Source organism: Nakamurella alba (assembly GCF_009707545.1).
In the GTDB taxonomy this organism is placed as follows: domain Bacteria; phylum Actinomycetota; class Actinomycetes; order Mycobacteriales; family Nakamurellaceae; genus Nakamurella; species Nakamurella alba.
On record NZ_WLYK01000016.1, the window covers coordinates 1 to 56383 of the forward strand.

56 protein-coding genes, 1 tRNA gene and 2 pseudogenes (1 of these 59 cut by a window edge) are annotated in these 56383 nt (G+C 70.4%); 23 read left to right on the plus strand and 36 right to left on the minus strand.

Going from position 1 to position 56383, the window contains the following annotated elements:
- The 6 genes and pseudogenes from GIS00_RS24695 to GIS00_RS29495 form a co-directional block, all read left to right on the plus strand.
- Positions 1-559 (plus strand): annotated as a pseudogene (locus tag GIS00_RS24695) (IS256 family transposase); the annotation flags it as partial.
- A gap of 64 nt (positions 560-623) precedes the next feature.
- Positions 624-1058: a hypothetical protein gene (locus tag GIS00_RS24700; protein WP_154771146.1), complete on the plus strand. Its 435-nt coding sequence runs from the start codon at positions 624-626 to the stop codon at positions 1056-1058.
- Between the two features lie 170 nt (positions 1059-1228).
- Positions 1229-2029, plus strand: a complete 801-nt coding sequence (locus tag GIS00_RS24705) for a PRC and DUF2382 domain-containing protein (protein ID WP_154771147.1) — start codon at positions 1229-1231, stop codon at positions 2027-2029.
- A gap of 177 nt (positions 2030-2206) precedes the next feature.
- Complete coding sequence (locus tag GIS00_RS24710) at positions 2207-3043, plus strand: hypothetical protein (protein ID WP_154771148.1); 837 nt, start codon at positions 2207-2209, stop codon at positions 3041-3043.
- A 50-nt stretch (positions 3044-3093) separates the two neighbouring features.
- A complete protein-coding gene (locus GIS00_RS24715) occupies positions 3094-3627 on the plus strand; it encodes a DUF2382 domain-containing protein (RefSeq protein ID WP_154771149.1) in 534 nt (177 codons plus the stop codon).
- 696 nt (positions 3628-4323) lie between these two features.
- Complete coding sequence (locus GIS00_RS29495) at positions 4324-4737, plus strand: helicase associated domain-containing protein (RefSeq protein WP_407666924.1); 414 nt, start codon at positions 4324-4326, stop codon at positions 4735-4737.
- A 4-nt stretch (positions 4738-4741) separates the two neighbouring features.
- Here GIS00_RS29495 and GIS00_RS29500 read toward each other — a convergent pair whose 3' ends face one another.
- The gene (locus tag GIS00_RS29500; RefSeq protein ID WP_154771150.1) at positions 4742-5182 is read right to left on the minus strand and encodes a helicase associated domain-containing protein; all 441 of its coding nucleotides are present in this window, start codon (positions 5180-5182) and stop codon (positions 4742-4744) included.
- A gap of 334 nt (positions 5183-5516) precedes the next feature.
- Between GIS00_RS29500 and GIS00_RS29505 the strand changes: the two genes are divergently transcribed.
- From GIS00_RS29505 to GIS00_RS24740, 3 genes are all read left to right on the plus strand, one after another.
- Positions 5517-5783, plus strand: a complete 267-nt coding sequence (locus GIS00_RS29505) for a helicase associated domain-containing protein (protein WP_196073455.1) — start codon at positions 5517-5519, stop codon at positions 5781-5783.
- 748 nt (positions 5784-6531) lie between these two features.
- Positions 6532-6813 carry a hypothetical protein gene (locus GIS00_RS24735; protein ID WP_154771152.1) on the plus strand — a complete coding sequence of 94 codons (282 nt, stop codon included), beginning with the start codon at positions 6532-6534 and terminating at the stop codon, positions 6811-6813.
- 82 nt (positions 6814-6895) lie between these two features.
- A complete protein-coding gene (locus tag GIS00_RS24740; RefSeq protein ID WP_154771153.1) occupies positions 6896-7381 on the plus strand; it encodes a DUF1453 domain-containing protein in 486 nt (161 codons plus the stop codon).
- Positions 7382-7628: 247 nt separating this feature from the next.
- Here the strand turns inward: GIS00_RS24740 and GIS00_RS24745 are convergent, their stop codons facing one another.
- Entirely contained in the window at positions 7629-8777 is a 1149-nt protein-coding gene (locus GIS00_RS24745) for a site-specific integrase (protein WP_154771154.1), read from the minus strand.
- A 128-nt stretch (positions 8778-8905) separates the two neighbouring features.
- On the opposite strand from GIS00_RS24745, the gene GIS00_RS24750 reads away from it, so the two are divergent.
- Positions 8906-8981, plus strand: a tRNA-Lys gene (locus tag GIS00_RS24750).
- Between the two features lie 40 nt (positions 8982-9021).
- On the opposite strand, the gene GIS00_RS24755 is transcribed toward GIS00_RS24750, so the two are convergent.
- The gene (locus GIS00_RS24755) at positions 9022-9741 is read right to left on the minus strand and encodes a TetR/AcrR family transcriptional regulator (protein WP_154771155.1); all 720 of its coding nucleotides are present in this window, start codon (positions 9739-9741) and stop codon (positions 9022-9024) included.
- Between the two features lie 99 nt (positions 9742-9840).
- Between GIS00_RS24755 and GIS00_RS24760 the strand changes: the two genes are divergently transcribed.
- Positions 9841-11334, plus strand: coding sequence for an MFS transporter (locus GIS00_RS24760; RefSeq protein WP_154771156.1), 1494 nt, complete (start codon positions 9841-9843; stop codon positions 11332-11334).
- Here the strand turns inward: GIS00_RS24760 and GIS00_RS27045 are convergent.
- Together GIS00_RS27045 and GIS00_RS27050 are read right to left on the minus strand one after the other, a co-directional pair.
- Entirely contained in the window at positions 11285-11836 is a 552-nt protein-coding gene (locus GIS00_RS27045) for a DUF1990 family protein (protein WP_196073456.1), read from the minus strand. The genes GIS00_RS24760 and GIS00_RS27045 overlap by 50 nt on opposite strands.
- Positions 11837-11856: 20 nt before the next feature.
- Positions 11857-12195, minus strand: a complete 339-nt coding sequence (locus GIS00_RS27050) for a hypothetical protein (RefSeq protein ID WP_196073457.1) — start codon at positions 12193-12195, stop codon at positions 11857-11859.
- A gap of 95 nt (positions 12196-12290) precedes the next feature.
- Between GIS00_RS27050 and GIS00_RS24770 the strand changes: the two genes are divergently transcribed.
- Complete coding sequence (locus tag GIS00_RS24770) at positions 12291-12731, plus strand: MarR family winged helix-turn-helix transcriptional regulator (RefSeq protein ID WP_154771158.1); 441 nt, start codon at positions 12291-12293, stop codon at positions 12729-12731.
- A gap of 14 nt (positions 12732-12745) precedes the next feature.
- Here GIS00_RS24770 and GIS00_RS24775 read toward each other — a convergent pair whose 3' ends face one another.
- The 5 genes from GIS00_RS24775 to GIS00_RS24795 are packed head-to-tail and all read right to left on the minus strand — an operon-like array spanning position 12746 to position 15606.
- Positions 12746-13207, minus strand: coding sequence for an SRPBCC family protein (locus tag GIS00_RS24775; RefSeq protein ID WP_230314128.1), 462 nt, complete (start codon positions 13205-13207; stop codon positions 12746-12748).
- A 37-nt stretch (positions 13208-13244) separates the two neighbouring features.
- On the minus strand, positions 13245-13988 hold the full coding sequence (locus GIS00_RS24780; RefSeq protein WP_154771159.1) for an alpha/beta fold hydrolase: 744 nt from the start codon (positions 13986-13988) through the stop codon (positions 13245-13247).
- Position 13989: 1 nt separating this feature from the next.
- The gene (locus GIS00_RS24785) at positions 13990-14331 is read right to left on the minus strand and encodes a YciI family protein (protein WP_154771160.1); all 342 of its coding nucleotides are present in this window, start codon (positions 14329-14331) and stop codon (positions 13990-13992) included.
- A 37-nt stretch (positions 14332-14368) separates the two neighbouring features.
- Positions 14369-15022, minus strand: coding sequence for a maleylpyruvate isomerase family mycothiol-dependent enzyme (locus GIS00_RS24790; RefSeq protein ID WP_322098405.1), 654 nt, complete (start codon positions 15020-15022; stop codon positions 14369-14371).
- Complete coding sequence (locus GIS00_RS24795; RefSeq protein ID WP_154771161.1) at positions 15019-15606, minus strand: dihydrofolate reductase family protein; 588 nt, start codon at positions 15604-15606, stop codon at positions 15019-15021. The genes GIS00_RS24790 and GIS00_RS24795 overlap by 4 nt, the downstream gene beginning before the upstream one ends.
- Positions 15607-15713: 107 nt before the next feature.
- On the opposite strand from GIS00_RS24795, the gene GIS00_RS24800 reads away from it, so the two are divergent.
- Positions 15714-16082: a nuclear transport factor 2 family protein gene (locus GIS00_RS24800; protein WP_230314129.1), complete on the plus strand. Its 369-nt coding sequence runs from the start codon at positions 15714-15716 to the stop codon at positions 16080-16082.
- Positions 16083-16094: 12 nt separating this feature from the next.
- On the opposite strand, the gene ribD is transcribed toward GIS00_RS24800, so the two are convergent.
- The gene (ribD, locus tag GIS00_RS24805; RefSeq protein ID WP_322098406.1) at positions 16095-17177 is read right to left on the minus strand and encodes a bifunctional diaminohydroxyphosphoribosylaminopyrimidine deaminase/5-amino-6-(5-phosphoribosylamino)uracil reductase RibD; all 1083 of its coding nucleotides are present in this window, start codon (positions 17175-17177) and stop codon (positions 16095-16097) included.
- A gap of 127 nt (positions 17178-17304) precedes the next feature.
- Here ribD and GIS00_RS24810 point away from each other — a divergent pair, with 127 nt between their 5' ends.
- Positions 17305-18147: an alpha/beta fold hydrolase gene (locus GIS00_RS24810; RefSeq protein ID WP_154771162.1), complete on the plus strand. Its 843-nt coding sequence runs from the start codon at positions 17305-17307 to the stop codon at positions 18145-18147.
- Between the two features lie 177 nt (positions 18148-18324).
- On the opposite strand, the pseudogene GIS00_RS28555 reads toward GIS00_RS24810, so the two are convergent.
- The 15 genes and pseudogenes from GIS00_RS28555 to GIS00_RS24885 form a co-directional block, all read right to left on the minus strand.
- Positions 18325-18699: pseudogene (locus GIS00_RS28555) on the minus strand (winged helix-turn-helix transcriptional regulator); the annotation flags it as partial.
- A gap of 318 nt (positions 18700-19017) precedes the next feature.
- Positions 19018-19821 carry a FadR/GntR family transcriptional regulator gene (locus tag GIS00_RS24820; protein ID WP_154771164.1) on the minus strand — a complete coding sequence of 268 codons (804 nt, stop codon included), beginning with the start codon at positions 19819-19821 and terminating at the stop codon, positions 19018-19020.
- Positions 19811-21295, minus strand: coding sequence for an FAD/NAD(P)-dependent oxidoreductase (locus tag GIS00_RS24825; RefSeq protein WP_154771165.1), 1485 nt, complete (start codon positions 21293-21295; stop codon positions 19811-19813). Before GIS00_RS24825 ends, GIS00_RS24820 begins: the two co-directional genes overlap by 11 nt.
- Entirely contained in the window at positions 21288-21626 is a 339-nt protein-coding gene (locus GIS00_RS24830; RefSeq protein ID WP_154771166.1) for a (2Fe-2S)-binding protein, read from the minus strand. The genes GIS00_RS24825 and GIS00_RS24830 overlap by 8 nt, the downstream gene beginning before the upstream one ends.
- Positions 21623-22771 (minus strand): NAD(P)/FAD-dependent oxidoreductase, encoded by a 1149-nt coding sequence (locus GIS00_RS24835; protein WP_154771167.1) that lies wholly within the window; start codon positions 22769-22771, stop codon positions 21623-21625. Before GIS00_RS24835 ends, GIS00_RS24830 begins: the two co-directional genes overlap by 4 nt.
- 4 nt (positions 22772-22775) lie before the next feature.
- A complete protein-coding gene (locus GIS00_RS24840; RefSeq protein ID WP_154771168.1) occupies positions 22776-23705 on the minus strand; it encodes a dihydrodipicolinate synthase family protein in 930 nt (309 codons plus the stop codon).
- Complete coding sequence (locus GIS00_RS24845) at positions 23702-25156, minus strand: diaminopimelate decarboxylase family protein (RefSeq protein WP_154771169.1); 1455 nt, start codon at positions 25154-25156, stop codon at positions 23702-23704. Before GIS00_RS24845 ends, GIS00_RS24840 begins: the two co-directional genes overlap by 4 nt.
- Entirely contained in the window at positions 25153-25983 is an 831-nt protein-coding gene (locus tag GIS00_RS24850; RefSeq protein ID WP_154771170.1) for an ATP-binding cassette domain-containing protein, read from the minus strand. The genes GIS00_RS24845 and GIS00_RS24850 overlap by 4 nt, the downstream gene beginning before the upstream one ends.
- Positions 25980-27023 (minus strand): ABC transporter ATP-binding protein, encoded by a 1044-nt coding sequence (locus GIS00_RS24855; RefSeq protein ID WP_154771171.1) that lies wholly within the window; start codon positions 27021-27023, stop codon positions 25980-25982. The genes GIS00_RS24850 and GIS00_RS24855 overlap by 4 nt, the downstream gene beginning before the upstream one ends.
- A complete protein-coding gene (locus GIS00_RS24860; protein WP_154771172.1) occupies positions 27020-27916 on the minus strand; it encodes an ABC transporter permease in 897 nt (298 codons plus the stop codon). Before GIS00_RS24860 ends, GIS00_RS24855 begins: the two co-directional genes overlap by 4 nt.
- Before the next feature lie 12 nt (positions 27917-27928).
- Complete coding sequence (locus GIS00_RS24865) at positions 27929-28945, minus strand: ABC transporter permease (RefSeq protein ID WP_154771173.1); 1017 nt, start codon at positions 28943-28945, stop codon at positions 27929-27931.
- 4 nt (positions 28946-28949) lie between these two features.
- A complete protein-coding gene (locus GIS00_RS24870; protein WP_154771174.1) occupies positions 28950-30635 on the minus strand; it encodes an ABC transporter substrate-binding protein in 1686 nt (561 codons plus the stop codon).
- Positions 30636-30780: 145 nt separating this feature from the next.
- Complete coding sequence (locus GIS00_RS24875) at positions 30781-32517, minus strand: hydantoinase B/oxoprolinase family protein (RefSeq protein WP_322098407.1); 1737 nt, start codon at positions 32515-32517, stop codon at positions 30781-30783.
- Positions 32514-34592, minus strand: coding sequence for a hydantoinase/oxoprolinase family protein (locus GIS00_RS24880; protein ID WP_154771176.1), 2079 nt, complete (start codon positions 34590-34592; stop codon positions 32514-32516). The genes GIS00_RS24875 and GIS00_RS24880 overlap by 4 nt, the downstream gene beginning before the upstream one ends.
- Entirely contained in the window at positions 34589-35776 is a 1188-nt protein-coding gene (locus tag GIS00_RS24885; RefSeq protein ID WP_154771177.1) for an amidohydrolase family protein, read from the minus strand. Before GIS00_RS24885 ends, GIS00_RS24880 begins: the two co-directional genes overlap by 4 nt.
- 361 nt (positions 35777-36137) lie before the next feature.
- Here GIS00_RS24885 and GIS00_RS24890 point away from each other — a divergent pair, with 361 nt between their 5' ends.
- Positions 36138-36947 (plus strand): cyclase family protein, encoded by an 810-nt coding sequence (locus tag GIS00_RS24890; RefSeq protein ID WP_154771178.1) that lies wholly within the window; start codon positions 36138-36140, stop codon positions 36945-36947.
- A 151-nt stretch (positions 36948-37098) separates the two neighbouring features.
- Positions 37099-38442: an aminotransferase class III-fold pyridoxal phosphate-dependent enzyme gene (locus GIS00_RS24895; protein WP_154771214.1), complete on the plus strand. Its 1344-nt coding sequence runs from the start codon at positions 37099-37101 to the stop codon at positions 38440-38442.
- Between the two features lie 568 nt (positions 38443-39010).
- On the opposite strand, the gene GIS00_RS24900 is transcribed toward GIS00_RS24895, so the two are convergent.
- A complete protein-coding gene (locus tag GIS00_RS24900; RefSeq protein WP_154771179.1) occupies positions 39011-39805 on the minus strand; it encodes a dioxygenase family protein in 795 nt (264 codons plus the stop codon).
- 92 nt (positions 39806-39897) lie between these two features.
- Between GIS00_RS24900 and GIS00_RS24905 the strand changes: the two genes are divergently transcribed.
- The 4 genes from GIS00_RS24905 (at position 39898) to GIS00_RS24920 (ending at position 41801) form a co-directional block, all read left to right on the plus strand.
- Positions 39898-40353: a MarR family winged helix-turn-helix transcriptional regulator gene (locus tag GIS00_RS24905; RefSeq protein ID WP_322098409.1), complete on the plus strand. Its 456-nt coding sequence runs from the start codon at positions 39898-39900 to the stop codon at positions 40351-40353.
- 30 nt (positions 40354-40383) lie between these two features.
- Complete coding sequence (locus tag GIS00_RS24910) at positions 40384-40893, plus strand: MOSC domain-containing protein (protein WP_154771180.1); 510 nt, start codon at positions 40384-40386, stop codon at positions 40891-40893.
- 77 nt (positions 40894-40970) lie between these two features.
- Positions 40971-41354, plus strand: coding sequence for a hypothetical protein (locus GIS00_RS24915; RefSeq protein WP_154771181.1), 384 nt, complete (start codon positions 40971-40973; stop codon positions 41352-41354).
- Positions 41355-41507: 153 nt separating this feature from the next.
- Positions 41508-41801: a hypothetical protein gene (locus GIS00_RS24920; RefSeq protein WP_154771182.1), complete on the plus strand. Its 294-nt coding sequence runs from the start codon at positions 41508-41510 to the stop codon at positions 41799-41801.
- 54 nt (positions 41802-41855) lie between these two features.
- Here the strand turns inward: GIS00_RS24920 and GIS00_RS24925 are convergent, their stop codons facing one another.
- The 7 genes from GIS00_RS24925 to GIS00_RS24955 all read right to left on the minus strand — a co-directional run bounded on the left by GIS00_RS24925 (position 41856) and on the right by GIS00_RS24955 (position 48717).
- Positions 41856-42683, minus strand: a complete 828-nt coding sequence (locus GIS00_RS24925; protein ID WP_196073458.1) for an alpha/beta hydrolase — start codon at positions 42681-42683, stop codon at positions 41856-41858.
- The gene (locus GIS00_RS24930; protein WP_154771184.1) at positions 42667-43614 is read right to left on the minus strand and encodes a dihydrodipicolinate synthase family protein; all 948 of its coding nucleotides are present in this window, start codon (positions 43612-43614) and stop codon (positions 42667-42669) included. The genes GIS00_RS24925 and GIS00_RS24930 overlap by 17 nt, the downstream gene beginning before the upstream one ends.
- Positions 43611-44441: an SDR family NAD(P)-dependent oxidoreductase gene (locus GIS00_RS24935; RefSeq protein ID WP_322098410.1), complete on the minus strand. Its 831-nt coding sequence runs from the start codon at positions 44439-44441 to the stop codon at positions 43611-43613. Before GIS00_RS24935 ends, GIS00_RS24930 begins: the two co-directional genes overlap by 4 nt.
- A 14-nt stretch (positions 44442-44455) precedes the next feature.
- Entirely contained in the window at positions 44456-45112 is a 657-nt protein-coding gene (locus tag GIS00_RS24940; RefSeq protein WP_154771186.1) for a GntR family transcriptional regulator, read from the minus strand.
- Positions 45113-45186: 74 nt separating this feature from the next.
- Positions 45187-46830 (minus strand): type 2 periplasmic-binding domain-containing protein, encoded by a 1644-nt coding sequence (locus GIS00_RS24945; RefSeq protein ID WP_154771187.1) that lies wholly within the window; start codon positions 46828-46830, stop codon positions 45187-45189.
- Positions 46831-46915: 85 nt separating this feature from the next.
- Complete coding sequence (locus GIS00_RS24950; RefSeq protein WP_154771188.1) at positions 46916-47854, minus strand: carbohydrate ABC transporter permease; 939 nt, start codon at positions 47852-47854, stop codon at positions 46916-46918.
- Positions 47851-48717: an ABC transporter permease gene (locus GIS00_RS24955; protein WP_230314139.1), complete on the minus strand. Its 867-nt coding sequence runs from the start codon at positions 48715-48717 to the stop codon at positions 47851-47853. The genes GIS00_RS24950 and GIS00_RS24955 overlap by 4 nt, the downstream gene beginning before the upstream one ends.
- A 240-nt stretch (positions 48718-48957) precedes the next feature.
- On the opposite strand from GIS00_RS24955, the gene GIS00_RS24960 reads away from it, so the two are divergent.
- From GIS00_RS24960 to GIS00_RS24970, 3 genes are read left to right on the plus strand one after another with little or no spacing between them, the layout of a single operon-like run.
- Positions 48958-50931 (plus strand): GH39 family glycosyl hydrolase, encoded by a 1974-nt coding sequence (locus tag GIS00_RS24960; protein WP_154771190.1) that lies wholly within the window; start codon positions 48958-48960, stop codon positions 50929-50931.
- Positions 50931-52100: a mandelate racemase/muconate lactonizing enzyme family protein gene (locus GIS00_RS24965; RefSeq protein ID WP_154771191.1), complete on the plus strand. Its 1170-nt coding sequence runs from the start codon at positions 50931-50933 to the stop codon at positions 52098-52100. The genes GIS00_RS24960 and GIS00_RS24965 overlap by 1 nt, the downstream gene beginning before the upstream one ends.
- Complete coding sequence (locus tag GIS00_RS24970; protein ID WP_154771192.1) at positions 52097-53209, plus strand: alpha-amylase family protein; 1113 nt, start codon at positions 52097-52099, stop codon at positions 53207-53209. The genes GIS00_RS24965 and GIS00_RS24970 overlap by 4 nt, the downstream gene beginning before the upstream one ends.
- Here the strand turns inward: GIS00_RS24970 and GIS00_RS24975 are convergent.
- Together GIS00_RS24975 and GIS00_RS24980 are read right to left on the minus strand one after the other, a co-directional pair.
- Positions 53164-54753, minus strand: coding sequence for an alpha-amylase family protein (locus GIS00_RS24975; protein ID WP_154771193.1), 1590 nt, complete (start codon positions 54751-54753; stop codon positions 53164-53166). The two genes, GIS00_RS24970 and GIS00_RS24975, sit on opposite strands and share 46 nt — an antisense overlap.
- Positions 54746-56383 carry the 3' portion of an alpha-mannosidase gene (locus tag GIS00_RS24980; RefSeq protein ID WP_154771194.1) on the minus strand. It continues 1335 nt past the right edge of the window, so only the last 1638 of its 2973 coding nucleotides appear in the window; its start codon lies off the right edge, out of view — the gene reads right to left on this strand; its stop codon occupies positions 54746-54748. Before GIS00_RS24980 ends, GIS00_RS24975 begins: the two co-directional genes overlap by 8 nt.

Sequence of the window (56383 nt, forward strand, 5' to 3'; positions counted from 1 at the left end):
CCTGTTCGCGGTGGTGATGGAGGCCTATCTGCACGGCACCTCGACCCGCAAGGTCGACGACCTGGTCAAGGCGCTCGGCGCCGATTCCGGGATCTCCAAGTCGGAGGTGTCGCGGATCTGCGCGGACCTGGACGTGGAGGTCGCCGCGTTCCGCGACCGGTCGTTGGCCGACCAGCAGTTCCGGTACGTGTTCTTGGATGCCACTTACTGCAAGGCCCGGGTGGACCATCGGGTCGTGTCCCAAGCCGTCGTGGTGGCCACCGGGGTGGCCGCGGACGGGCGCCGTGAGGTGCTGGGCTTCGACGTCGGGGATTCGGAGGACGGGGCGTTCTGGACGGCGTTCCTGCGCACTCTCAAGACCCGTGGGCTGACCGGGGTGCAGCTGGTCATCTCCGACGCCCACGCCGGGCTGCAGGCCGCGATCGGGGCGGTGTTCCTGGGTGCGGGGTGGCAGCGATGCCGGGTGCACTTCCTGCGGAACGTGTTGGCGAACGTGCCCAAGGGGCACGCGGAGATGGTGGCAGCGGCGATCCGCACGATCTTCGCCCAGCCCGACCCGGCGCATCGGTCCGAACCCCATCAGTGACCTGCTGACCCGGATCATCGCGTTCCTGCCCGCGCTGGTGATCGCGATCATCATCGTCATCGTGGCTGCCGCAATTGCCGCAGGCGCGAAGACCTTGATTCAGGGCACCCTAAGCGGTCTGTCGTACGGCAAGACGCTGGCCAGCCTGGCAAGCCTTTTCATCATCTTCCTTGGTGTGGTCGCCGCGCTGAACCAGATCGGGGTTGCTACCACGGTCACCACCCCGATCCTGATCACCATCTTGGCCATCATCGCAGGTGTGGTGATCGTCGGGGCCGGTGGTGGCTTGATCAAGCCCATGCAGGAGCGGTGGGAGAAGATCCTGATGAAGGTTGAGGAAGAGGTGCCCACCATCAAGCAACAGGCCCAGGCCGCCCCCAGTGCTAAAGAGATCGCGGCGCAGAAGGCCGCGGAAGTCAAGCAGGCCTACGAGCAGGCCGACCGCAAGCCCGGGGCAAGTCCCACCCGATAGCGCGCGGCTCGGTCGTCATCTTCGCGAACTCCGTAAATGGGCCCGCAGCTCACAGGCTTGTTGCCGCACGCTCTCGGGTATCGCACCTACCGGCATCACGCAAACACACCGCGTGAGCGGTGTATCTGCCGGAGCCTCAAGGCTCCGGCCCGTTCGAGAAGGGAAACCGCATGATCAAGCAGGACCAGGCACAGCAGCTCATCGACGGCGGCACCGTTGTCGGGAGCGATGGTGAGAACATCGGCAGGATCGGCCAGGTCTACCTGGACAACGAGACCGGTGATGTCAGTTGGGTGACGGTGAAGACGGGCTGGTTCGGTGCGAGCGAGTCCTTCGTCCCCACCGACTCGGCGACCGTTTCCGGCGACACCGTGACCGTGCCTTACGACAAGGCGACGATCAAGGACGCACCGCACTCCGACGGTGCCGGTGATGCGCTGACCCCGCAGCAGGAAGCTGACCTGTACAGCTATTACGGCCTCAGCGGCGGTGGATACACCGGTACCGCGACCGCGGGCACGGGCACGGGCACGGGCACGGCTGCCACCACGGAAGCTCCGACCGCGCCGGGCGGCACCGACGACTACCTGACCCGCTCGGAGGAGCAGCTCCGCGTAGGTACGACGCAGCGGGAAGCCGGCAAGGCCCGGCTGCGCAAGTACGTGGTCACCGAGCAGCAGAGCGTGACCGTCCCAGTCAGCCACGAAGAAGTGCGCGTGGTCCGCGAACCGCTGAGCGCCGGAGACGAATTGGGCACCATCGGTGAGGACGCCGTCGAGGTCACGCTGCACGAGGATCAGGTAGTTGTCAATAAGGACGTCGTTGGTGTGGAAAGGGTCCGCCTGGACACCGAGACCGTCACCGAACAGCAGGAAGTCAGCGAGACGGTCCGTAAGGAACAGATCGAAGTGGGCGACCTCGCCGTCGAGCCCACCACCGGTGACACCAGCCAGGACGAGCCGCGCCGCTAGGCCGGCCGGCACCATCGGAGGCGCGCTACTAGAGTGCGCGCGGTGCGGACGGTCCACCCAGAAGACCGGCTACGAAGGGCCGTCCGCACCCAAGCTCGACAGACTAGCTCCGCACCGTCGTTTCATGACTGAACCCGCTTCGTGGGCTCGGTTTCCCGCGTACCCAGGAGACCTCTTGTGAGTGACCCCGAACGCCACCGTGGCGGTGACGACCCGCTCGAACTAGACCACCAGGCCGGTCACGTCGCGGCCGCCGGACATCAAGGCGATGATGAGCCCACCATCCACCAGCCCGCCGGGGACCGGTCGGCAGACGCCGTCCCGGACCCCCCGGCAGGTCAGCCGGCCGCCGGAAGATGGGCAACCGTTGCAGCATCCGCGGGCACGGACTCCGAGCAGCCAGCGGCCCGCCCCTTCCGGCACATAGCCTCCGAACTGGGCGTCGACCGGGAATCGGTAATCAACCGCGAGAAGGACCGCTTCGGCGGCATCAAGATCGGCAGCGCCTTTTTCGGGTGGGTGGCCGCCGCCGGCATTGCCGTTCTGCTCACCGCGCTGCTGACCGCCGCCGGCGTAGTGCTGAGCCTATCCAGCGACACCACCACTGCCGACATCAATAACCAGGCGGCCACCGGCACCGGCACGGCGAAGACGATTGGTTTGATCGGCGCCCTCCTGCTGCTGCTAGTCCTCTTCGCCGCCTATTACTGCGGCGGATACGTCGCCGGCCGGATGGCCCGGTTCGATGGCATCAAGCAGGGCCTTGCCGTGTGGCTCTGGGGCATAGGCTTCGCCGCGATCATTGCCGTGCTGGTGCTGATCTTCGGCGACAAGTTCAACATCCTGTCGAATTTGAATCTGCCGGGCTTCCCCGTGAACGAGGGCAGCATGACCGCCACCAGCATCATCGCCATCACAGCAGTCGTCGTGATCACCCTGGGTGCTGCACTTCTCGGCGGAGTGGCCGGTATGCGCTTCCACCGCAAGGTCGACCGGGCCGGCCTCGGCGCCTAACCCACTGCACAGCCTGACCGACCCGCAGGTCACTGACACTCAACCGCAGGATGCCGGCCAGGACCCCGACGGAAACGAGCAACGGCATGATGACTCCGCCACTGAACACCAGTACCGATCCGGTTCCCGGCGAGATGCCGCCCAACAGCGGACGTGCTCTAGTGCGCTCAGAGGAATGCCTGCAGGTGCGCACCGTACGGACCCCGTTCCGCCGGGTGCGGCTGGAAAAGTACCGCGTCACGGAGACTCGCACCATGATTGTGGAAGTCGTCAGGGACGAGATCCGGATGGTTGAACTTCCGTTGCACGATTCGGACGCACCGACCCCCGGCACCGCGGACGCTACAGGCCCCACCCAGGTGCAGGACGCGGCGTGGCTGGTGCTCTACGAAGAACATGTGCAGGTGACTAAGCATTTCGTTCCGGTAGCCCGTGCCCGGCTGGAAAGCTTTCTGGTCACCGAAAACCGCGAAGTGACCGCTGAAGTCCGCTCCGAGCGCGTCGAGCTGGAACCCCTCCCGCTTCGCCGAACTCTCCCCGATAGCCGCGTCAACTTGGACCGGTTCCACGAAGAACGGCGATGAAACTGGGAGGGACTCCATTCTGCAGATGCGACACGGCGACGGGCTGCACAATCAGGCCGACCAGGCTCGCCAGAAGCCTCCTGAACAGGCCGACACCCGCAAGGACGCGGACCTGCTGAGCAGTTCGAGTCCAACGCCGGCGGACCTAATCGTCGAATGCACCAGCAGCGGCAGCGCGGGTCATTAAAACAGTATCAGCGGCATGTTGGGCACGCTTCTATAGGGCAGAATTTCACCGACTAACCGGCGGGAGGATCCTTTTCCCATCGACGACCTTTCTAGGCCCGTGCAGAGGGGCCTGACATCCGCCTCTAGCCGCAATAGCGCTTGGTGCGGACGTCGGAACTTCACCGCAGGGCGAATGGGCCATGGCTGGGGCCACATGGCGAATGGCGTGGGTGACCTGTGCGAGTTGGACGGTTGTGGTTGGACCTACCCGTGGCTTTTGTCTCCTCGCACCCCGTCTTCCCGGCGCCCACGGCAACCCGAGCCAGGGAGAGCGCGAGCTTTCGAATTGGCTGCGGACCCGGCGGAGTCGCTTCATGATGGAAACATTGCACCCGCCCGCGCGGAAGAGCTCTATCGCCGGGCGCCAGGCTGGGCTTCCCCGGCTGAGTTCTTGGCCTGCGAGTGACCGGAGGAAGTTGTGTGAACACGGACGCTGAGTCGGCTCTACCCGGCGTGAAGGGCTTCCAAGTGGCCGATGACCGGTGGCGACGCCGACTTGATGAAGCTGAGGCGTTCGTGCTGCAGCACGGCCGGTTCCCCCGGACCACCCAACTCGCGCCGCCACAGGAGCGGCACCTCGGCCAGTGGATCTACACACAGCGCCGCGAGCTCCGCGGGCTGAGCCTGACCGAACAAAGACAGCGGAATCTGGACCGACAGCTCCGGGATGGCGGGGCGAGGGGAACTGACAGAAGCGGACCGGTCGGCCAGTCGGGGCGACACCACACAGACGCGGGCTATCGAAGTGCCGTAGGTGAAGATATATTTGGACGGTGTCCGCCGAGGAGCCCGCGACCAGTGCCGTACCAGCCGTGTGTGGTGGGTGCGCAACGCCGTTTGCTTCCTCGATCACGCTGTCGGGACCGGATGCAGTCACGGTGAGAAATCAGCCAGCCGGTACCTGCCCGGAGTGTGGTGGAATTGGGACGTCCTGCGGGTTCGCCCGTGGCCGCATCGCCGGGATGAGCGGCTCGAGCAGCTGACTTCTCCATTGCGGCAGTAGCGCGTCCAGCTGCTGTAGTCGGGTCGTTGGCAGCAGCTCTTTCCGGGCGTGCTGGCGTTGTACATACAACCACCGGATCAGCTGTCGTTCCGATGCGGATGCCTGCCTGTGCGCTGTTGGCAGGCGCCGGTTCGTCCGGGCGAAGGACACCAGTTCCGTCAGTCGGGCGTTCCAGCAGGCTTCGTCCCGCCGGAACGTCATATTTCGCATCCTAGAGATGATCTGCGCCACCACCAAGGCCGCCAACCGTCGGCGGGTTATCCACACCCGTTCCCGCTGTGCGGCGGTCCGGAACGTTGGTCCGTTCGAGCCCGTGCTCGACATATCTGGTGGTACCCGGGCACAGCGCGTATAGCGAGGAGATCATGTGAGTGAATCAAATCTGTGCCGTGCGCAAATTTCCTCACACTTTCGGGTATTTACCGCGCCGCAAGCGTTTGCCTCTGCGGACGAGGCCACGTTGGGAGAGTGGCTTGATGCCAGCGTTGACAGCTGACGGGCAGGCCGATGGCCAACTACCACTAGCGCCTCATAGACAGCCTCTACTTTGGTCATGGTCGACACTCGAGTGAACGGGCACATCCCCCACAAGCATTCCATCGGAAAGATTCGCCTCTTGTTGGGTATTGACCGATGCATGGGTAGGGGACGGCCATTCATGCACGACGATCAACGATGGTCGGCGCACCTCGCCGACGTCGCGCGGTTCTGCCAGGAACGCGGACACTTCCCCCGGTCCACATACTTGGCTGACCTCTCGGAGCGTCCCCTCGGGCAGTGGCTGGCCCACCAACGACGAGAACTCACAGCACACTCACTGCCCAGACCGCGGCTCGAGCAACTCGACAACTTACTGCCCGGCTGGGCAGCCACCATCCGGGGCGCGAAGGAGGCCATGCGCTGGCCCACTGACGGTCTCAGTTGAGCCCCAGGACGGCGGTGGGTCACTCCAGATGACCAGGATGGCGGCGGCAAGGGCTCTCTCGGAGAGTGGCCGGCGTGACGATGAACGCTGGAGGCAAACGATGTCCCTCTTTGCCGAGTTCGTCAACGTTACCGGATGCTGGCCCAGGCGATCCGTCGAAGCTGACCCCACGAAAACACAGCTAGGCAGCTGGCTGGGAACTAACGGCGAACCCGGCTGCCGGTCCCGTCGTGGCGGCAACAGATGCTCGACGGGCCATGCCGGGATGGCACACCGGGCGCACGGGCAGGCCACCCTCGGCCTAACCCGTTACGGCCGGCGTCAAACACCTTCGGCCCCTGAGCGGAGTGACCGACGAACACCACTGGCTGGCGAGATTCCAAGAAAGCTCGCGAATTTATCTCCGCCCATCGTGGGGATGCCCCGACGCACAGGCGATGCCCCGGCCGGCGAAGGCATGCTTGGAGACTGGATCGCTCACCAACGTCGCCTCGCAGGCCAAGACAGGCTCCCGGCGCACCGATGCGAACAGCTCGACGCGGTCCCGCCCGCATGGGCATTCCGCAGTCGGCGGCGTTAGCTGCAGGCCTGCCCCACGAATGACTAAGTAGTCATTCGGAATTCGCTGAAGGCTGGCGTATGTGCTGGTGGGGCGGCTACCCCCCCGGGCTCACCGCGGCAATGGAGGACGGCCGAGAATCCGCCCGCCGCGGCTAGTGGTCTGCACGCCGGGCCGAAGCGTCCGACGGTGTTCAAGGGTGACCTGGTCGCCCACGCCGCGGTGCGGGGCGACGCCATCGAGGTGGCGACCGGGCCCGCGCAGCACCCGGACATCCGGATCTCCGCAGGCGAGTACTTCCGCGCCTTCATCGCGGGCGAGCACACCCCGGCGGAGTACGCCGCGCTCGCCGGGGTCCTGATCGAAGGCGACCCCGCCTGCTCGAGGAGTTCGCGGCGCTGTTCCGCATCCCGTTGGAGCTTCCGCAGACCACCGGCTGATCCCGCCGGCCGATCTACGTGTGTTGGCTGATGTTGCTCGCGCCCGGCCGGCGAAAAGAAGGTGTCAACAGCCCGGGGACCAAACCCGGACGGACACCCACCAGGAGCACACCATGTCCCCCATCGAACTCATCGCCCTGCTCGCCCTCACCGGCTGGGCCATCTACAAGCAGACCGTCATCACCGAGGTCACCGCCTCCGGCCGCTTCAAGATGGCCATCATCTACGCCGCCGTCGGCCTCGCCGTCGGAGGCTTCGCCCTCCCCCACACCCCAGCAGCCACCGCACTTCTGCTCGGCGGCTTCGCCCTCTCCGCCGTCATCGGCCTCGCCCGCGGCCACTACACCAAGATCTGGATCACCGAAGACGGCAAGACGATGCGCAAGGGCGCCGCCCTCACCATCGCCCTGTTCCTCGCCCTCGTCGCCACTAAGTTCGCCCTCGGCACCCTCGCCTACTTCCTGCACATCAACGACGGCGCCGGCTTCGGCGAGAACCTCTTCATGATCGCCATCATGATCGCCGTCCAGGCCCAAATCGTCTGGAGCCGCGCCCAGACCCCCCGCACCGACGCCCAGCACCTCGCCCACAGCCTCTGAAAAACAGCTCCCAACGGCCCGATCCGCCACCCCGCGGACCGGGCCGTGATCGTCGGTACCATCGGCGCCGGACAGTCCCCGCACCGCCAGAATCATCATCGACGGAGGACACACACCAGCCAGGATTCAGCCGTGCTTAATACCAACCGAGGACGACATCTGGGCGGAGGCAACCGAATCCCGAAGCTGCTGCGCAGCAACAGGCTCGAAGAGGCTGACACTCGACCGCAAACACCGTTCGCAACACCTAGCCTTGGAGGTTAAGAGTCAGCTTCTCGAGGACCTTCGCAGCACCCACAGCCTTCACCTTGCGCCCGATGTAGACATCCATCGTTGTCGTAATCTTCGAATGGCCGAGCTGGTCCGCAATGACCCGACTCGGCAGGCCGGCGTCATCGATCAACGAGGCCACCGTTTTGCGGTAGACGTGTGTGTTCAGGGCCTCGTCGCCGTATCCGATCCGATCGTAGGCCTGTTGAAGTGCCCGACGGGTGTTCGAAGGGTCGCGAAGGCGGCCAAGCTCGGTTGGCATGACGATGTTGTTGCGGGCGAAAGACTTTCGCCGTTTCAGCATGTCGATGCACCACTCGGGGAGCTCTAGGATCCGCTGACCCGCCTTGGTCTTGGTCGACGGCTTGATGGTGAGGCCCGTCGACTTCAGTCGCAGGACGGTCCCATGGATTCTTACTGTGCCGGCCTCGAGATCTACGTCGTCCCACATGAGCGCACATGCTTCGCCAATCCGTACCCCCGTTGCACTCATGAACGCAATAAGGTCGAGGAGATCCCGCTTGACTGCGACCTCGTCATAGGTCAAGTACGCCCAGAGCTGCGTGAGCTCGGCTGCCGAGAGTGATCGTGGTGCCTTCTTGGGCTTGACCGAGATTGCTGCGACGTCACGGCAAGGGTTCGACGTCATGAGATCGAGACGGCAGGCCAACCGGCACATTCCCGACAGCACGCTCTTTGTGAGCTTGGCGAGTGATGAACCATGGTTGACGCGAACCGTGGCGAGGTGGCGGTCGACCACGCCGGTGGTCACCTCTCGGATGCGGAGCTTCCCTAGCGCCGGCAAGACCTGGAGATCGATGCGGTCCCGGTAGGAGCTCACCGTCGATGGGCTCAGGTCGGAAGCTTCCACCTGCTCGAACCAGAGGTTGGCCAGTTCGGCTATACGGCTCTCGCGCGTCAGACCGCCGCCGCCTCCTTGGAGCCCTCTGTCGCGGAGCGCGATCGCCAGGGCGCTACGTGCCGCACCCTCGGTTCGGCCGCTGCGCTCCACCTGACGGGTGCTGCCATCGAAGTCCCGGAAGAGCGCATGTGCCGTCCAACCGGAGCCGCTCCGGTAGGTTCTCGTCTGTCCAGCAGTCCCCAACGGAAGGGTCGGTCTACCCATGTTCGCTCCTGCGGCAGGTGGTCTCGTGCCCACAGTTTACCCACATAAAACGATCGCAGAAGCTGGAATCCGACCGAAGTGGATCGAAGCCATGTGGTAGTGTTTCTGCAGGTCAACGACCTGCACGAGGGCCTCTAGCTCAACTGGCAGAGCAGCGGACTTTTAATCCGCGGGTTCAGGGTTCGATCCCCTGGGGGCCCACCACCGACGGATGCCGGACCAGGCACCCGCAACCGCGCGCGACTCACGACCCGAGCATCAGATCGAGCGTGAAGTCGAAGCGCTCGTGCCCCTCCCCAGAGGTGAGTTCCCGCGCGTGCGCAACGGTGTTCGGGAACAGCCGCGGGGGCAGCATGGCCAGCCGGTCCATCGCCTGCCGCCGACGATCGACAGCGGGATCCGTTGCGCCGGAACCATTCTCCCGCACGGAGGACTCGAAGCAGTAGGCGGCGACGTAGAGCAGCACGGCATCGATCGCCCAGGCGGCATCCCGCGGCGACACCCCGCCGGCCAGCAGGATCGCCAGCAGCCCCTCGCTGATCCGCAGGGTGTCCGGGTTGTGCGGGGCTGCCGACAGCGCCGCCCGGGAGATCCCGGGGTAGCGCAGGTACCGGTCGCGCAGGTCGCGGCAGACCTGCGCCGCCTGCTCGCGCCAGCGGGCGGCATCCGGGGTCGGCACCGCGATGCCCGCGCACAGGTGCCCGATCAGCAGGTCGTCCAGGTCGGCCTTGTTCTGCACGTGGGCGTACAACGACGCCGGGCCTGTCTGCAGCACCGTCGCCACCCGGCGCATGGTGAGGGCGTCGAACCCCTCCCTTTCGACGATGACCAGCGCCGTACGGACGATGAGGTCCACAGACAGCGGCCCACGTCCCGTCGGCGCCTCAGCGACAGCACCACCCAGCGCCGCGACGCGGGCAGCCCAGCGCTCGTCATCCCCGCCGGGCCGGTCCTTGCGTGCCATGCATCCACCGTACCAGTTGACACGAACAGTGTTCGTGAGTAGAACGGTGTTCGTCGCTCACGAACACTGTTCGTCCACAAGTTCCGTCGAGAGGTCACGATGAGCGAGTCGACAACGCCACGCACGCTGCGATCGGCCTGGATCGCCCTGGCCGGGCTGTCCGCGGTCTTCCTGTTCGAGATGCTCGACAACTCGATCCTGAACGTCGCGTTGCCCACCATCGGCCGCGAGCTCGGTGCGTCGACCACGTCCCTGCAGTGGGTGACCGGCGCCTACTCCGTGGTCTTCGGCGGGCTCATGCTGGTCTTCGGCGCGGTCTCGGACCGGGTCGGGCGCCGCAGGATCATGCTGATCGGGCTTGTGCTGCTCGCGCTCTCGAGCCTGGCGACCGCCTTCGTCAGCACCGCCGAGCAGTTGATCGCCGTGCGGGTGGCGATGGGTGTGGCCGCAGCAATGACCACGCCGGGATCACTGGCCCTCACCTTCCGGCTCTTCGACGACGACGACCGACGGGTCCGCGCCACCACGCTCATCTCGACCGTCGGTCTGGTCGGGCTCGCACTGGGGCCGACGATCGGCGGCTTCGTGCTCGCCTTCGCCCCCTGGCAGGTCCTGCTGCTGATCAACGTGCCGGTCGCCGTCCTCGCCTTCGTCGGCATCCGGCTCGGCGTCGCCGCCGACGACCGTGCCGGCCTGCACCGCGATCCCGTCGACGTGCCCGGCGCCCTGCTCGGCACCGCCACCGTTGCCCTGGCACTGATCTCGCCGACCCTGTTCGTCGAGGAGGGCACAGGATCCTGGCTGCCCTGGGCGACCGCTGCGGTCGCGCTCGGCACTGGGTTCGGCTTCGTGTGGCGCGAGCGCACCGCCGCCCATCCGCTGCTGGCCCTGCCGTTGATCGCGCATCCGCTCGTCTCCAGCGGCCTGGCGTTCCGCGCAGCCGCCGGCCTGGCCACCGCCGGGCTCGGCTATCTGACAACGCTGCAGCTGCAACTCGACTGGGGCTGGACGCCCGTGCAATCGGCTCTCGGCATGCTGCCGCAGGTGGTGGTGCTGATCGCCGGCGGCGCGTTCGTCCCGTGGTTCGTCCGCCGCGTCGGGTTTCGGCGCGCCGCGTGGATCAGCGCGACCGCGGTCGTCTCCGGGCTGGCCGTGTTCGCCGCCCTGGGACACCTGGGCTACCCGCTGATTGCCCTCGCGCTGATCCTCACCGCGGCCGGGATGCGGGTGGTCGGCGTCGTCGCCGGCACCAATGTGCTGCGCGGGCTCCCGGAGAACCGCACCACCATCGGCGCCGCATTGATCGACACCGCGTCCGAGGTCACCTCCGGCGTCGGCATCGCCGTCACCGGAACGATTCTGGCCGGGATGTTCACCGGATCCATCGCCACGTCACACTGGTCCGCGGAGCAGACCGAGCAGTTCGGCGCAGCGACCACGGTCGCCGGGCTCACCCTCACACTGATCGGGGCAGGCCTGGTCGCCTTCGGGTTCGTCCGCGGCCGACACGGCGCCGACACGCCTGCCACCGGACTCGACACACCTACCGCTGTGCCGACTCCCGCCGGAACGCCCGGAAGTACCGCCACCTGAAGTGCCACTGGGCGAGCCGCACCAGCGGCCCGACCAGACGCCACGCTCCGGTGACCGTGCTGACCGAACTGATGACCAGGTGCACCACCCCGTCCGGACGTCGCTCCACCACGAACGACTCCTCGCCGCGCAGCGGATGTCCGGCCAGCGTGCCGTAGGCGAACCCGACCCGGTCGGGTTCCCGGATGACCGCGGTGATCCGCACCGGCTCACGGACACGCAGCCGGCCGATCCCGAGGGACAACCAGATCCGCTGGCCGACGGACGCCGGCGTCCCCGCCACCGACCCGCCGTCGGCCCCGATCACCCGGAACCCGCTACGGGTCTTGATTCCCCAGCGCAGGGTCTCGTGAGCCGCGAACTCCCAGAACGACGGCCCACTGCCGATCCGGCGTTCCCCGCGGAACGGGTGGGGTCCGGACACCGGTTGATCAGCGTCGGTGCCGATGCCGGTGCTCTCGAAGGTGGGCGGCAGCGCGCCGAGATCGGCAACAGGTCTCACGACGTCGAGCAGACCACGGATCAGGCCGGGACCGCCACCCGCGCGCGCCCGCGGACCAGCGCGACCCCTGCCGCGAGGCTGACCAGGGCGGCCCCGAGCGCGATCGGCGAGAAGGCATCGCGGACGATGTCGTTCGCCGCGGACGTCCCCAGCACCCCGGCGGCGAAGGCGAAGCCGATCACCAACACCGGACGCGCAGTCGCGGCCGGCAGCAGCGCACCCACCACCAGCCCGGCACAGAGTACGAGATCCGGTACCAGGAAGGCGTTGTCGGAACGCAAAGAGTCGTTCAGGAACAGGAAGGCGAAGGTGCCCACCGCCACCAGGACGGCGGCGACGCGGGCGACGAGCAGGGTCATGGCACAACCTCCGAGGTGAGTACTGATGATCAGTCGTACTGACGATCAGAGTAGCTGATACTCTCGCCGGCTGCGCAAGGCCTATTCTCGGATCCATGGCTGACGCACCCGTGCACGTCGAGGACCTGACGGGGTTCCTGATCTACCGGCTCGGCATGGAACTGGCACAGGTGCTGGCGGAGGCACTCGGTCCGGCCGGATTGCGCCCGCGGGACCTGCGGATGCTCGGCTATCTCAGCGAGACCGCCATGTCCCAGCGGGATCTCGGTGAGCGGGCGGGCCTGGACCGGACCACCATGGTCGCCGCCGTCGACCATCTCGAGCAGGCCGGATTCGTGCAGCGGCACCGGAGCACCACGGACCGCCGCCGGTACGACATCACCCTGACCGACCGCGGGCGCGAGGCGCACGCCTCGGCGATGCGCCACCTCAGCACGGTCGAGGAGGACTACCTCCGGCCGTTGACCGCCGCGCAGCGCAGCGGGCTGCGCGGGGGCCTCGAGGCATTGTTCGCCGCACACACCATCGACTGCTGATCTCCCCTGCCGGGTCAGCGCCCGGCGGCCCCGGTCAGCTCCGCGACCAACCACCTGTTGCGCTGCTCGAGCAGCCCGGTCATGTAGCGGACGAGGAACACCCGGTCGACGACATCGCCGACGAGACCGGCCGGCGACCGGAAGTGCACCACGTCCGTCATCCGGGTGCCGGCTCCGTCAGGTACGAAAAGGTGTGCGTGCCGCCAGATCCCGAACGGACCGGCCACCTGCTCGTCGACGAACAGGTCCGGTCGGCGGTACCGCGTGATCCGGGACGTCATCCGCCACGGGATGCCGAAGTGCACCGCCCGCCAGCTGACCGTCTCGCCCGGTCCCATCATCCCGGACCGCACCCCGCCGACGATCCGCTCCCCCGAGTCGTGCATCGACGCGGTGTGCGCGTCGACCGACAACGACAGGTCGAAGCAGTCCTCGACGGTCGCGGGCACGAGTGTCTCCAGGCAGATCAGCGGCACGGCTCCAGCATGCCTCCGCCGGGCCGGCTGGCGGCACTCACCCCCGGCGCAGCGGCGCCAACCCGTCGGTCTTGTCGTCCCGGTGGAAATCCCGGACCAGCCGGGCGAGCAGGTCCGGCTTCTCCGCGATCAGGCCGTGGGTCGCCCGCGGGACGACCGCGAGCTCACCATCCGGCAGCGCCTCGAACATCGCGATCAGGTGACCGAACTCGATCTCGTCGTCGTCCCCGGACACCACCAGCACCGGCATCGTCAGTCGGGCCAGGTCGTCGACCGTCAGATCCGGCTGCCGGGCGTGCATCTCGGCCATCTTCGCCACCACCTCCGGCCAGTGATCCCGGCCGTCGGGTGAGACCTCGGCGTAGAGGTCGCGGAAGAACTCCGGCGGCTCGCCGTCCAGCACCCCCGGTCGCCAGCCGTCGCGGTGGAACACCGCACAGGCAAACACCAGGCTGCGCACCAGGTCCGGCCGCCGGACCGCGACGGTCAGCGCGACGATCGCACCGTCGCTGTACCCGAGCAGGTCGACCGGGGCGTCGTACTCCCGCTCGATCAGCGCGACGGTGTCCGCGGCCATCAGCTCGAAGTCCAGAGGACCCGGGGCGTCCGGGGTCCGGCCGTGTGCGCGCTGGTCCGGGGTGAGGACGCGGTAGTCGCTCTCCAACTGCGAGACCAGCGGGTCCAGCGCGCGGGAGTCCACCCCACCGGGATGCAGCATCAGCAGCGGACGACCGGTGCCGCGGGTGGAGAAGCTGAGGTCGACGGTGGACAGCGCCGACATGTCAGCTCTCCGGGTCGTCGCCGAAGGCCCGGAGCTCCTGCGGGCAGCGACATGCCACGGCGAACCTCGCCGCCCACTGCACCGCCTCCTCCCGGGTCGGGATCTCGAGAATCGCGTAGCCGCCTTCGATCCGGGCGGTCTGCGGGTAGGTGCCCTCCGTCACCGTGCCGTCCCCGGCCACCCGCACCGGCGGCACGCTCTCGTCGATCCCGCCGCCGAACACCCAGACCCCGGCGGCCTTCGCCTCCCGGACCACAGCATGGGAGTCCTCCACCACCTGCGGGAAATCTTCTTCGGGGAAAATCATCTCGCCGCTCGGGAACGAGATCAGGTACTTCGTCATCGTTGCTCCTGGGATTCTTGTCGTTGGACGGTTCGGGTCAGAACGTGGTGGTGCGTTCCCGGAGCACCGGCAGCCCGGGTCCGGAGAGCTCGTCCAGGTACGCGTGCCGCCCCGCCATCGCCATGACCAGCGCGATCGTCGGGCCTACGACCTCCGGGCCGGTGCCGTGATGGAACGGTCCGTCGGTGGCGGTCAGGGACAGGCCGGTCACTGCTTTCTTGCTGTTCACCGTGAAGTTCCGGCTCACGAAGAACTCGGCGACCGCGGCCGACGCGTCCACCGAAGGGACGGTCCGGATTCCGAGCGGATGCCGGATGTCCTGTCCGTGCACGACGATTTCGCCCAGCCAGGCCGGCATGTGCCCCGAAGCCACGGTGGTGCTGGTGACGATCGACCGGTAACGCCGGAGGGTGAGTTCCGGTGCGGTGCCACGGTGTTCGGCCAGACGGCGGGCATTGTGCAGGTCGGCATCGAATCGTGCACCCACGATGCTGCCGATCCACCGGAGGGTGCCGATGCTCGCCCCGGAGGTCAGGTGAGCGAGGGTCTGCTCCACGGTCCAGTCGCCGCACAGCGACCGGGTCGTCCATCGGTCATCCGCGAGCCCGGTGAGATCAGCGGCGAGCCGGGCGCGCTCCTGGTGGATCAGCGCGAACCAGTCGGCCTTGGATCGCGGGGGTCCGGCGGTCACCGGCGCACGTCGTAGACAGCGGTGACGATGCCGGTGCCGGAGGTGGTGCTGCGGCGGACGTCGAGATCGATCGGGGTGCCCTCGAACAGCTGCTGCCCCTTGCCGAGCACGAGCGGCAGCACGGTCAGGATGTAGGTGTCCACCAGCCCGGCCGCGGCCAGGTCACGCACCAGCACGCCGCTGCCCAGGATCACCACCTCACCGTCGCCGGAGGACTTGAACTCCGCCACCGTGGTGGCCGCGTCCCCGGCCAGCAGCGTCGAGTTCGGGTACGGCAGCTCCTCGTCCGGATTGCGACTGATCACGTACTTGGGGGTCTCCCGGATGATGTCGGTGAACGGGTTCGGCTCGCTGGTGGTCAGCCAGTGCCCGACCAGGTCGTGGTACGTGCGGCGGCCGAACATCAGCGCCACGGTCTCGTTCTGCCCGCTCATCGCCGCCTGCGCGGCCTCGGGATCGGCGGACAACAGGGCGTTCGCCCAGCCACCGCGGTCGAAGCCGCCCCGGGTGTCCTCGTCCGGCCGGCCGGGCGACTGCATGACCCCGTCCAGCGTCACGTTCTCCACCGCCACGATCGAATGCATCCACATCTCCTCAGGTCCGTTCCGCAGCTCCCCGTGTCGACCGCGGCTGATCCCGGAACTCATCGGTGGCCGCGATGAGTTCCCGCGCCCGCACCGGTCCACCCTGTATGACGACCACACCGGAGACCGCCGGACCGCTGACCCCCGAGGACGTTGTGCGCAGGATGATGCGGGCCTACAACGAACAGGACCTGGACACGGCGCAGGCCCTGCTCGCCGACGACCTGAGCTTCACCAGCCCGCAGGACGACCACATCGACCGGGCCGCGTTCCTCGAGCGCTGCTTCCCGACCGCCGACCGCACCACCCGCCAGGACCTTCTCGTGGTGACCGGCGTCGGCGACGGCCGGGTCTACGTCACCTACGAGTACGACCTCAAGGACGAGCAGGGCACCTGGCGGAACACCGAGCTGATCAGCGTGCGGGACGGACAGATCCACGAGATCCAGGTGTTCTTCGGCGGGCGCTACGCCTGAGTCCCTCGGCCTTCAGCGAAAGGCGTAGCGCAGCATCACGTCCGGCCCGCACCGGCGCACCTCGCGCAACTCGGCCCGACGTGCCTCGACCAGAGTGGCGGTGCGTCCGCCGTCCAGCATCATCCGGCCGGCTCCGAACACCACAGGTGCGGTGTAGCAGAGCATCTCGTCGACCAGATCGTCGTCGAGCATCGCCGTGGCCAACGTCGGCCCGCCCTCCAGCAGCACGTGCCGCCGGCCGCGCCGGTACAGCTCCGACAGCACCGCCGCCGGATCCACCCGCAGCCCGCCGCCGAAGTCGGCGGCGGTGGCCACCAGCGTCTCCGCGGCGTCGTCGAGAACTCTTGCCCCGGGCGGCGTCCGGCCCACGGAGTCGAGCACGACGCGCAACGGTTGGGGTCCGATCGGCATTCCGTCGGAGTCACGCACCGTCAGCCACGGGTCGTCGGCCAGCACGGTGCCGACACCGACCATCATCGTGTCCACCCGGGACCGCAGCAGGTGCACGTCGGCGCGGGACTCGGCCGACGTGATCCACCGGCTGGTCCCGTCCGCCGCCGCCACCCGGCCGTCGGCGGTCACCCCGGCCTTGAAGGTGACGAAGGGGCGACCGAGCCGGGTCGCCACCAGCCATACCCGGTTCACGTCCTCGGCCGGAGCGGCCAGGGCCGGCGTCACCAGCACCACGTCGACCCCGGCGGCCCGCAACCGCTCGATACCGCCTGCGGCCGTCGGCCACGGATCACGCACGGCCACCACCACCCGCGTCACCCCGGCGGCCAGCAGCGCCTCCGAGCACGGCCCCGTCCGGCCGGTGTGGTTGCAGGGCTCCAGGGTGACCACGGCGGTGGCGCCGCGCGCAGTGTCGCCGGCCGCCCGCAGGGCGTTCACCTCGGCATGCGGCCCGCCGGCCCTCTCGTGCCACCCCTCGCCGACGGTGTGCCCGTGAGCGTCCAGCAGCACACAGCCGACCACCGGGTTCGGAAGCACCGTCCCCGCCCCACGCGCCGCCAGCTCCACCGCACGGACCAGCGCCGCCTGCTCGGCCCCGGACAACCCGTCGCCGGACTCGCTCCCGTGTTCTGCCTCCGCCACGCGGTCAGTGTCCCGCACCCTCGCACCGCTGCCGGGCAGGTCGGCCGGGTTACCCGGAAGTGCCCTCTTCCTGGCCCGCCCCGACGTGCCTACCGTCCGTCCCGGGACCGTGCGGAAGGAGCAACGGATGCGCAACCATCGGATCACCGTCGACGGGGCCGAACTGGCAGTCCGGGACCACGGGGAGGGACCCCCGCTGGTGCTGCTGCACGGTTGGCCGCACACGAGCGCCCTGTGGGACCTGATGCGTCCGGCTCTCGAGCGCTCGTTCCGGGTGATCACCCCGGACCTGCGCGGCATGGGCGACTCCACCCGGGTGACCGGCCCGATCGCCGGCGCTACGGTCGCCGCGGACCTGATCGCGGTGCTCGACGCCCTGGACATCGACTCCGCGACCGTCGTCGCGATCGATGCCTCGGTACCGGGTGCGTTCCTGGCCGGCATGCAGCACCCGGATCGGGTGGACCGGCTGGTGCTCGCCGAATCGCTCCTGATGCCGCTGCCGGGCGCGGATGCCTTCCTGGCCGGCGGTCCGCCGTGGTGGTTCGGTTTCCATGGGGTGCCCGGGCTGGCCGAGCACGCGGTGGCCGGTAACGAGGATGCCTACATCGGGTGGTTCCTGCGCAACGGGACCCGGACACGGGAGGGTGTCCCGGCGGAGATGGCGGCGCAGTTCGTCGATGCGCTGCGCGGCCCGGAGTCGCTGGCCAGCAGCTTCGGCTACTACCACTCCGGCGCGGAGACGGCAGCGGCGGTCGCTGCCGCGACGTCGACGGGACGGCTCACCGTGCCCACGCTGGCCGTCGGCGGCGACACAGTCGGTGATGTGCTGGCGAACCAGCTCTCAGGGGTGACCGACACGCTCACCCGCCGGCTGTTCCCGTCGGCCGGGCACATCCTGCCGGTGGACGTGCCCGACGAGTTCGCCGCGCTGATCACGGACTTTTGCGCCGGTCAGCTCGCCGGCTGAGTGTTCGGCCGCCGATCCGACCGTCGCTGACTCGTCGACCCGGCCATCGAGAGAGTCGTCGACCGGGCCACTGGCGGACTCGCCGACCCGGCCATCGAAGAAGTCATCGACGGGGCCATCGGCCGACCCATCGACCCGGCCATCGGCCGGCCCGTCATCGAGAACTCCTGCGCTGTCGTCGATCTCCGCGATGTGCTCCTCGGCCCAGTCCCGCAGCGCGGCCAGCGGGACCTCCAGCGACAGGCCCAGGTCGGTGAGCGAGTAGTGCACGCGAGGTGGGACCGTCGGCTCCTCCCGGCGGATCACCAGCCGGTCCGACTCCATCCGCTGCAGCGTCGCCGCGAGCATCTTCTTGGAGATCCCCGGCATCCGGCGCCGCAACTCGGCGAACCTGATCTCGCCGGTGCCGGCACCGGTCCGCTCGGCGGTCGCCCGTTCCGCGGCCAGCAGCTTCACCGCCATCGACGTCCACTTGTCGCCGATCCGGTCCAGCAGGTGCCGGGTCGGGCAGGTCGGCGAGAACAGATCTCCCCGCCGGGCGCGCCGCTCCATGCCCCCACCCTACGGTCAGCACGTCCGCGGGGTGGGAGTTGCTCCGGCGCAACGGCCATCGTTCCGGAATACTGAGGACCGTCACATCCATTGCCAGGAGCCACGTCCCGCGTGGCTGATGGCAACAGATCGGGCCTGGTCCGGACCATCTGCTCCCCGGAGTCACCCCGCCCGCCGGCCGGACCGTCACATCCGTTGCCAGGAGCCACGTCCCGCGTGGCTGATGGCAACAGATCGGACCGGACGCACCGGCCATCGATCCGCGTCGGACCGTCCGGACATCGCCCGCCGCCGGAACCGGATTCGGCGGACGCCCGCTCAGCTCTCGATGTCGAAGAGCAGGTGGGAGAGTTCGGTGTTGACGTGGTCGATGTGCTCCATCGCCCGCTCCGCTGCCTCCAGCGGGGCGCGGCTGAGCAGCGCCACCATGATCAGCTCGTGGTCCTTGATGGCCGAGGCGAGCCGGCGCGGCGGGTACATCGAGCGCACCTCGTCCATCAACGGCCGCACGCACGCCGTCATCAGCTGCAGCACCGAGTTGTGGCTGGCGTCGGCGATCGCCCCGTGGAACGCGCTGTCCCACTCGTTGATCGCCGCCCGGTCCTCACGGTCGTGCGCCCGGCGGCCCTGCTCGTAGGCGTGCGAGATCCGGCTCAGATCCGCCGGTGTCGCCCGGGAGGCGGCGAGTCGCGCAGCCTCGCCCTCCAGCACCCGGCGGGTCTCCATCGCGTCCAGCAGCAGCGACCGCTGGTCCCGGTTGGAGAAGTGGACCAGGTGCGTCAGCGACTTCGCCACCAGCGCGATGTCCGGCTCCCGGACGAACGTCCCGTCGCCCTGCCGCACCTCGACCAGGCCCTGCGCCGCCACCCGGGCGATGGCCTCGCGGACCACCGACCGGCTGGCGCCGAACTGCTCACCGAGCTGGTCCACGGTCGGCAGCCGGTCGCCCGGCTGGCGGCTGGTACGGATCAGCTCCATCAGCTCGTCGGTGACCATGTCAACCCGCGACAGCTTGGCCGCGGGAACCTTCACCGGCCCGCTGCCGGGCACGATCCCCGGCTCGGGCTGTTCGCCGACCCGGCGCAACGGGTGCGCGCGGGCTCGCGACGACTCAGACTGCACGGGTCCTCCCCCGATCGACGGGGGTCTCCGACCCCTGTCCGGTCACGACGTTCCTGTCCGGATCCTGCTGCTGATCTTGCTGGACGAGCTGCGACAAGGGAACCGGGCGCGCCGGTGGCCGGCGCCGGAAGCCCGCTCCGGCCTGCTCCGGCCGGGGCACCGCCGCCAGCTGCGCGCAGATCGCGAGCTCGCAATTGCGCCCCTGACAGGCGCCCATCCCGGCCCTGGTCACCGCCTTGACCGCGTCCGGCGTGCGGGCGCCGCCGGCGATCGCCGCCGTCACGGTCGCCCGGCTCACCGACTCGCACCGGCAGAGCAGGGTGGAGTCGGTGCTCAGATCCGGCATGCCGGCGGCCGGGGTACGACCCCGGTCCATCGCCGCGCGGACACGCCGGGCGTTGTCCCGCGCCGCCCGGGCCCGGCGCAGCGAGCGGCGGTCCGGCCCGGCGACTGCCAGGTCCTCGAGCACCGCGGCGCCGGTGAGCAGCCCGGAGGCCTCCGCGACCGTCGATCCCTCCGGGACCACGCCGTCGCCGGCGGCGTAGATGCCGCTGACCGGGGTGCGGCCGGCGGCATCCAGCACCGGCCGGCGGTCGGCACCGGAGCCGTCCGACGGGCAGCCGGCGATGTCGAGCAGTTCGGTGGAGGGCCGGAACCCGTAGCCGACGCACACCGCGTCGGCCTCGACGGTCCGCTCGGTCCACAGCACCGGCGAGAAGTCGGGCGCGGCGGTGGCCAGCACCACGGCCGACACCTCCTGATCACCCTCGGCGCGGACCAGCACCGTCTCCGGCGTGATCCGCACCCCGGCGCGGCGCAGCACGGCCAGGTGCCCCGCACCTTCCCACAGGGTGTGGCGCCCCGCAGCGGTCCGGGATCCGACGGCGGCGACCGCCAGCATGTGCCGCAGCGTCAGCGCCGGTGCAGGGTCGAACACCCCGGCGATGTCGACGCCGGCGCGGACCATGTCCGCGGCGAAGGCGATCAGCAGCGGGCCGGTGCCGGCCAGCACCACCCGGCGGCCGGGCGAGATGCCCTGGCCGACCATCAGGGCGTGCGCGCCACCGGCGGTGAGCACACCGGACAGCGTCCAGCCGGGGAAGGGCACCGGCAGGTCGAACGCGCCGGCGGCGACGACCGCGGCCCGGAACGTCACCCGGACCGCGCCGTGCGGGCCGGTGAGCATGGCGTGGTCGGCGGCGAGATCCCAGACGGTGCAACCGGTCCGGCGCAGCCCACCGGCGGCGGCATAGGCGGCGTCGCGACGCGCACCGGCGGCCCGGTGCGCCTGCCCGGGGCCTCCGGTCGGCACACCGGCCGGCCGCTGCCGGTACACCTGGCCGCCGAGGGTGGTGCGCTGCTCGACCAGCAGGGTGCGCAGCCCGGCGGCGGCGGTGGTGGTCCCGGCGGCCATCCCGGCCGGCCCGCCGCCGATCACCAGCACGTCGACGTCCTCGGTGTGCAGCTCACTCATCGCCGGCTCCGCCCGTCCGGACGTCCGCGCCGGGCTCCGCCGGCTCCACGCAGGTGCGCACCGAGAACCGCCCGTCGACGGACATCTCGCACTCGCCGCAGACCCCGATGCCGCAGTACAGGCCGCGCGCACTGCCGTCGACGCCGCGCCGCTGCACCCGGATCCCGGCGGCGATCGCAGCCGCGGCGATGGTCTCGCCGGGGTACGCGGTCACCGGACGGTCGTCGACGGTGAACGAGAACAGCTGTGCAGCAGCGCGTCCGGGCACCACCCCGGGCAACCGGCCGTCGGTACGGTCCGGGTTCCGCCGCCACCGGGAGAGGAGGGTCATGCCTGCACCGCTGTCAGGTCGCCGGCCACCGCGGGCCGGTTCGGGTCGTACGGGTCGAGGTCGATCCCGGGGTCCTGCCCGGTCAGCTGCCGGGCCAGTCCCTCACCGAGCACCGGGGCGAAGGTGTAGCCGGCGTACCCGCGCGGGACCACGTACTCGACGAAGCCGGGCAGCCCGGTGTGCTCGCCGATCACCGGCAGGTTGTCCGGGGTGACCGGGATGAGGCCGGCCCAGGTGCGCAGCAGCGGCGCGGACAGCAACGGCGGCAGCACCTCGGCCGCCAGTGCGAGATTGCCGGTGACGGCATCGGTGTCAGGCAGCGTCGCCTCCGGCACCGTCTGGTCGCCGAGCCAGCCGCCGCCGACCAGCACGGTGCCGGTGCCGGTTTGCTTCATGGTGAGCCGGGCGCCGATGTGCTGCACCATCGGCAGCAGCAGCCGCGGCAACCGGCCCAGCACGCTGACCATCTGGGACACCGGGCGATGCCGGGCCGGCGCACCGACCATGGCACCGATCGGCACCGCATACGGACCGCCGGCGTTCACCACCACCCGGGCCGTCTCAGGCGTGCCGTCGACGTCCACCCGGAAACCGCCGCCTGCCAACGGCTCGATGGCCCGGACCGGGGCACCGGTCCGGACCTCGGCGCCGAGCCGCTCGGCGGCGCGGGCCACCGCCGGCCCGGCGAGCAGCGGGTTGACCGCGCCCTCCTCCGGGCAGAACGCCACCCCGGACAGGCCGCGGGACAGCCCGGGCACCAGCTCCGCGGTCTCGTGGGCGTCGAGGATCCTGGTGCTGAGCCCGATCTCGTAATCGGCCGGGATCTTCGCGTGCAGCGCCGCGGCGTGGTCCGGGGTGGATCCGACCATCAGCCCGCCGTGGAAGTGCAGCTCCATGTCGTCGGACACGGTGTCCGGCATCGCCTGCCAGGCGGCCATCGACCGCCGGATCAGCTCGGCCCGGAACGGCAGCGGGGTGTCCTGCCGCCGCAACTGGAAGTGCAGGCTGCCGGCGTTGGCGCCGGATGCCCCGCGCCCCAGCATGTCCCGCTCGGCGAGCAGCACCGAGGCGCCCGCCGCGGCCAGCGAGCGGGTCAGGCACAGGCCGAGGATCCCACCCCCGACCACGACGACGTCCCAGGTCATGCGATCACTTCACCAGCAGCCCGAACTCGTCGAGCACCGCGGCCAGCTCGGCCAGCTTCGTCTCGTCGTCCAGCGGCAGCAGCGGCTTGCGCGGGTACCCGGCCGGGTAGCCGATCAGGTTCAGCGAGGCCTTGAGCTGGCTCTGGAACGACCGGCCGAACCGCGGCCGCTTCGCCTCGTCCCACAGCTGCAGGTCCAGCGCGCGTTCACGGGCACCGAGCTCGGCGGCCCGGTCCAGGTCGCCTGCCCAGACGGACTCGAAGAAGTCCGGCAGGGTGCGGCCGAGCAGCTCCCAGCCGCCGATGAACCCGTCGCCGCCGACGCTGCGCATCGCCTCGACGCCGCGGGCGCCGAGCAGGTTCGGCCCGAACACCCGCACCTTGTCGACCAGCTCCGGGAGCACGCCGAAGAACAGGTCGTCGGTGGTGGAGTTCTTGAGCGCCACCACCTCCGGGATGTCGGCGAGCCGCACCATCAGGGCGGCGGACAGGTCGGTGCCGGTGCGCCGCGGGATGTTGTAAACCATGGCCGGCAGCCCGGCGGCGGACGCGACATGCCGGAACAGGATCTCGATCTCGTCGTCACCGGGCCGCAGGTACGGCGGCGGGCTGAGCATGATGCCGTCGGCACCGTCGACCTTCGCCTGCACGGCGAGGGCGGTGGCGACCTCCTGGTCCATGGACGAGCAGCCGACGATCACCGGCACCCGGCCGGCCGTCACCTCGACGATGCGGGCCGAGGTGGCCACCCGCTCGGCGTCGGTCTGCGAGTGCCACTCGCCGGTCGAGCCGTTGGCCAGCAGGCCGTGCACGCCGGAGTCGAGGAACTTCTCGACCACGACATCCAGCGCCGGCCAGTCGATCTCCCCGTCGCGGTCGAAGGGGGTGGGGACAGCGGCCCAGTACCCGCGCCACTGCACGTCGTTGCGGTTCACACCATTCCTCTCGAGAGCCGGTCGGAGACCTCCGCCGGCGATGTCGGTGCCGTCCCGGCACCGGTGAGTCGGGGCGGCAGCACGTCCCGGGCGAAGACCTCCGCCGGGTCCTCGCGCCGCCGGACGATGTCCACCTGATCCGGCCCGACCAGCACCACGGCCGGCCGGGGCAGGGCATTGAACTGGTTGGAGATCGAGTCCGCGTACATGCCCGCATCCAGCACGGCCAGCAGGTCGCCGCGCGCCAGCTCGGGCAGCTCACGGTCCCTGCCGAGCACCGAGTCGATGCACGTCGGCCCGACCACCGAGGCGGTGACCGTGGCCGGGTCGGTCATCCGGGAGGCCGGCAGCACGTGGTGCACCAGGCCGTTGATGTCGATGCGCGGCAACAGGTTCGTGGACAGGTCGGTGGCGATCCAACGCCGACCGGCGTCGTGACGGACGGCGCCGACCCGGCCGAGCAGCACCCCGGCGTTGCCGGTCACGTACCGCCCCGGCTCCACCCACAGCTGCGGCAGCGGCAGTCCGGCCGGCTCCAGCGAGGTGCGCAGCGCGCCGCAGACCGCGGCCGCGTACTCCTCCACCGGGTGCTCGTTGAGCGCGAGCGAGCGCGACTCCGGGTCCCGTTCCCGGGACCAGCCGCCGCCGACATCGACCACCCCGGGCCAGAACCCGGTGCGCGTGTGCAGCTCCACCACGGTCCGGCCGAGCTCGGCCGACCAGGCCGCGAGGAACGTCGGGTCCTGGGTCACCCGCGGCACGTGCAGGTGGAAGCCGGTGAGCCGGACCGCCGGGCTGGCCAGCATGCGGGTGATCTGTTCGGCAGCACGGGGGATCGTGAAGCCCCACTTCTTGCGCTCCAGGTAGTCCTGCAGGGCCGCGCCGCTCGTGCCGGTGCTGTCCGAGGAGAAGGTGGACCAGTCGGCCGGCAGCACCTTGAGCCGCAGCTTGACCGCCACCGGATCGCCGGAACCGGCGTCCTTCCATGCCTTCTCGAGCAGGTCGAGCTCGTCCTCGGCGTCCACGTTGACCCCGACCCCGGTGGCCACCGCGCGGGCGAGGTCGTCGGCGGATTTGTTGCCGCCGTTCATCACCACGATCCGCGGGTCCATGCCCGCGGTGAGCGCCGGGTACAGCTCGCCGGCACCGAAACAGTCGGCCCCGGCGCCCTCCTCGGCCAACACCGCAGCGACCGCGACAGCGTTGTTCGACTTCACCGCGTACAGCACGGTGACCGGCTCCGGCCACTGCGTCTCGAACGCGGCGCGGAAGCGGCGCAGGTTGGCCCGCAGCGTCGATTCCACCAACACCGACAGCGGGGAGCCGAACGTGTCGAGCAGCTCGTCCGCCGGCCGGCCGCCGACGGTCAGCGTGCCGCGCCCGTCGACACCGAGATCATCGGTGCGGGTGCGGATCCCGTCGAGGACGGTCTGCCCGGAAGGGCCGGTCATGCGCGTTTCTCCAATGCTGGCAGTTCCTGGTGCGCGGCGGTCTCGCGGACCTCGGGGACCGGGGTGGCGGCGAGCAGCGATCGGGTGTACTCGTGCTGCGGGTCGCCGAAGATGGCGTCGGTGGTGCCGCTCTCCACCACGCTGCCGGCACGCATCACCAGCACCCGGTCGCAGAGCTGCCGCACCACCGCCAGGTCGTGCGAGATGAACATCATCGCCAGGCCGTACTCGTCGCGGGAGTCCAGCAGCAGGTTGCAGATCTGCGCCTGGATCGAGACGTCCAGCGCCGACACCACCTCGTCGCAGACCAGCAGCCGGGGCTTGACCGCCAGCGCGCGGGCGATGCCGATGCGCTGCCGCTGCCCGCCGGAGAACGACCGCGGGTAGGCGGACGCGGCGGAGGCGTGCAGGCCGACCTGCTCGAGCAGCTCGCCGATCACCGTGCGGCGGCCGGCCTTGTCGAGCTCCGGCCGGTGGGTCTGCAGGCCCTCGCCGATGATCTGCTCGACGGTCATCCGCGGGTTCAGCGAGGCGAACGGGTCCTGGAAGACCATCTTGATCTCGCGGTGCAGCCGCCGCTTCTCCTCCCGCGCGGGATGCAGCACGTCGACACCGTCGAAGGTGATCGACCCGCCGGTGGGCCGGACCAGGCCGGTGACGCAGCGCGCCGTGGTGGTCTTGCCGCAGCCGGATTCGCCGACCAGGCCGACGATCTCGCCGGCCTCCAGCTGCAGGTCGACGTGGTCGACCGCGCGCACCTCGCGGGCGCTGCCGCCGCGGCCGCTGCGGTAGACCTGCTGCAGGTCGCTGATGGACAACAGGCTCATCGGGCACGCTCCCAGAGCTGTTCGCCGGCGGCCAGCGGGTGGTGACAGGCCACCAAGTGCCCTGCATCTCTTCCGGGCCGGGCGGCGAGAGCCGGGAGCACGGCACGACAGTCGTCCTGGGCGTGCGGGCAACGCGGCGCGAACGCGCAGCCGGCCGGGACCTGCCCGGCCCGCACCGGCTCGCCCGCCATCGAGGCGAAACGGCGGTGCCGTGGCTCGTCCACCCGGGGCACCGAGGACAGCAGACCGGAGGCGTACGGGTGCAGCGGGGTGTTGAACAGCGCTGCGGTGGGCGCGTTCTCGACGATGCGCCCGGCGTACATCACCAATGTCCGCTCGCAGAAGTCCGCCACCACACCCAGGTCGTGGGTGATCATCAGCACCGCGGTGCCGAGATCGGTGGAGATCTGCCGCAGCAGGTCCAGGATCTGCGCCGACAGCCGCACGTCCAGCGCGGTGGTCGGCTCGTCGGCGATCAACAGCTTCGGCCGGCCGGCCAGCGCGATCGCGATCACCACCCGCTGCCGCTGCCCGCCGGACAGCTCGTGCGGGTAGCTGCGGGACCGGTTCGCCGGGTCCGGGATGCCCACCCGGTCCAGCAGTTCGATCGCCTCGGCGCCGATCTTCTTCGGGTCGCGGCCGTGCAGACGGAGTGCCTCGGCCACCTGGTCGCCGATGCGGCGCACCGGGTTCAGGCTGCTCAGCGGGTCCTGCATGACCATCGCGACGGTGCCGCCGCGGATTTGCCGCAGCCGCTTCTGCTTCATGGCCAGGATGTCCTCGCCGGCCAGCCGGATCTCGCCGGTGGTGATCGCGCCCGGGCTGAGCCGCATGATCGACCGGGCGGTCACCGACTTCCCGGATCCGGACTCGCCGACCAGGGCCACCCGCTCGCCGTCGCCGATGGTGAAGTCGATGCCGCGGACGGCGGTCAGCTCCTCGCCGGCCCGGCGGAAACCCACGGTCAGACTGCGCACGTCGAGCAGCGGCGTGCCGCCGGCCGACACCGGGCTCACCAGTTCGGAAGTGGCTGCGCTCATGAGACCCTGGCCTCCTCTCGCCGACGGATCCACTCGCCCAGCAGGCCGAAGGCCAGGCCGGTCAGGGCCAGGGCGACGCCCGGGAACACCGAGACCCACCAGGACGAGGTGATGAAGCGGTTGCCGGCGCTGATCATGGCGCCCCACTCGGCCATCGGCGGCTGCGCGCCGACACCGATGAAGGACAGCCCGGCGATGGTCAGCGTCACCGACGAGACGTCGGAGGAGACCTGCACCAGCAGCGGTCCGCGGATGTCCGGCAGGATGTGCCGCCGGACGAGAGCCGGGAGCCGGACACCCATCTCGCGGGCGGCCTCGACGTACTCCTTGGCCATCGTCTGCAGCAGCATGGCGCGCAGCAGCCGGGCGTAACGCGGCCACCAGGTGACGGCGACGCCGACCACGGCGGACTGCAGGCTCGGCCCCATGGCCGCGGCGATGCCGAGCGCCAGGATGAGCGACGGGAAGGCCAGCCCGATGTCGGTGAACCGCATGAGCGCGGTGTCCACCACCCCGCCGGCCAGCACGCAGATCAGCGCGATGACGGCGCCGAGCAGCACGGCGAACACGATGACGATCAGCGAGGTGGTCAGCGAGATGCGGCCGCCCTCGATCACCCGCGCCAGGATGTCCCGGCCGGACGCGTCGGTGCCGAACAGGTGCGCGCCGGACGGGGCCTGCAACCGCTGGGCGAACTCCACCCGGTCGGTGTTGGTGTCGAAAAGGATCGGCACCAGCACGAAGACCAGCACCAGCAGGCCGGCCAGCGCGGCGCCGGCGGGCTCCACGATGCGGGAGAACCCGTCGGCGTCGGACCGCACCCGGCGGCGCACGCCGCGCGCGGTCGCCTCGACGGGCGTGCCGTCCGGGGTGCTCTTCTCCAGGATGCTCATGATCGCGTCACCTCAGCTCTTCACCGTGGAACGGAGTTTGGGATCAAGGGCGGCACAGAGGATGTCGACCACGATGTTGACCAGCACGAAGACCAGGCCGACGAACAGCACCACGCCGACGACCGCCGGCAGGTCCTTCTGCAGCACCGCGGTGACCGCGTAGTTGCCGATGCCGGGCAGGCCGAAGATCGACTCGACCAGCACGGTGCCGCCGACCATCCAGCCCAGCTGCATGCCGAGCAGGGTGATCGTCGGGATCAGCGCGTTGCGCATGGCGTACCGGGTGACCAGGAACCCCTCGCCCAGACCCTTGGCCCGGCCCAGCGTCACGTAGTCGGCGCCCAGTTGGCTGCTGGTGTTGGCACCGATCGTGCGCATCACCAGCGGGATGTAGGTGAGCGAGAGCGTCAGCGCCGGCAGCACCAGGTGGCCGACCGCGCTGCCGAGCGCGGCGAACTTGCCCTGCACCAGGGTGTCGATCGTCAGCATCCCGGTGATCGTCGACCCGCGGTCGACGGTCAGGTCGATGCGGCCGTTGAGCGGGAACCAGCCCCACTTCGCCGACAGCACCAGCTGCATGACGATGCCGATCCAGAACGCGGGCAGACCGCCCGCGAAGATCATCGCGGACCGGATCACCCCGTCGATCCAGGTGTCCTTGTACAGCGCGGACAGCACCCCCAGCCCGACGCCGACCACGATGGTCAGGATCATGGCGACCAGCACCAGTTCCAGCGTCACCGGCGCCATCGACGCGAGGTCGGACGCCACGTTCTGCCGGGTGAAGACGGAGGTGCCGAAGTCGCCGTGCACCAGACCGCCGAGGTAGCTCACGTAGCGGGCGAGCAACGGCCGGTCCAGACCCATCTCCTGACGGATCCGTTCCACCGCCTCGTCCGAGGCGTTCTCCCCGGCGGCCTGGCGGGCCGGGTCACCCGGGATGACGTCGAGCATCAGGAAGGTGACGAAGCTGAGAACCAGCAGCACGCCCACCGACCAGAGCAGACGACTCAGGATGACCCGGCCCATGACGTCAGCCCTTCACGCTCAGGGCGTAGAAGTCGACCGACTTGTGCTGCGCCACGTTGTAGGCGTAGCCGGCGACGCGCGGGCCGATGACGGCCATCGCCTTGTTGTCGGAGATCCAGACCGACGGGTAGTCGGCCACGATCAGCTCCTGGGCCTGCTGGTACATCTCGCAGGCCTGGTCCAGCGGCACGGTCTGCGCCTCCTCGACCAGCTTGTCGACCTCCGGGTTGGAGTACCGGGCGTAGTTGGTCTTGCCGATCAGGTTGGAGTCGTAGTTGATGTACAGCACCTCGTTGGGGTCCGGGAACAGCGGGTAGGCGTAGGAGAACGCCATGTCCGGGGTGGTCTCGGCACTGGACAGCAGCTCGGCGTAGGCCGGGTAGGCCATCGGCATGCCGTTGACCTGCAGGCCGATCTCGGTGAGCGCGGACTGCAGCAGCTCGAAGCCCTGCACCTCGTCCAGAAGGGTGTTGATGTAGACGATGTCGACGGTCTTGCCGGTCGCACCGGCCTCCTCGACCAGCGCCTTGGCGTCGGCCAGGTCGTAGGTCGGCACCTGCAGGCCGTCCACCTGGCACGGCATCATCGAGTTCAGTGCGCCCTTGGCCGGGGTGCCGTAGCCGAGCAGGATGTTCTGCGCGAAGGTCTCGTAGTCGAAGGCCATCGCGACGGCCTGCCGCAGCTTCGGATCGGTCATGATGCCGGTCTCGTTGTTGAAATGGACGTACAGCCCCTCCAGCGAGTCCGAGGCGTCGACGGTGAAGCCGTCCATCTGCTCGAACTGCGCGTAGGACTCACGCGGCACACCGAGACCGATGTCGGCCTGGCCGCTCTCGACCGCGGCCTGCTGGCTGGCGGCCTCGGACAGGTACTGGAAGACGACGGTCTGGACGTGGTTGCCGTCCCAGCCCTTCCAGTACTCCGGGAACGCCTCGAAGGTGGTCGACTGGTTCGCGACGTTCTCGCCCAGGGTGTACGGGCCGGAGCCGGCGTCGTTCGCGGCCAGGAAGGTGGCGCCGTTGTCGTCGCCGATGTTCTCCTGCACCAGCTTCGAGTCCAGCAGGTAGAGCCGCGACATCCGGCCCAGGAACGAGTGGTTGGCCTTGCTGAGGGTGACCTCGAGCTCGGTCGGGCTGACCACGGTGGACGAGTCGTACTCGGCCAGGCCGCCGGCGATGCCGGTGCCGACCTCGGTGGTGCGGTCCAGGGTGAACTTGACGTCCTCGGCGGTCAGCGGGTTCCCACTGTGGAAGACGACGTCGTCGCGCAGGGTGAAGTCGTAGGTCAGGCCGTCCTCGGACACCGTCCACTCGGTGGCGACCGAGGGGACCATCTCCGCGTCCGCACCGTCGGTGTAGGCGACCAGCGTGTCGTACAGCGGCCGCACCACCTTGTTGGTGGAGGAGTTGGTGGTGTTGATCGGGTCGAAGGTCGGCGGGAACACCGTGTCGACGATGGTGATCGTGCCGGTGGGAGTGCCGCCGCCACCGGCGGTCTCGCTGCCGGTCCCGGACCCGGCGGTCTCGCTGCCGGCGGCGGCCGTGGTGGTGCCCGCCGGGGTGGTGCCGCCGGTGGAGACCGGGGTGTTGGAGCAGGCGGCCAGCAGCATGCCGGCGCCGGTCACGGCGGCGACCAGGGCGCCCCTGCGCCGGCCGGCCCGCGGCCGGATCCTGCGGTGGTCGATCGTCATTGCGGTGTCACTTCCTCTCGGGGTGGGAAAGCTGTGGTGTCAGTGCTTGTCGGTGCGTTCAGTGCTTTTCGGTACTGGTCACTGCTGGTCCGGGCTGCTGCTGATCCCGGCGGTCGGAATGGCTTCCGGTGATGGTGCCGGCGGTTCAGGACGGGCGGCGCGAGGTGTCCACACCGGCGACGGCGCCGTCGGTGATCCGGACCCCGTAGGTCTCCCAGGCCTTCTCGACGGAGACGAAGCCGTCGAGGACGTCGTCGAGCACCTCGGCGGCCGGCCGCTCCAGCGGGTCGCCGTAGCCGCCGCCACCGCCGGTGAAGGTCACGAAGGACTCCCCCGGCTGCAGCGGGGCGCGGCGCATCCGCAGCGCCTTCGCCCGGTCGGTCTCCGGGTGGATGATCATGCCGCTGGGCTCGGCGGACCCGCCGCCGGCCAGACCGTGGGCGGTGCCCAGGGTCTTCTTCTTCATCGACAGGATCTCGCCGGGGCGGGTGTAGCTGATCTCGCGCAGCACGCCGACGCCGCCGCGGTACCGGCCGGCGCCACCGGAGTCGGTGCGCAGCTGGACCCGGTGGTGCAGCATCCCGGCCTTCTGCTCGAGCACCTCGATCGGGGTGTTGCGGCCGACGTTGACGTTCATGCACTGCTGCGCGGAGGCGCCGTCGTGCTTGTTGTTCGCGCCCCAGCCGATCGGCTCCAGGCTGGAGATCACGAAGATGCCCTTGCCGCCGTCACCCTCGACGACACCCATGAAGCCCGGCTCGTCGCCCGCGGTGGACGCCCCCAGCTCCGGGATCGCCTGCGCCACTGCGGTCTTCACCATGTCCAGGGCGATGTGCCCGGTCCACAGGGTGAAGGTCGGCGCCGGGTACACGGCGTGGAACAGTGATCCCTCGGGGGCGATGACCCGCAGCGGGGTGAAGTGCCCGGCGTTGGCGGTGTCGTTCGGCGTGGTCAGCGCCTTGAAGATCAGCTTGGCCAGCGAGACCGTCGAGCCGAACGGCATGTTCACCGGGCCGCGCTGCTGGCCGGCCGATCCGGTGAAGTCGACGATGAACTCGTCGTCGGTGATGGTGACGGCGACCTGCATGTGCACCGGGTCCTCGCCGATGCCGTCGTCGTCGATCGCGTCGGTGGCGTGCCAGGTTCCCTTGGGCAGTGCCGCGAGGGCACGCCGGGTGCGCCGCTCGCCGTGCTCGATGATCCGCTCGACGGCGGCACCGATCAGCGGGCTGCCGAACTTCTGGTGCAGCTCCTGCATCCGGCGGGCACCGACCTCGATGCTGGACAGCATCGCGCCGAGGTCGCCGAAGACGATGTCCGGCATCCGCGAGTTGAACCGGATGAGGTCGTAGATGTCCTTGTCCGGCACGCCCTTCTTGACGATCTTCGTGCCGGGGAAGATCAGCCCCTCCTGGTGCATGTCGGTGGAGTCCAGCACGTAGCCGGCGTCCTTGGCACCCAGGTCCCGCCAGTGCGCCCGCTCGGCGAGGTAGCCGATGATCTCGCCGTCCAGGTGCACCGGCGCGAACAGCAGCGCGTCGTAGGAGTGCGCCGAGGACCAGTACGGGTAGTTGAGCAGCAGTACGTCACCCGGGTCGAGGTTCTCCACCCCGACGTGGTCCAGGCCGTGCTTGATGCCGATGTCGTTGGACCCGAGGAAGGTGGCCACCCCGGCCGCCTCGGCGATCAGCCGGACGTCCTTGTCGTACATCGACAGACCGAAGTCGAGGACCTCGTAGATGCCCGGGTTGAAGGCCGCGCGGATCAGCGTGCGGCGCATCTGCTCGGTGATGGAGAGCAGGTTGTTGCGGATGACCTCGAGGGTGACGCCGTCGAGCTCGGGAACTGCTGACCGGTCTGGGGTCTCGGTGGGGGCGCTCACAGCGCGGCCTCCTGTCGGGTGATCCGGATGTTGCCGGACGTGTCGGTGCGGGCGACGGTGCCGACCGGCACCACGACGTTGCAGGTGCTGTCGAAGATCAGCGCGGGGCCGTTGATCTCGAGCCCGGCACCGAGGTCGGTGCGGCGGTGCAGCTCGAACTCGACCAGGGCGCCGGAACCGTGGTCCCAGGCCTGCCGACGGCCGAGCGGGACGGCCGGGCCGGCGGCCGGGGCCAGGGTGGCCGTAGCCGGGCTGTTGCCGCGGCCGACGCCGTGGGCGCGCAGGGTGACGATCTCGATGTCGTTGGGCAGCCGGTGGCCGTACCGCTCCTGGTGCACCCGGTCGAACTCCTCGCGGATGCTCGCGGTGGTGGAGTGCTCGTGGACGGGCACCGAGAGGGTGTGCTCCTGGTAGCGGTAGCGCAGGTCGATGCGCCGCTCCACCTCCGCCGCGTCCTCCGAGACACCCTGCGCGGCCAGGCTCTTCGCCACCTCGCCGGTCATCTCGGTGAGCGGCTCGGCGATCTCGGCCACCGCCTCGTCGGTCAGCGGCCGGATGGAGCTGCGGGAGACGTCCTGCTCCAGGTCGGTCATCAGCATGCCCCAGGCCGAGTAGGCGCCGGGGGCGACCGGGACGACGACCTCGGCCAGGTTCATCTCCTGCATCACCAGCGCGCCCATCAGCGGACCGGCGCCGCCGAAGGCGACCAGGGAGAAGGCCCGCGGGTCCAGCCCGCGCTCGATGGTGATCTCGTTGACCGCACCGACGGTGTGGATCGCGACCATCCGGAAGACGCCGGCGGCGGCCTCCAGCACCGGCATGCCCAGCGGCTCCGCGACCTTGCTGCGGACCGCCTCGACGGCCGCCTCGGTGGAGATCTTCATGTCGCCGACCACGAACTCGTCGGGCGAGAGGTAGCCCAGCGCCACCGCGGTGTCGGTGACGGTGGGCTCGGTGCCGCCGCGCTGGTAGCAGGCCGGGCCGGGCTCGGCGCCGGCGGAGCGCGGGCCGACCCGCAGCATCCCGTCGTCCATGTAGGCGATGGAGCCGCCGCCGGCACCGATGGTGCGCAGGTCGAAGACCGGGGTGAGCATGGGCAGGTCGGTGAGCGAGGCCTCGTACGCGGTGGACGCGGCGCCGCCGGTGATCACGCAGGCGTCGAGGCTGGTGCCGCCGACGTCGAAGCTGAGCAGGTCGTCCCGGCCGATCATCTCGGACAGGTGCACGGTACCCGCGATGCCGCCGGCCGGGCCGGAGAAGACGGTGGTCAGCGGCTCGTCACGGACCGACTCGGCGGTCATCGCACCGCCGGCCGACCGCATGATCCAGAACGCGCCGCGGAAGCCCATGGCGGCCAGCTCGGCCTCCAGCCGGCTCAGGTAGCTGTCCAGGATGGGCCGGATGTAGGCGGCCAGCACCGTGGAGGAGGTGCGCTCGTACTCCCGGTACATCCGGGCGACCTTGTGCGACACCGACACCGAGAGCCCCGGGTACAGCGAGCGGACGATGTCCTCGGTGCGCTCCTCGTGCGCCGGGTTGGCGTAGCCGTGCAGGTAGGTGACGGCGATCGAGGTGACCTGCTGCTGCTCGACGAGCTCGGTGACCGCGGCCTCGACGGCCGCCTCGTCCAGCGGGGCGAGCTCGTTGCCGAGGTGGTCCAGCCGGCCGCCGACGCCCTTGATCCGGCGCCGCGGGATGAGCGGGGCGTGCCGGACGAACTGCAGGTCGTACATGTGCTGGAACGGGACGTCGCCGCGGCCGATGTGCAGGATGTCCTCGAACCCGGCGTTGGTGATGAGGCCGGTGGTGGCGCCGCGGCGTTCCAGGATCGCATTGAGTCCGAGGGTGGTGCCGTGTACCAGTCGCACGACCCGCTCGATCGGCACGCCGAGCCGGCGCAGCGCGTCGATCACGCCGGTCGCCGGGTCGCGCGGGGTGGTGCGGGCCTTGGCGACAAAGGTTTCGCCGGTGGCGGTGTCGACCGCGACGGCGTCGACGAAGGTGCCGCCGACGTCGACGGCGACCCGGTACTCGGCGCCGTTCGGGGTGGCGGTTGCCGGGGTGGTTCCAGTCATCGGGTGGTCCTCACGAGTGCGCCGGCGGCGACGACGGTGGTCATCGCGTCGAAGACGGTCAGGTCGGTGGTGGGATCGCCGGGCACGGCCAGCAGGTCGGCGGCCATGCCGACCCCGACACTGCCGACGGTGTCCTCGATCCGGCAGAGCCGCGCACCGTTGACAGTGCTGGCCTGCAGTGCCTGCAGCGGCGAGAGTCCGGCCAGCTGCAGCAGGATCATCTCGTTGACGACCTGGCTGCGGCCGTGCAGCACGTCGCCGGGCGGGAAGTCGGTGCCGTTGGTGAAGGTGACGCCGGCCGCGGCGGCACGCTTCGCGCTGGCCAGGTGCAGCTCGGCCATCCGGGTCGCCTTCTCCACGGAGGCGTTGCCGAATCCCTTGTGCTGCTTGTACTCCAGGTTGTGCGTGACGCCCAGGGTCGGCGAGTAGTAGACGTCGGCGGCGGCCATCTCCCGCACCGTCTGCTCGTCCATCTCGTAGCCGTGCTCGAAGGACCGGACGCCCAGCCGCACCGCGGCCCGGATCGCCGTGGAGCCGCCGGCGTGTGCGACGACGTACTTGCCGTGCTCCTGTGCCGCCCGGACGACCGCGGCGATCTCGTCGTCGGTCATCTCCTGGTACTGCGGATCCTCCTCGGCCCGGGCGATGCCGCCGGTGATGAAGATCTTGACCTGGTCCGCTCCGGCCTCCAGCTCGGCCTTCGCGGCGGCGTAGAACTGGTCGGGATCCTCGGCGTAGGAGCAGTCCTGGCCCTTGCCGTGGCCGTCGGCGTGCGAGACGGCCCGGCCGCCGGCCATCACCCGCGGGATGCGGATGTCGCGCTTGGCGGCCGACTGCCGGATGGCCAGGTCCATCCCGCCCATCTCGTGGATGCAGCGGACGGTGGTGGCGCCGGCCTGCAGCGCGTCAGCGGCCCGGGTGGCGGCCCGGAAGGCCATCCCGGCGCGGTCCTCGGACTCGTCGGCGGCGGCCAGCGGGTGGACGATCGTCAGGTGGGTGTGCACGGTGACGAACCCGGGGGTCACCACGTCGCCGCGCAGGTCGATCACCTCCGCCGGGTCGGTCCCGGCCGGCGGGCCGTCGGCGGTGATCGCGGTGATCACCCCGTCCCGGGCCTCGATCGAGACCGGTCCGCCGATCTCACCGGTGCGGATGTCGAGCACCCGGCCATCGGTCAACCACATGGTGGTGCGCCTCCTGAACGGCCGGCAGTGGTGGGGGACCCTCAGGCGTCCCACTGACTGTGCGGCTCAGTCATCTGATGAATATTGCTTGAGAGGGTCTTTTCATCCGCTCTCTGCCGCCGTACCGTAAGACCATTCCGGACGGAGTGGCAAGACCCCGTTTGTTACGTTCTGTGTCACGATCCGGCCGCCGGACCGTCACCCTGACGCCCTGCGACCGGCCCGCCGCAGGTCAGGGAAACGGCAACGCCGTTGTCGTTCCGGGATCGGAACGAGCCGGAAATGCCGCGACCGGCAGCCTGTGCACCACCCACGGTCACCGCCGACGCACCCGTCGTCACCGAATCCGGAGGTCCACCTCTTGTCCATCGACATCACCGGTATTGCAACTGCTCTCAGTGGCAGTCGGGTGTTCGAGCTCGGCCACCCGATGCAGCGCGGGATGCCGGTGCACCCGAACCACCCGCCCTACTACTTCACGATGGGCAAGCGGCACGGCGACTCCTACCGCGAGGGCGGGTACAGCGCGGCGAACGACGTGATGATGCTGAGCGGGCACCACGGCACGCACATGGACGCACTGGGCCATGTGTCGGTGAATGACCGCCTGCACGGCGATGTCGTGGCGAGCGACGTGCAGCGGGGGCTGAAAGGCCTGACCGACAAGGACATCTCGCAGCAGGCACCGGTGGTCGCGCCGGCCGTGGTGCTGGATCTGCCGGGTCTGCTCGGGATCGGATCACTGGAGCCAGGTCATCTGATCACCGAAGAGCAGTACGACGCGGCGCTGGACCGGCAGGGCGTGACCGTCGGCCGCGGCTACGTGGTGCTGTTCCGCACCGGCTGGGCACAGCGGTGGAACAGCCCGGCCGACTTCTACCCGGCGGACGGCGCGCAGCCCGGACCGGGCGCCGACGTGGCACGACGGCTGTCCGCGGCGGGCGTGATCGCGGCCGGGAGTGACACCATGTCCTTCGAGTGTGTCCGACCCGGGCAGAACTCGATGCCCGGCCACAGCCACCTGCTGGTGGAGGCCGGCATCCCCATCATGGAGATGCTCGACCTGGAGGAGGTGAGCGCGGCCGGCGTGCACCGCCTGCTGTTCGTCGCCCTCCCCCTGCGCATCGTCGGCGCCACCGGCTCGCCGATCCGGCCCATCGGCATCGGCTGAGCCGGGCGCCTCCATACTTCGGCTGAGCTGTACCGCCTTCATACTTCGGTTGAGCTGCACCGCCTTCATACTGAACCCACCTGCACGAACCCTGAGGAGAACCGTGACCATCACCGAACCGGCGGCGTTCCCGGAGCCCGACCTGTCCCCGATGATCCCGCACTTCACCACGGCCAAGGCCTGGGCGGACCCGACGCTGCCGGTGCTGACCCGCGGCGAGGGCGTGTGGGTCGAGGACACCAAGGGCCGTCGTTACTTCGACGGGCTGTCCGGCCTGTTCTGCAGCAACCTGGGCCACGGCCGGGCGGACCTGGTCGCGGCCGCGTCCGAGCAGATGTCCCGGATGGCGTTCTTCCCGACCTGGGGCGCCGCCCACGACGTCGGCCTGCAGACCGCCGCGGCGATCACCTCGCGCGCGCCGGAGGGCCTGGACGCGGTGTTCTTCGTCAGCTCCGGGTCGGAGGCGGTGGAGTCGGCGGTCAAGCTGGCCCGCACCTACCACCTGGCGAACGGCGAGCCCGGCCGTTACAAGGTCATTTCCCGTGACTTCTCCTACCACGGAACCACTCTCGGTGCGCTGTCGGTGACCGCGGTACCGCGTTTCCGTGAGCCGTACCTCCCGATGCTGGGCGACTTCGTCCGGAATGTGCCGAACACCCTGCGCTCCTCCCCCGCCCCGGGCGGCGGCGCCGGCGACCTGTCCGGCGTGCAGGCGATCGAGGACCTGATCCTCGCGGAGGGCCCGGAGACGGTGTCCGCGGTGTTCGCCGAGCCGGTGCAGAACGGCGGCGGCGCGATCGTCCCGCCGGAGGGCTACTGGCAGGCGCTGCGCGCGGTGTGCGACAAGTACGGGGTGCTGCTGGTCGCCGACGAGGTGATCACCGGGTTCGGCCGGCTGGGCACCTGGTTCGGCAGCGAGTACTTCGGCGTCGTCCCCGACCTGATCACCTTCGCGAAGGGCGCCACCTCGGCCTACGTGCCGTTCGGCGGCGTGCTCACCAAGTCCTCGATCACCGGCACCATCGCCGGCTCGGAGCTCGGCTGGTTCGCCCACGGCTCGACCTTCGGTGCGCACCCGGTCGCCAGCGCGGTGTCCCTGGCCACCATGGACGCGATGGAGAAGGAGCAGGTGCTGGAGAACGTCAACCTGCGCAAGGGCGACCTGCTCGGCGGGCTGCAGCGCATCGCGCAGGGCACCCCGTTCATCCGCGAGGTCCGCGGCACCGGGTTCTTCTACGCCATGGAGATCGTCGCCGACCGCGACTCGGGCCAGGAGCTCTCCGCCGGCCAGCGGGCCGGGCTGCTCGGAGGCGTGCTGATGCGCGCGATGCGCTCCGCCGGGGTCCTGCTGCGTCCCGACGACCGCGGACCCGCCAGCATCGTCGTCTCCCCGCCGCTGGTCACCGACGGCACCGAGCTCGACGAGATGCTCAACCGCACCGAGCAGGTCGTCGCCATCATGGCCGACTGGCTCCGGGAGAACTCCTCGCTCTGAGTTCGCCTTCCTTCTGTCGTCCGGGCCCGGTGGCTGTTGCCGCCGGGCCCGGTGGCGTTCCCGGGTGTTCCCGTCCGGGGTTCCGGAGGCGGCGGGTCGGAGGCGCGGGCGCGGGCGCGGAGAGGTCAGGCGCCGAATCCGGGACCGAAACCATCGGCCAGCGACGGAAACGGTCCCCGATCCGAGCAGCGAGGTGGAAGACGGCTCCGGGTCACTGGCCGAGCGAATCCGGGACCGAAACCATCGGCCCGCGACGGAAACGGTCCCCGATCCGGGCAGCGACGTGGGGGACCGCTCAGGGCCGGGGGCCGAGCGAATCCGGGACCGAAACCATCGGCCCGCGACGGAAACGCGTCCCCGATCCGGGCAGCGGCCTGAGAGGCGGCGCCCGGCGGGCGCGGAGAGGTCAGGCGCCGAATCCGGGACCGAACCCATCGGCCAGCGACGGAAACGGTCCCCGATCCGGGCAGCGGCGGGCGGTGTCGGCCACACCGGCCGGGGAACGACGAACCCCGGGCCCGGCGGCGCGGCGCCGTCGGACCCGGGGAGTTCAGGGGTGAGGTGGGGATCAGCCGAACTGGAAGGAGCGCTTGGCCATCCCGTACCAGAAGCCGTCGATCACCGAATCGCCTGCGGGGGAACCACCTTCGGATGCCGCCCCGAGCGAGACGAAGAGCGGCGCGAAGTGCTCGGTGCGCGGGTGTGCCCGGGCGGCGGCGGGGGCCTTGTCCATGAAGTCGAGGACGGCATCGATGTCGCCGGCACCGACGGTCTCCCTGGCCCAGGCGTCGAACTCCCGCCCCCACTGCGGTGCCTTGCCGGTGACGTCGCCGAACACGGCCTCGCTGAGGTTGTGGGTGGTGAAGCCGGACCCGATGATCAGCGTGCCCTCGTCGCGCAGCGGCGCCAGGGTGCGGCCGAGCTCGAACAGCTCCCGCGGGTCCAGCGTCGGCATGGACACCTGGAGCACCGGGATGTCGGCCTCGGGGAACATCTCGACCAGCGGCACGTAGGCGCCGTGATCCAGGCCACGGTTCGGGTCCTGGTACACGGGGCGGCCGGGCTTCGCGACGAGCTTCGCCACCGACTCGGCCAGTTCGGGAGCGCCCGGCGCGGCGTAGGTGACGTCGTAGTAGTGCTGCGGGAAGCCCCAGAAGTCGTAGGTCAGCGGGACCGTCTCGGTGGCACCGACGGTCAGCGGTGCGGCCTCCCAGTGCGCGGAGACGACCAGGATCTGCTGCGGCTTCGGCAGGTCGGTGCTCCAGGCGGCGAGCTGACCGGTCCAGGTCTCGTCGTCGGCGAGCGGCGGCGCCCCGTGGGACAGGTACAGCACGGGCTGGCGGTCGACGGCGGGTGCGGTCATCTCGGGTTCTCGATCCTCTCGGGCTTCGCCGTCCACGCTACGCCCGGTTGGTTGAACTTTCAATCAAAGCGGCGTGTCGTTAGACTACGGAAGTGTCCGATTCCCCCTGGTTGTCCGCTCCGCAGCAGCAGGCATGGCGTACCTACCTCGCCATGCGCGCTGCCCTCGAGTCGCGGATCGAACGCGACACCCAGCGGTCGGCCGGCATGCCGCACGCCTACTACCTGGTCCTCGCGATGCTGTCCGAGGCGGAGGACCGCACCCTGCGGATGAGCCAGCTCGCGGAGTTCGCCCAGATGTCGCAGTCCCGGCTGTCGCACGCCGTCGCCCGGCTCGAGGAGTCCGGGTGGGTGAAGCGCCGGTCGGCTCCGGAGGACCGACGTGGGCAGCTGGCCACCCTCACCGATGCCGGCTGGGAGGTACTGGTGGCTGCGGCCCCGGCCCACGCGGAGACGGTGCGGTCGATCATGTTCGACTGCCTGTCCGCCGAGCAGGTGCGGCAGCTCACCGAGATCTGCGCGATCGTGCTGAAGCGCGCGGAGGACTGAGCTGATCCGCGGTCGGCGCCGGGGATCGGCATGACACCGGTCGAGATCCTGGCGTTCGTCGTCGGTCCGGCGCACCGGTTCGTCGGGCGCCCGGCGGACGGCCCGGCACCGGTACCACCCGGCGGCGAGAGCCCGCCGGGGATCGAGATCCGTTCCGGGCTCGGCATCGTCGGTGATCGCTACTTCAACCGGCCGGCCCACCGGGACGCGTCCGTCACGCTGATCGCCATCGAGTCGCTGACCGCCGTGGCCGAGGAACTCGGAGTGCCGCTCTTCGATCCTGTCCTGGCCCGGCGGAACCTCGTGCTCTCCGGACTGCCGGACCTGGACGCCCTTGCCGGACGCCGCTTCTCGCTGGACTCGGGCTCCGGGCCGGTCGAGCTGCAGGGCGGGCGCCCGGCACGGCCGTGCGCCTGGATGGACATCGTGCTGGCACCGGGTGCGTTCCGCGCACTGCGCGGCCTGGGTGGGGTGCGTTGCCGGCCGACGAGCTCCGGATCGCTGCGGATCGGTCCCGCGATCCTCGACCTCCTGGACTGACACCGGCGGTACTCCGATCGGGCGACAATTTTCATTGTCGTTGACAACGCACGTTGTCGTCGACAGGATCTGTGTGCATGCAGCTGCAGGAGATGTACGACTACATCGCCGCTCTTCTCGCCGATGCCGCGATCCGGCCCGACGACGAGGACGAGACGGCGTTCGAGCTCCGGAAGCTCGCCCTCATCGCCCGGGCCCGGGTGGTGCTGGACATCATCGAGGCGCAGACCGTGCACGAGCTGCGCAGCACGGTTCCGCAGACCAGTTACGGCGACATCGGTCTCGCCCAGGGCATCAGCAAGCAGGCCAGTCGCATCCGGCACACCAAGCTCGACCAGGTGCTCAAGGTGCACCAGCTCGACGGTCGCCGGCACTCCATGTCCAAGGCCGTGGTGCCGCCCCGGCACCGCCGGACCGCCGCACCCACGCGGCGCGCACGGCGCGAAGGCACCACGTCCTGAACCGTCCTCCCGGGCTGCATCACGCCAGGGACAGCAGTTCCGGCGCCGAACACCGGCGCGCTCATCGACAGGTGAGCCACACCAAGGCACGTCACGGTTCCGCCACATCACCGACGCCCGCGATCGCGGCCGTCCGCACAGAGAGGCACCACCATGTCCGATCCCAAGACCGTCACCAGGCACACCGGCGCGTTCTTCGGCGCCGCGCTCGCCTTCCTCGCCATCACCCTGCTGTGGAACACCGTCAACCTGGCCATGCTCGACATCGCCGTGGAGCAGCGCTATTCCATGGCGATGGGCATCCTGTCCGCGGTGTTCGCCACCGTCGTCGTCTCCAAGGTCGTCCGTGACCGCGAGGAGGCCAACGAGCTGGTCAACGGCATCCGCCGGGCCCGCTACGAAGAGGTGCTCGCCCACTCCCCCGCGCCGGGCCTGGGCCACCTCTGATCCACGGGCCGGCCGGAGCCGAGTGCGCAGCTCGACCGCACCCGCCCGGCCGGCTCAGCTTCCCCGAGGCCCACGAGACCTGTCGAGATCGACCTCCCTGACGAAGGTGTCGATGTCGCGCAGCAGCGCCGGGCCGGCGGCTGAGCCGTTGATCATGAAGCCGTGGCCGGTGTCCGGGTAGACCCGGACGATCACCGGGGCGCCGGCCCGGGCCAGATCGGTGGCCCACCCGCTGACCACCTCCGGCGGGAAGGTGCGGTCGTCGGATCCCTGGGCGATCAGGAACGGCGGAGGTCGCCGGCCGGACGACCGCAACCAGGTCAGCGGTGATGCCGATGCCCGGGCCGCCTGCACCACCTCCGGATCCTCGACACCAGCTACACCGCACAGCATGTCGATGCTCTCCCGCAACGATGGATCCGGCTCCCACCCGTCGAGTCGCCCCGGCCCGTACACCGAGACCACCCCGTCCGGGAACACCTGCTCGTCCGGGTCCAGTGCGAGCAGCGCCGCGAGGTGGCCACCGGCCGAACCACCTGCGACGACCACCGTCCGCACCGTCGGCCATGCGGTCGCGAGATGCTCGCGGAACACCCGCCACCCGGTCCGCAGGTCATCCAGTTTGTCGGCGAGCACGGAACCGGGATCCAGGCTGTACCCCGCGCTACCGACGACATGCCCGGCAGCGGCGAACTTCTCCTGCTGCACCCGGTACATCGACCGGTCGCCGCGGTACCAGCTGCCGCCGTGGACCAGCAGCAGGGCGGTGGTCGGAGCGGCCACCACCGGACCGAGCACGTCCACGGCGGACGTGGCCGCCGTGGCACCGGGGTAGCGGAGTGCGAGGATGCCGCGAGATCCGGCGTCAGAGTCCGGCGACACGCACCGCCACCTGCTCCGGGGACGGCAGCGCCCGCATGATCGCGGCCACCTCCGCCGGATCCGCCGCCATCGCGGGTGGCCGGACATCGCCGACGTCGAATCCGGACCAGCGTAGGCCCTGCTTCACCACGGCGACGTTCCGGCGTCCGCCGTCGACGTTGCGCAGCCGCTCGAACGGGCCGACCGACCCGAGAAGCCAGTCCAGAACCTCACTGTCACCGACGGCTGCGGCACGGTGCACGGCCAGTGCCAGGTCCGGCCGGATGTTCGCCAGCCCGGAGGTGAATCCGCGGATGCCCAGCTCCGCGGTGGCGGGCACCCGGGCCTCGGCGGAACCGTTGATCCACACGCATCCGTCGTCACCGTCGGCCAGCCGACCCAGCAGCCCGACATCTGCTGCTGCGTACTTGATCCCGGCCACCTCCGGTCGGTCCGCCAGCGCCCGCAGCGCCGAGCCGGACACCCGGCCGGACCGGGTGTACAGCACGGCCGGCAGGTCGATCCGGTCCAGGACGGCGTCCCAGAACGCGTGGATGCCGACGCTGTCGGTGAGCGGATCCAACGGCTCGTGCAGCATCACCGCCCGGTACCCGAGATCGGCAGCCATCGTTGCACCGTCGAGGATCTCGGCCAGACTGCCGGCCAGACCGGCCAGTCCCAGTGCCGGACCGGCGCCGTCGGCGACCGATCGGAGGTGTGCACGCCGCTCGACCGGAGTCAGCTGGAACACCTCGGCGGTGTTGCCCAACGCCGTCACGGCGTGCACACCGCCGGCGGCGATCCGCGCGACCAGCGCCGTGCATCGTTCCTCGTCGACGGCGGCGGTGCCGTCCCGGAACGGCGCCACCACCACGCACACCACCCCTTGCAGGGCGTCGCGGAGAGAATCGGCAGTGCCCACGGCACCACCGGAGCCGAGCTGTTCGGTCATGGTCGGCCTGCTTCCGGGAGAGGTGTCGGGGTCGGGGAGGGCGGTTCGGCGTCCGGCGGCCGGGCCTGTGCGGTGAGGCCGCCGTCCACGGTGATCACCTGCCCGGTGAGATAGGCCGCCGCCGGCGAGCAGAGGAAGGCGACCACACCGGCGACGTCGTCGGCGTCGCCGACCCGGCCCAACGGCACGGCGGCGGCGAGCGCGGCGTGGGCGGCGGTGCCGACGGGTGCGGTGCGATCGTTCGAGATGCTGCCCGGTGCCACGCTGTTCACCCGGATCCCGTGCGGGGCGAGATCCAGCGCCATCGCCCGCGCGGCCGCCTCCACGGCGCCCTTGCCGGCGTCGTAGACGACGGCGCCGCGGTGCGCCCGGCTGGCGCCGATGGAGCTGATCATCACGATGCCACCGGATCCGCGTGCTGCCATCCGGGCCGCCACCGCCCGGCTCACCACGAAGGTGGCGCGGGCGCCGACGGCGAACGAGGTGTCCCAGTCGGCGACCTGCGCCTGCAGGAACGGGACCCGGCCGACCGTCGGCAGCGCGGCGTTGTTGACGAGATGGTCCGGTACCCCGACGGTGTCGCAGACCTGCAGCACCATCGCGTCCACCGCGTCGTCGTCGGACACGTCAGCCGTCGCAGGCACCGCGCGGCCGCCGTCCGCACGGATCAGCGCGACCGCGCGGTCGACCTCGGCCGGATCCGGCCCGTTCACCGCCACCAGCAGGCCGTCGGCGGCCAGCCGGCGGGAGATCGCCAGGCCGATGTTCCGGGCACCCCCGGTCACCAACGCGACGCCCCGGGAGTCCGGATCCGCGGCACCGTTCACCCCCGACCCCACCATCAGGTCTCGCCCTGCAGTGCTTCGTCGACCGCACACGAGGACTGCATGATGTGCTCCCGCATGACCTGCTCGGCCGCCGCCGCGTCGCCGGCCCGGAACGCCTCCAGCACCGCCCGGTGCTCCTTGGCCTCGGTGGTCCAGGTGGGTGTGCGCCGCCACCCGGCCATCGCCGCGAGGATGGCGAGATCCTGGAGCCGGTCCAGGAAGTCGACCAGGAACTGGTTCCCGCTCATCGAGTAGAGGTGCCGGTGGAACTGCCGGTTGGCCAGGCCCAGGGCGACCCGGTCGTCCGCCTCCAGCGCGGCGTCCGCCCGGGCCAGCGCCTCGGCCGCGGCGTCGGAGGACGCGCCGCGCTCGGCCGCCAGCCGCACGCAGAGCGGTTCGACGCCGAGCCGGGCGTCGTAGACCTGCTTGGCCAGGTCCGCGTCCATGGTGCGGACGACCACCTTCTCGTAGCTGGACACCTGCACCAGCCCGGTGGTGTGCAGCAGCTTCAGCGCCTCCCGCACCGGTGTCTTGGACACCCCGAGCTGGGCGGCGAGCTCCCGTTCCACCAGCGGCTTCCCGGGCGGGAACTCGCCGGACACGATGGCGGACCGGATGGCGTCGCGGACCTGCTCGGTGAGCGAGACCGGAGCCTTGAGAATCGGTTCCATCTGGGTGCCTTTCGCCGGGGGTGGTGCTGGTGTCGGTACTGGAACGGGCTGCTGCGGTGGACGGGTGATTCAGGTCAGGACGAGGACTGCGCGGCGCTGTACTCGGTGGCCAGCTCCGTGGCGATGGTGTCACCACCGCCGCTCCGGAACGCACTCACCGCGGCGTCCCAGCTGGACATGTCGGCCCGGCCGGTGACGATCGCGCTGATCGCGTCGGAGACCGCCTTGTTGAGCGCGACCCCCTTCTGGTCCTGGGTCGCACTGGCCAGGCCGAGCGACGGGTCCACCAGACCCTTGGGCTGCAGCGCCTCCTGCACGTCGAAGGCGCGCTGGGTGACCGCCTTGTCGCCGGGACACTGGATGACGTCCGGCGCATCACCCAGGTACTTGCCGATCGGGACCGTGTTGGCGCTCTCCGTCTCGGCCAGCTTGGTGGGCTCCGGGCCGTTCGCGGTACGGGTGAAATGCACGCCCTCCACCCCGTAGTTCAGCAGCTCGTTCTCCTTCGACCCGTACGGTGCGGCGGCGAAGTCGGCGATCCGCAGCAGCATCTTCAGCCGCTCCGGGTCGGACTTCTTGAAGACCACGTACCCGAAGAGACCGCCGAAGAGCCAGGAGGTCTGTCCCGGCGAGAACGGGAAACCGACGTCGGTGGTGAAGGTGTCGCCGATGCGGCCCTGGTACGTGCCGTTGAAGTAGTTGGCGAAGGAGCCCGACAGCGCACCGACGTTGCCGGCGTAGTACTCGTTGAACATGTCGGACTGCCCTGCGGTCACCGATGCCGGGTGGAACAGGCCGTCGGCGAAGGCCTTTCGCGACATCTCGATGGCGGCGCGGAACTCCGGGGTGGCGTAGGTCGACGAGAAGGCCCCGCCGCCGTCCACCGCCCACTGGTTCGGGGCGCCGAGCGCACCGGCGAAGTAGTTCTTCACCAGCCACTCCGAGTCGAAGGTGCCCAACGGGTAGAAGGATCCGCCGCGTTCCTCGGCAACAGCGGTGGCGAACTGCTCCATGGTCCAGTCGTCGGTGGCACCGACCGCGTCGAGGTGGTCGCGGTTGACGTGCAGCACGTTGGTCATCCGGGCCCGGACGATCGGGATGCCGTAGATCTTGCCGCCGATGCGGCCCATCGCCTGCCAGGCGTAGGTCGGCAGGTTGGCCAGGTTCGGGTAGTCCTTGATGGCATCGCCGGAGAGGAACTCCGTCAGGTCAGCGCACTGGCTCGCGACGAACTCCCGGATCCGCGGCGCCGCGGTCACCAGCATCATGTCGGTCAGCTCACCGCCTGCCATGATCGTCGCCAGCTTGTTCTGGTACTCGGCGGCGGGCACCAGGTTCATCCGGATGTCCGCGTTCATCGCCTCGTTGATCGCGGTCCAGAGCTTGTTCTGGCCCACCGGTGCCGGCGGCGGGCTGTAGGTCATCAGGGTAGCGGTGACGGCGCTGCCGTCACCGGGCGCCGAGGCCACCGACGTGACCAGCTTGTCGGGGTAGGTGAAGTAGCCGTTGAGACCGCCGGACACCTTCGACACCAGGTCCGGCGGCGGCACCTCGGCGGCGGTGTAGGTGGGCCACGGTGCCTGGCTGGTGCCGGCGTTGCCGATCGCGGCCCGGTCGCCGCCGGACCCCCCGCAGCCGGCCAGCCAGGGGCCGGTCAGGGCGGCGGCGGCGCCGGCTCCGAGCAGTTTGAATGCGGTGCGGCGGGTGATGGCCGTCATGTCAGGTGTCTCCTTCGACAGCTCGACGGGGAGGACGGGGAAGCGGAACGGTCACAGCACGGGACGTGCTGCACAGAAACGGATCTCATGACTTCACTGCTCCGGTGAGGACACCGGACATGAAGTGGCGCTGCAGGAACGGGTAGACGCAGATGATCGGCAGCATGGCCAGGACGACCACGGCCATCTGGATGGAGTTGGGGGCGCTGACCATCGCCTCGGCGTTGGCCAGGCTGCCCGCGATGGGTGAGCCCTGGATGACGTACTGCCGCAGCACCAGCTGGATCGGCCACTTCGCCGAGTCGTCCAGGTAGAGCACGGCACCGAAGAAGGAGTTCCAGTACTGGACCGCGTAGAACAGTCCCACCACGGCGACCGCGGCCTTGGACAGTGGCAGCACGATGCGGGTGAGGATCCGGACCTCGCCGGCGCCCTCGATCTTCGCCGCCTCGATCAGCTCGTTCGGGATCCGCTGGAAGAAGCCGCGCAGCACCACCAGGTTGAAGGCGTTGACCAGCACCGGCACGATCAGCGACGCGTAGGTGTCCTTCAGGCCCATGCCGGTCACCACCAGGTAGGTGGGGATCATGCCCGGGGTGAACAGCAGGGTGAATAGCACCAGCAGGGTGATCGGCTTGCCCGCGAAGGTGTTCGGCCGGGACAGGGCGTAGGCCATGCCGATCGTGCACAGCAACGACAGCGTCGTGCCGACGATCGTCACCCCGGCGCTGATCAGAGTGGCCCGGGTGACGACCCCGCCGGTCAGCACCTCCCGGTAGGCGTCGAAGGTCGGGTCGGTCGGCCAGATCACCCAGCCGCCGTTGGCGATGACCTCCTGCTGGCCGGCCAGGCTGGTGGAGACCACGACCAGGCACGGCAGCAGGACCAGGGCGACGACCACCACCAGCGCGAGGACCTTCAGCACCGTGATCGCCGGGTGCGGAGCGGGCTGCCAGGCCGGCCGCCGCGGCGCCTTGACCTTCGGCTCCGCGGTGCTGCGCCGGCTCGAGAACGCGACGGTCATCGGTACAGGCCCTCCTCGCCGAGACGGTGTGCGAGCTTGTTCGCCAGGATCACCAGGCCGGCGCCGAGGATCCCCTTGATCAGGCCGACGGCGCTGGCGTAGCCCCAGTCCCCGCCGAGCACACCGGTGTAGTAGACGAAGGTGTCGAGCACCTCGCCCGCCTCCGGTCCGACCGAATCCCGTTGCAGCAGGATCTGTTCGAAGCCGACGGACAGGATGTCGCCCAGCTTCAGGATGAACAGCAGGACGATCAACGGGCGGATCGCCGGCAGCGTGACGTGCCAGGTGCGGCGGGCCCAGCCGGCGCCGTCGATGGCGGCCGACTCGTAGAGCTGCTCGTCGACGTTGTAGAGCGCGGCCAGGAAGATGATCGTGCCCCAGCCACAGTCCTTCCAGATGATCTGGGCGACCATCAGCGGCTTGAAGGCGTCGGGGTTGGCGATCACGTCGATGGTGCCCAGGCCGGCGTCGCCGAGCCAGCCGTTCAGCACGCCGGTGCTGGACAGGAACTGCTGGAACAGCGCGACCACGATGACCCATGAGATGAAATGCGGCAGGTAGACGACGCTCTGCACGAACTTCCGGACCGGTGCCGCGGTGATGCTGTGCAGCAGCATCGCCAGCGCGATCGGCGCCGGGAAGAAGAAGATCAGTTGCAGGGCCGACAGTTCCAGCGTGTTCAGCGCCGCGTGCCACATGGCCGGGTCGGTGAACAGTTTCTCGAAGTTGCCGAAGCCGACCCAGTCGGAACCGCTGACGCCGAGGAACGGCACGTAGTCCTGGAACGCGATGCCGTAGCCGAACAGCGCGCCGTAGTGGAAGACGAGGAAGTACACGAGGGCCGGCGCGAGCAGTGCCAGCAGCACCAGATCGCGCCGGAACCGACCCCGCCGGCGGCCCGGTGCGGATCCTGGTACGTGCTCGGTGGGTGCCCCGGCCGTCGGACGCGCGGGGCCGCCAACAGGCTGTTGACCTGCGGCGACGACCGCAGGAACGACCTCCTGGGGCGAGCGCGACGACGTTGACGGCATGACGGCATATTGCTATACCAAGTACCAGCCGTCAAGACACACCGTGGTGCCGACAGCGAGGAGAATGGTCAGATGGTCCCGGGATCCACCAGCGCAGTCCCCCGCCCACCGGTGGTCGCGGTCAGCGACATCCGGCCGCCGGTCACCAACTACGGGGCGAATCCCGGTCCCACCAAACATCTCCGGGCGGTGGAGTCGATCGACCGGGTGCTCGTGCTGGGTGCCGCCGGTTTCCCGCCCGGCGTGCCGCCCACCGTGACCGGTCCGGCCCGGGTGGAGCCGGTGGGCACGAACGGTGACCACGGTCTGCTGCTCACCGACGGCTCCGTGGTCACCGATCCCGTACCGCCGACCGCGGCGCCGGTGGCGTTCGGGGTCCGCTGGCGTCCCGGCGCCGCGCTGCAGGCGGAGATCCTGGGCGCCGACGGTGCGGTCATCGGCCGGGTCGTGGTGCTTCCGGATAGAAACCGTTGGCACGACGTCCGTCTGGTGGTCGCCCCGGCAGGGCACCGGGTCGCCGTGGTGGTGGACGGAGTGCACCGCACGCCGGCGTCGCTGTCCGGCACCGCGGGCGAAGGACTGCTGGTCACGGGCGTGCGGTGGTCCGGCGACGGACATCTGGACCGCTGCGGCGTGCACACCGCACCGCTGCCCGACCACCGACTGCTCGCCACGGATCTGTTGCGCCCGCGCTCCGCCGCCGCACTGGGCGAAGCGGGCTGGGCGGTCGGCGCCGAGACCATCGACCGCGACTTCACCCGCTGGGCGGAGTTCGGTCGGTGGCTGGGCCCGCTCGGCGCGACCGGTGTGCGACTGCAGGCGGGCTGGGCACGCACCGAACCCGTTCCTGGGCAACGGGACTGGGCGTGGCTGGACGCGATCGTGCACGACGCCGTCGCCCAGGGGGTGCGGCCGTGGGTGCAGCTCTCCTACGGCAACCCGGCCGTCGAGGGCGGCGGCACCGCGGCGGTGAGCAGTCCGCTGCCGACCGGCCCGGCACTGGAGGCGTGGGACAGCTGGGTGGACGATCTGGTGCGCCGGTACGCGGACGTGGTCACCGACTGGGAGATCTGGAACGAGCCGGAGATCCAGCACCTGCCGCTCGAGGACTACCTGGCCTTCTTCGTCCGCACCGCCCGGGTGGTGCGGAGCGCCCAGCCCACCGCCCGCATCCACGCACCCGGCGCCGGCGGGGCCGACCTGTACACCCTGGACCTCGTGCGGGCGCTGCACCGGGACGGGAACCTGGACCTGCTGGACGCCGTCAGCTACCACCACTACGCCCCGCTGCCCGAGGCCCGCTACCCGGCGATCGAGGCACTGCGAGCAGCGCTGCGCGTGACCGTTCCCGGTCGCGAGCTGCCGCTGGTGCAGGGCGAGAGCGGTGCGCCGTCCGCCCCTGGCTACGGGGCGATGGCCGACATCCGCAGCCCGGGCATCGTCTGGGACGAGTGGACGCAGGCGGCCTGGAACCTGCGGCGCGCCATCGGCGACCGGGCCCGCGGCATCCGGACCTGCCACTTCGGTCTGTGCGACATGGTGTACACCGGTGCGGTGAACACCAAGGGGCTGCTGGCGGTGAACCCGGCCGACCGGTCGGTGGTGCGGGCGAAGGCGTCGTATTACGCGCTGCAGCACCTGTTCTCGCTGCTGGACCGGCGCTACCGACCCGCACCCGTCACCGTCGTCGCGCACCACGAGGCGCCGCCGCTGGTGGCCCACGCCTTCGACGGTCCGGCCGGGGCGCTGGTCGCGTGCTGGGCCGACGGGCAACCGGAGCCGCTGCCGCGCCGGGACCGGCCGTGCGACCTGGAGCTGTTCGGCGTGGTGTTCGAGGCGCCGGCCGCCGTCGATCCGGTGTCCGGCGCGATCCATCCGCTCCCGCCCGGCACCTGGAGTCGCACCGCCACCGGGATCCGGCTCCACGACCTGCCGATCGGCACGATGCCGGTGCTGGTCGTCGAGTCCGCCGCGCTCGACGGGTCCGCGCCCGATGTGTCGGAACCCGGCAGCTCCGGCGCTGCTGCGGATGCCGGTGGTCGCTGATGCCGGTGATCTCCGACGTCCGGCTGACGTCGGTCAACACCCCGCGGACGAACGGCGCGGTGTGCGGGCACGTGATCGTCGAGCTGCTGACCGACCACGACCCCGACGCTCCGGTCGGGCTGGGCGAGATGTCCGACCTGCAGCACCTGCCGCGCTACCACCCGGACGTCGCCGACCTGCAGGGCACCCTGCGCGAGTTGCTCGTCGGCCGCGACAGTCTCGACCTCACGGCGCTCACCGCCCTGATGGAGCAGAACTTCCCGCAGGGCGGCTACGTCTACGACAAGAGCCGGGCCATCCGCTGCGGGGTCGACCTGGCGCTCTGGGATCTCAACGCGCGGTCGCTGGGTCTCCGGGTGTGCGACCTGCTGGGCGGGGCGGTGCGGGACGCCCTGCCGATCGCATACCCGGTCTTCCGGGCGCTGACCCCGGCGGACGTCGAGGCCAACCTGGCACAGGTGGACACGGTGATGGCGACCGGGCAGCGCACCTTCCGGGTGTACGCCGGGCGGGACCTTGCCCTGGATGAGCAGTTCCTGCGGGCCGTCCGGGACCGCCACGGTGACTCGATCGTGCTGAAATCGCTGGACTTCTCGAACCTGCTCGGCTGGAAGCAGGCGTGCGCCTTCGTCGAGCGGGTGGCGGACCTGGGCATCGACCTGGTCGAGTCGCCGGCCCGGACCGACGACCTGGCCGGGCTCACACTGGCCGCGCAGCGGCTGCCGGTGCCGGTCAGCGAGCACGTGCACTCGTACCGACAGGCGTTGCAGCTGGCCGACTCCGGGGTCGACGTCTTCAACGTCAGCATCATCGCGATCGGTGGTATCACCCCGATCCGCACGGTGATCGCCATCGCCGAGGCGGCCGGCAAGGAGTGCCTGCTGGGCACCACCCAGGAGCTCTCCATCGGCACCGCCGCCGCGGCGCACGTCGGTGTGGCGATGCGGGCCATCACCCTGCCCAGTGATCCGGTCGGCCCCCTGCTCTACACCACCGACGTGGTGCGGCAACCGGTCTCGTTCGCCGGTGGACGGCTGTGGGTGCCGGACGGGCCGGGGCTCGGCATGGAGCTGGACCCGGAGCGACTCGCCGCCGCCGCCGGGCCACTCAGCTGGTCCGGTACCACTGCGACCGCCGTCGTCGATCGCCGGGCCGGGTCGACCGGATGACACCCGCCGTCCGGCAGGAGGTCTGGGCGCACCCGGTGTCGTTCGCGACGGACCCGGACCGCTGGGCGGGCGAGCTGGCATCCTGGGGCGCCACCGGGGTCCGGCTGGCGCACGTGTACCACTCCGGCCGCTGGCTGCTGTCCACCACCTCGCCCGGCCGCACGGTGGCGCTGCCGTCCGGCTCCTGGTGCCCCGACACCCCCGGTCCGTGGCCGGTGGTCGACCGGGACCTGCTGCCGCGGGCGGTCGAGGCGCTGCGCGCGGCCGGCCTGCACGTCATCGCCTGGACGGTCGGGCTGCATTCCGGTGCGGCCGTCCGGCAGCGGCCGGAGTGGGCCGCACGCAACGCGTTCGGCGATCCGCTCGCGCACGCGCTGTGCCCGGCCCACCCCGGTGTGGTCGGGGCCGCGGCGGACCTGGTCGCCGCGATCGCCGCTCGCGAGGTGGACGGCATCGACCTCGAGGCCTTCGCCCACCTGGGCCACCGGCACGACGGCACCCACCACAAGGGCGAGGACCGGCTCCGCCCCGCGGACCGCTGGATGCTGTCGGTCTGCTTCTGCCGTTCCTGCGAGAGCGCCTACAGCGAGGTCGGTCTCGATCCCTCCCAGGTGCAGGATCACATCGTGCGGGCGATCGGCCGACAGTTGGCCGCGCCGGCCGTCTCCGGGGACACGGCCGACGATCTCACCACGGCGCTCGGTACCGGGGTCCCCGCACTGCTGGCCGCTGTCCGAGCCGCAGCGGTGGAGTTGCTGCTGCGCCGGGTCGCCGGCGCGGCCGGCGGGACCCCCTTGACCTTGCGGGCCACCACCGACCGCTGGCACACCGGCGGCAAGACGCCGGGTGATCCGGCCGCCCTGTCCGCCCTGGTCGGCGGACTCACCATCAGCGACCTCACCGGTGCGGGCACCCTCGCCGCCGAGTGGGCCGCCGTCCCGGCACCGGCCCGGGCGACCGCGGGCCTGGTGCCGGGCACCGGCCGACGTCCCGACGGGGCGGCGACCGCCTGGTACGCCTTCGATCTCGCCCCCGCGGGTGCCCTGGCCGAAGCACTCGCCGGTCAGCCACCGAGCAGCGGGCGGGCGGCCCCGGCGAACCAGTCGTAGCCGGCCGGTGCGTCGCCGAACGCCCACTCCGACGGCACCGCGGTGTCCGTCCAGTCCAGCGGCCGCGCCGGCGGCCGGGGGCCGGCGGCAGTCGCGAAGGCCGTGCGCAGGTCCGACTCCTGCTCCGCTGTCAGCGATCCCGGCGCCGCCGAGACGAAGAGTGCGGTGCCGCTGCGGGCGAGGAGGTCGAGCCACTGCCGGTTCTCGTGCCAGTCGATCCGGTCGGTGATGCCCACGCAGTCCGCGTCGGTGGCGAAGAACGTGCCGTGCTGCGGCATCCGGAAGGCCAGGGTGTTGACGCCCAGGGTGCGGGTGCGCGCCCAGTCCACCCCGCTGGTGTCGTCGCCGGTGCGCTGCAGGGCGAAGAGCCCGGCAGCCAGGTGACCGACGGTGTTGCAGCCCAGCACCAGCGCCGGCCCGGCGGCGCCCGCGATCGCCCGGTACAGGTCCCGCAGGATCTCCACGGTGGTCCGGGTGGGGTCGGCGAACCGCAGCTCCGGATCGACCGGGTCCCAGCCCATGTCCCGCCCCCAGCGGCCGGTGACGTCGACGGTGGTGAAGTCGTGCTTGATCAACCGGTAGCCCTGGTCCACCAACCGGTGCACGTCCGCGGTGACCAGGTCGACGGTCTCCGGGACGCTGGGATCCGGAACCGTGCCGCCGGCCGTCTCCCGGAGCGTCGGCAGGTCCCCCGCGGATGCGGTGAGCAGTGGGCGGAACCAGATCCCCGGCCGCGCCCCGGCCGCCGCGATGTCCGTTGCCAGGGCGGACATGTCGGGGAACCGGTCGTTGCCCGACCGCCACGGGCCGCCGTTGAACCCGGGTGCCCACCCGGACTGCCAACCGTCGTCGACCACCATCCACGGCCGGTTCGGGTGGTCACCGGCCAGGTCCGCCAGCTGCCGGGCCTCCCCCAGGATCGCCGACGCCGAGCTGCGGCCGTAGGCGTGGTACCAGTTGTTCCCGCCGTACACCGGCTCCGGCGGCAGCACCGGGTCGGCACACATCTGCCGGCACAGCTGCAATGCTGTGGGGAACGGGTCCGCTCCGGTCACCGAGACCAGCTCCGCCAGGGCCACCACCCGGTCCCCCGGCCGGAGCGCCGCGGCCCCGGCACGCACATCGAGCAGCAGGCCGATGCCGCCCGCGTCCACCGACCACGCGCACCAGGCACCCGGGCCGGTCCGGACACCGATGCCCACGGTCGCCTCGTCGTGCTGCAGCAGGAAGTACCAGGGCAGCGGACGGTCCGCTGCGGGGCCACGCCACTCCAGATCGCCGTAGCCACGCTCCCAGTGGTCCCCGAGCACCCGCACGCCGGACGGGACCGGGACGGCCCAGCGCAGCCAGATCCTCGCGACGGCACCGTCCGACACCAGGGCGACGGAACCACCGTCGTCGAGGGTGACGAGCGCATCACCGCAGCCCCATCCGTCGGGGGTGCGGATCGCGTCCTGCCACGGGCCGGACGGGTCGTGCTGGATCTGCACGACGTCCGGTGCCCGCCGGACCGCGCCGGCGACCTCGTGCACCGATTCAGCCACGGGACCACCGCAGGGTCACGATCCGGAACGGCCGCAGGTCCAGCTCGACCCGGTGCGGATCGACCGGCGCCGGGGCGTCGGTCAGTGGGCGTTCCAGCAGGTCGGTGTACCGCACACCGGTCACCGGGACATCAACGGTCACCACGGCCTTCTCCCGCCCGCCGCCGGCCGCGAACAGCCGCGCCACCAGGTCGCCGCTGCCGTCCTCCGCCATCTTGACGCTCTCCACCACCACGGCGTCGTTGTCCACGGCCAGCAGCGGCGCGACCGGCGCGGCGACCTCGCGCTCGGGCAGGTTGATCCGGTAGCCCTCCCGCACCGCGTCGAGCACGGTGGCGCCCGGCACCACGGCGCAGCGCAGCCGGTGCCGCCCGAGATCGGTCTCCGGGTCCGGCCAGCGGGGTGCCCGCAGCAGCGAGAGCCGGACCGTCGTCGTGGTGCCGCCGTCCGGCCGGACGTCCCGGGTGACGTCGTGGCCGTAGGTGGAGTCGTTGACCACCGCCGCGCCGTACCCGGGCTCACCGACGTGCAGGAACCGGTGGGCGCAGATCTCGAACTTCGCCGCGTCCCAGGTGGTGTTGGTATGGGTGGGCCGGAGTACGTGGCCGAACTGCGTCTCGGCCGCGGACTCCGCGGCCCGGACATCCAGCGGGAAGGCGAGTTTGAGCAGCTTCTCCTGCTCCTGCCAGTCCGCGTCGACGGCCAGGTCGACGGTCGGTGATCCCGGCGTCAGCGAGATGGTGACGGTGAAGGTCGACGCGCCGTACGACCGCAGCACCTCGACACCGCCGTCCACGGGCCGGATCGTGGTGACGTCCCGGATGTCTCGCACGGTGTCGCGGTAGAACTCGTCGATGTCCCAGGCGTCCCAGTCGTTGGGCAGGTCGGGGTGGATCTGCAGCAGCCCGCCCACCGACCCGGGAGCGATTGCCTCCCGGCCGGTCGGGGCGTCGACCACCGATGCCAGATGTCCCTCGCCGTCGACGACCACCCGGACGAGACCGTTGTCCAGCAGCCAGGTCCCGCCGTCCTGCTCGCAGCTGACCGGTGTGGCCTCCGCCGGCACGGCGGCGCCACCGGCCGGGATCCCGCGTCGGGCGTGCGGTGCCGCGTTGGCCACCGCCGCTCCGGGTGTGCCGCCGCAGCCCAGCACCTGCAGGGCGCCGGCGATGATCTGCTCCAGTTCCGCGGTCACCGCGGCGTGGTCGTCCCGGGCCTGCCGGTTCACCCAGGCGATCGAGGATCCGGGCAGAATGTCGTGGAACTGGTTGAGCAGCAGCGTCTTCCAGAGACGGTCCAGCCGGGCGGCCGGGTACTCCGCGCCGGCCCGGACGGTCGCCGTGGTGCACCAGAGCTCGGCCTCCCGCAGCAGGTGTTCGTTGCGGCGGTTGCCCTGCTTGATCTTCGCCTGCGAGGTGTACGTACCGCGGTGGATCTCCAGGTACAGCTCCCCCCACCAGACCGGCGCGTCCGGGTACTCGGCCTGTGCGTCGGCGAAGAACTCGGCCGGTGTCCGGATCGACACCCGCGGGGAGCCCGCCAGGTCCGCCAGACGCGCTGCGCGGTCGAGCATCTCCCGGGTCGGCCCGCCGCCGCCGTCACCCCAGCCCATCGGTGCCAGCGCATGGGT

Bases quoted from the DNA above. Each gene is read 5' to 3' on its own strand.
- GIS00_RS24950 (WP_154771188.1), bottom strand. From the start codon at position 47,854: ATGACCGTCGCGTTCTCGAGCCGGCGCAGCACCGCGGAGCCGAAGGTC.
- GIS00_RS24845 (WP_154771169.1), bottom strand. From the start codon at position 25,156: ATGACCGGCCCTTCCGGGCAGACCGTCCTCGACGGGATCCGCACCCGC.
- GIS00_RS24835 (WP_154771167.1), bottom strand. From the start codon at position 22,771: ATGACCTGGGACGTCGTCGTGGTCGGGGGTGGGATCCTCGGCCTGTGC.
- GIS00_RS24745 (WP_154771154.1), bottom strand. From the start codon at position 8,777: ATGGGTAGACCGACCCTTCCGTTGGGGACTGCTGGACAGACGAGAACC.
- GIS00_RS24770 (WP_154771158.1), top strand. From the start codon at position 12,291: ATGGCTGACGCACCCGTGCACGTCGAGGACCTGACGGGGTTCCTGATC.
- GIS00_RS24945 (WP_154771187.1), bottom strand. From the start codon at position 46,830: ATGACGGCCATCACCCGCCGCACCGCATTCAAACTGCTCGGAGCCGGC.
- GIS00_RS27050 (WP_196073457.1), bottom strand. From the start codon at position 12,195: ATGACCCTGCTCGTCGCCCGCGTCGCCGCCGTCCTGGTGGCGGTGGGC.
- GIS00_RS24755 (WP_154771155.1), bottom strand. From the start codon at position 9,741: ATGGCACGCAAGGACCGGCCCGGCGGGGATGACGAGCGCTGGGCTGCC.
- GIS00_RS24705 (WP_154771147.1), top strand. From the start codon at position 1,229: ATGATCAAGCAGGACCAGGCACAGCAGCTCATCGACGGCGGCACCGTT.
- GIS00_RS24860 (WP_154771172.1), bottom strand. From the start codon at position 27,916: ATGAGCATCCTGGAGAAGAGCACCCCGGACGGCACGCCCGTCGAGGCG.
- GIS00_RS24920 (WP_154771182.1), top strand. From the start codon at position 41,508: ATGTCCGATCCCAAGACCGTCACCAGGCACACCGGCGCGTTCTTCGGC.
- GIS00_RS24880 (WP_154771176.1), bottom strand. From the start codon at position 34,592: ATGACTGGAACCACCCCGGCAACCGCCACCCCGAACGGCGCCGAGTAC.
- GIS00_RS24780 (WP_154771159.1), bottom strand. From the start codon at position 13,988: ATGTCGGCGCTGTCCACCGTCGACCTCAGCTTCTCCACCCGCGGCACC.
- GIS00_RS24800 (WP_230314129.1), top strand. From the start codon at position 15,714: ATGACGACCACACCGGAGACCGCCGGACCGCTGACCCCCGAGGACGTT.
- GIS00_RS24760 (WP_154771156.1), top strand. From the start codon at position 9,841: ATGAGCGAGTCGACAACGCCACGCACGCTGCGATCGGCCTGGATCGCC.
- GIS00_RS24785 (WP_154771160.1), bottom strand. From the start codon at position 14,331: ATGACGAAGTACCTGATCTCGTTCCCGAGCGGCGAGATGATTTTCCCC.
- GIS00_RS24865 (WP_154771173.1), bottom strand. From the start codon at position 28,945: ATGGGCCGGGTCATCCTGAGTCGTCTGCTCTGGTCGGTGGGCGTGCTG.
- GIS00_RS24900 (WP_154771179.1), bottom strand. From the start codon at position 39,805: ATGACCGCACCCGCCGTCGACCGCCAGCCCGTGCTGTACCTGTCCCAC.
- GIS00_RS24870 (WP_154771174.1), bottom strand. From the start codon at position 30,635: ATGACGATCGACCACCGCAGGATCCGGCCGCGGGCCGGCCGGCGCAGG.
- GIS00_RS24895 (WP_154771214.1), top strand. From the start codon at position 37,099: ATGATCCCGCACTTCACCACGGCCAAGGCCTGGGCGGACCCGACGCTG.
- GIS00_RS29500 (WP_154771150.1), bottom strand. From the start codon at position 5,182: ATGTCGAGCACGGGCTCGAACGGACCAACGTTCCGGACCGCCGCACAG.
- GIS00_RS24940 (WP_154771186.1), bottom strand. From the start codon at position 45,112: ATGGAACCGATTCTCAAGGCTCCGGTCTCGCTCACCGAGCAGGTCCGC.
- GIS00_RS24855 (WP_154771171.1), bottom strand. From the start codon at position 27,023: ATGAGCGCAGCCACTTCCGAACTGGTGAGCCCGGTGTCGGCCGGCGGC.
- GIS00_RS24965 (WP_154771191.1), top strand. From the start codon at position 50,931: ATGCCGGTGATCTCCGACGTCCGGCTGACGTCGGTCAACACCCCGCGG.
- GIS00_RS24915 (WP_154771181.1), top strand. From the start codon at position 40,971: ATGCAGCTGCAGGAGATGTACGACTACATCGCCGCTCTTCTCGCCGAT.
- GIS00_RS29505 (WP_196073455.1), top strand. From the start codon at position 5,517: ATGCACGACGATCAACGATGGTCGGCGCACCTCGCCGACGTCGCGCGG.
- GIS00_RS24740 (WP_154771153.1), top strand. From the start codon at position 6,896: ATGTCCCCCATCGAACTCATCGCCCTGCTCGCCCTCACCGGCTGGGCC.
- GIS00_RS24930 (WP_154771184.1), bottom strand. From the start codon at position 43,614: ATGACCGAACAGCTCGGCTCCGGTGGTGCCGTGGGCACTGCCGATTCT.
- GIS00_RS24830 (WP_154771166.1), bottom strand. From the start codon at position 21,626: ATGACCCTCCTCTCCCGGTGGCGGCGGAACCCGGACCGTACCGACGGC.
- GIS00_RS24715 (WP_154771149.1), top strand. From the start codon at position 3,094: ATGCCGGCCAGGACCCCGACGGAAACGAGCAACGGCATGATGACTCCG.
- GIS00_RS24795 (WP_154771161.1), bottom strand. From the start codon at position 15,606: ATGCATTCGATCGTGGCGGTGGAGAACGTGACGCTGGACGGGGTCATG.
- GIS00_RS24970 (WP_154771192.1), top strand. From the start codon at position 52,097: ATGACACCCGCCGTCCGGCAGGAGGTCTGGGCGCACCCGGTGTCGTTC.
- GIS00_RS24960 (WP_154771190.1), top strand. From the start codon at position 48,958: ATGGTCCCGGGATCCACCAGCGCAGTCCCCCGCCCACCGGTGGTCGCG.
- GIS00_RS24825 (WP_154771165.1), bottom strand. From the start codon at position 21,295: ATGAGTGAGCTGCACACCGAGGACGTCGACGTGCTGGTGATCGGCGGC.
- GIS00_RS24885 (WP_154771177.1), bottom strand. From the start codon at position 35,776: ATGTGGTTGACCGATGGCCGGGTGCTCGACATCCGCACCGGTGAGATC.
- GIS00_RS24810 (WP_154771162.1), top strand. From the start codon at position 17,305: ATGCGCAACCATCGGATCACCGTCGACGGGGCCGAACTGGCAGTCCGG.
- GIS00_RS24910 (WP_154771180.1), top strand. From the start codon at position 40,384: ATGACACCGGTCGAGATCCTGGCGTTCGTCGTCGGTCCGGCGCACCGG.
- GIS00_RS24850 (WP_154771170.1), bottom strand. From the start codon at position 25,983: ATGAGCCTGTTGTCCATCAGCGACCTGCAGCAGGTCTACCGCAGCGGC.